The sequence below is a fragment of the Microbacterium sp. GW821-FHT01D02 genome (assembly GCF_059422585.1).
The window spans coordinates 1-54761 of sequence record NZ_JBWKXB010000002.1 but is presented as its reverse complement, the minus strand read 5'-3'; the positions used below and the strand labels follow the sequence as shown (position 1 = coordinate 54761).

Here is a 54761-nt window from a genome sequence, read left to right as displayed (position 1 = left end):
TCCCCGGGTTCCACGGCATCCTCGCCTTCACGCTCGAGGAGGCCCTCTGGCTCGCCGAGACCCACGATGACATCATGCTCGGCTACCCGACGGTGGATCGCGCGAGCCTGGAGCGGCTGTTCGCCGACGAGCAGGCGGCGCAGCGCATCACGCTGATGGTCGACGACCTCGTCCACCTGGATCTGATCGACAGCGTCGCCGGGCCGGGCCAGCGCCCGGAGATCCGTGTCGCGATCGATGTCGACGCCTCCTGGCGCTCCTCGCTGCTCGGGCACATCGGTGTCCGCCGGTCGGCTCTGTTCACGGCAGGGGAGGTCGCCGCGTTCGCTCGCAAGGTCGTCGCGCGACCGGGCTTCCGGCTCGTCGGACTGCAGATGTACGACGCGCAGATCGCCGGGCAGGGCGACGACGCCGGACCCGATGCGCCGCTGATCCGCATGGTCCAGGCGCGCTCGCGGAACGAGCTGCGCGAACGTCGTGCGGCGATCGTCTCCGCGGTGAGCGCGATCGCCCCGATGGAGATCCTGAACGGCGGCGGCACCGGTTCGCTCGAGTTCACCGGCAGCGATGAATCCCTCACCGAGGCGAGCGCCGGCAGCGGCCTCCTCGGCGGTCATCTCTTCGACGGCTATCGGTCGTTCCGCCCGGCACCGGCATCCGCGTTCGCATTCGACGTCGTCCGTCGTCCGGCTGCGGACATCGCGACGGTGCTCGGCGGAGGGTGGATCGCTTCCGGCCCCGCTCTGGCGTCCCGACAGCCGCGCGCCGTGTGGCCCGAGGGGCTGCACACGCTGTCCCGCGAAGCGGCCGGCGAGGTGCAGACACCGTTGCAGGGTCCGGCGGCGACGTCGCTGGGCGTGGGGGACCGGGTCTGGTTCCGACATGCCAAGAGCGGGGAGCCGGCCGAGCGCATCACGCACTACCACCTGGTCTCGGGCGACGAGATCATCGACGAGCTGCCGACGTACCGCGGCGAGGGAAAGGCGTTCCTGTGACGAGAATCGGCGGCTCCTGGCAGAACTGGAGCCGTACGGCCTCGGTGCGACCCGTGCGCGTGGAGCGCCCGCGCAGCCCCGAGGGCGTGCAGCGGGCGGTGATCGCGGCGGTCAAGCAGGGCCTCAGCGTGAAAGCCGTCGGCGCGGGGCACAGCTTCACCGGCATCGCCGTCGCCCCGGGCGTCCTGCTGGAGCTCGACGACCTGCAGGGACTCGTCTCGGCGGATGCCGCGACCGGGAGGGTCACGCTCCTCGCGGGCACGCGACTGCACCGCATCCCCGGCCTGCTCGCGCCCTACGGGCTCGCGATGGAGAACCTCGGCGACATCGATCGGCAGTCGATCGCCGGCGCGATCTCGACGGGCACGCACGGCACCGGCGCGGAGTTCGGCGGTCTCGCCACCCAGGTCGTCGGCATCACGCTGGTCACGGCTGCCGGCGAGTTCCTGCGCATCGACGACGAGCACGAGAGCGATCTGCTCCCGGCCGTGGCGCTCAGCCTCGGTGCGCTGGGCATCATCGTCGAGGTGACCCTCCAGTGCGTTCCGGCGTTCGTCATGCACGCGGTCGATGAGCCCGCGCCGCTCGACGAGGTGCTCGCGACGCTCGACGAGCGCGTCGCCGCCTCCGATCATTTCGAGTTCTACTGGTTCCCGCACACGGACGTGGCGCTGACCAAGCGGCAGACGAGACTTCCGGAGTCGACGGTCCGCAAGCCGCTCCCGGTGGTCGGGAAGTGGATCGACGAGACGCTGCTGTCGAACGGCGTGTACCGGGTGGTCTGCGCCGCGGGGCGGGCGGTCCCGGCGATCACGCCGCCGTTCAGCCGCCTCGCGGTCACGCTCACGGGCGACCGCGAATACACCGAGCTCTCGCACCGTGTGCTCATCCAGAGCCGGACCGTGCGGTTCCGCGAGATGGAGTACGCGCTGCCCGCCGAGAACGTCGTGCCGGCCTTCGAGGCGGTCCGCGCGCTGATCGCCCGACGTGGGTGGCGGATCGAGTTCCCCATCGAGGTGCGCTTCGCCGCCGCCGACGACCGCTGGCTGTCGACCGCGCACGGGCGCGCGAGCGCGTACGTCGCCGTCCACCGCTATTGGCGGGCGGACCCGACCGAGTACTTCGGTGCGGTCGAGGAGATCATGCTCGAGTTCGGCGGACGTCCGCACTGGGGCAAGCTGCACACCCTCACCGATGGGACACTGCGGGAGCGGTACCCGCGCTTCGACGACTTCATCGCGCTGCGCGATCGGCTGGACCCGGAGCGCCGGTTCGCGAACCGGTATCTCGAGCGCGTCCTCGGCAGCTGATCGGACCTCAGCGCGACCCGCGTCGCGCCCAGTCCACGTGCAGGGTGCGCGTCTAGGATGAGAGAAACACGAGGAAGGGTGGGCCTCTGATGGAATGGCTCGTGCCGGTACTGATCGTTGTCGGAGTGATCCTGCTCGCCGGCATCTATCTGTGGGCCACGTACAACTCGCTGGTGCAGCTGAAGGTGCGCGTCGACGAGGCGTGGAGCGGCATCACGGTGCAGCTGAAGCGTCGGGCCGACCTCATCCCCAACCTCATCGAGACGGTCAAGGGCTATGCGTCCCACGAGAAGGCCGTCTTCGAGAACGTGACGCGTGCGCGCGCCGAGACCCTCTCCGCCGGGGGACCGGGCGAGGCGGGCATCGCCGAGGGACACCTCCAGCAGGCGCTGCGCAGCCTCTTCGCGGTCGCCGAGGCGTACCCGCAGCTCCAGGCCAGCACGAACTTCCTCCAGGTGCAGCAGGCTCTGGTCGACACCGAGGACAAGATCCAGGCCGCGCGCCGGTTCTACAACGGCGGGGTGCGCGAGCTCAACACCAAGATCAAGGTCTTCCCGAACAACCTGTTCGCCAAGGGGCTCGGCTTCACCGAGCGGGAGTTCTTCGAGGTCGCCGACAGCAGCGCGATCTCCGAGCCGCCGCGCGTCCAGTTCTGATCCGCGCGTTCACCAGACGGTGAGCGCCACCCCGTCTTCGGTGAAGGATACGTCGCCGCGCACGCTCCAGGACTCGGTTCGATAGCTCGTCGTGCGTGTGGCGCCGTCCTGGCCCGTGCCGGTCACCGTCGCGACCAGCGCGCCGCCGTCGGCGCGGAAACCCGCCCCTGACAGCACGATCGTCGGCAGTTGCTCGATCCGATAGCGGATGTCGGAGACCTCGCGGAACTCCGTGCCCCACGGGATCCGGATGCCGCACCCGGTGGGCACGGCGGTGCCCGGTTCCGTGCAGGTCTCGAGGTGCTCGTCGAGCTGCTTCTGCGCCGCGGTCGTCGCCTCGGCACGGACGGACACGTCGACATCGACGGCGGTCTCGTCCCCGGGAAGGACGGTCACCGACTTCTCGCCGCTGAGCAGCGACACCGGCGCGGCAGTGACGGTGTAGGTCGCCGGCAGTAGCGCCGTCGCCTCGCCGGCGGGCAGGGTGTGCTCCCCGATGGCGACGAATGTGCCGACGGACGGAGCGGCGGTCACGCTGCCCCGCCCGGAATCGTCCACGACCCACCGTCCGTCGACGGGGGAGAGTGTCAGCTCTGCCGTGTGCTCTTCATCGGCCAAGCGGAAGGAGATCTCGGCCACAGCCGTCGCACCGCCGACCGGGGCGCTGCCACCGCCCTCGATGGAAGTCACCTCGGCATCCTCGACGAGTGCCGTCGCCTCGGAGAACGTCTCAAGGGTCTCCGGTGAGACCACCGCGCCGGTCTTCTCCACCGCGGCGGGGTCACCGGATTCGAGTGCGCGCAGGTACGCGGCAGCGGCCTCTTCCGGGGTGGACTCGCTCGTCGTGGACTGCCAGATCCACAGCCCGGCGGCGACGGCCACGACGACTCCTGCGGCTCCGCCGATCAGCCACCACCGTCGCCGACTCATGCGGGTTCTTCCCTGGTGTGCACGTGGCGCCGCACCGACGAGCCCGCTCCGGCGGCCAGTGCACCGTGCAGCGCCCCCGTGGCGTCGCCCCAGCCGGAGACCGAGACGTGCTCCAGACCCTGCCAGGAGGCGGCGAGGGCGAGTTCTTCCGCGATCGGCTCCGCATCGCCGGGTCGGGCCTGCGGCTCCCACCAGGCGGATTGCACCTGCAGGGTCGATGTGGCGCGGTCGGCCTTGAGGTCGACGCGCGCGACCACACGATCGCCCACGAGCACGGGCAGCGAGTAGTAGCCGTACCGGCGCTTTTCCGCGGGGACGTAGATCTCGATCCGGTAGTCGAGGTCGAACACGCGGAGGGCGCGCTCGCGGAACCACACCACCGGGTCGAAGGGCGTCAGCACCGCGGCCGTCTCGACTTTGCGCGGAAGGACCGCATCGCGATGGCGCCACGCCGGCAGCGGACGGCCACCGCGCTCCCACCCGCGCACCTGCACCGGCAGCAGCTCGCCCTCGTCGACGAGCTGCGCGATCGATCGCGCGACGGCCGCCCGATCGCGGATCCGGTAGTAGTCGGCGAGGTCGGACTGCGTCGCGACGCCGCTCGAGCGTGCGGCGCGGCGCGTCAGCTCGAGGATCGCGTCATCGCGCGAGATCTCGTGCGAACGGATGCCCTCGGGGATCACGTGCTCGGCCAGCGCGTATGTGCGCTCGAAGCCCCGGCGACCGCTGACGGCGACGTCTCCCGTGCGCCAGAGATGCTCGAGGGCCAGTTTCGCGTCGTCCCAGTCCCACCAGGTCCCGCGCTCTCGCGGCGCATCGTCGCGGAGGTCGGCGGGGCGAAGCGGTCCGCGGGCTCGCAGCTCGTCCTGCACCCACTGCACGGTGCGTGCGTTGTTGCTCATCCAGGAGTCCGCATCGGTCCAGCGACGACGGAAGTCGTCCATCCGAAAACGCCACAGCGGCCAGTCGGCGACCGGGATGAAGGTCGCCTCGTGCGCGAGGTACTCGACGTAGTGGGTGGTGCGAGACAGGAAGACCCGGTCGAGGAGCGCGGGGTCGTAGGAGCCGAGGCGGGAGAACAGGGGCAGGTAGTGCGAGCGCGCGAAGACGTTGACGGAATCGATCTGGAGCACGCCGAGCCGGTCCATCACGCGGTGGACGTGCCGTGCGCTGACGGCGCTCGGCCGCGCGCGGGTGAAGCCCTGAGCGGCCAGAGCGATACGGCGTGCCTGGGTGGGGCTGAGGGTGTCGGTCACGTCGTCAGCGTAACGCCGACCGGCGACATCGCGGTCCGTACTCGGAAGGATGCGTCCAACGGCATACGGCATGACCGTAGACTTGGGCGATGAGCGAGGACCAGCGACCCCGGCTGCGAGATCTCTTCCGTCCGCGCCCGGTCTCCACAGACCGCACCGTGACGACCGATGCCGACGAGGCGGTGCCCCTGCCGTTGCGCATCACCGCGAGCTATGCCTGGCGGCTGCTGATCATCGCCGCCGCCATCGGCGTCTTCATCTGGCTGGTGATGGTGCTCAAGCTCCTGGTCATCCCGCTCATGGTCGGCATCCTCATCACCGCCCTGCTGTGGCCCGCGTTCTCGTGGATGCTGCGACACGGTCTGCCGCGCTGGCTGGCGATCGCGATCTCGCTCATCGGCACCGCCGCGATCGTCGCGGGGCTCCTGTGGCTCGTGATCTGGCAGGTGCGCGCGCAGCTGCCCGACGTCCAGCAGCGCTCGACCGAGGCCTTCGACCAGTTCCAGGTCTGGCTCCACCAGGGTCCGCTCAACCTCTCCGACACCCAGATCGCCGACTACCTGCAGCAGGGGCTCGACTTCCTCGACGAGCAGGCGCAGGTGCTCTGGACCGGCGCGCTGGCCATCGGCACCACCGTGGGGCATGTCGCCACCGGCGCGGTGCTCTCGCTGTTCATCCTCATCTGCCTGCTCGCCGACGGCGCCGGGATCTGGCGCTGGACCCTGCGGATCTTCCCGCGCAACTCCCGCCCGGCGGTCGATGGCGCGGCCCGCAACGGCTGGGCGACGATCGTCAACTACGCCCGCACCCAGCTGTTCGTGGCGACCATCGACGCGATCGGCATCGGCCTCGGGGCGTTCCTGCTCCAGGTGCCGCTCGCGCTGCCGGTGGCCGTGCTGGTGTTCCTCGGCTCGTTCATCCCGATCGTCGGTGCCGTCGTCACCGGTGCCGTCGCCGTGTTCCTCGCCCTCGTCTACAACGGGCCGTGGATCGCGCTGTGGATGCTCGTGGTCGTCCTGGCCGTCCAGCAGATCGAGGGCCACATCCTGCAGCCGATCATGATGGGCTCGGCGGTCAAGGTGCATCCCCTTGCCGTCGTCCTCGTGGTGGCGGGAGGCGCGATGATCGCCGGCATCCCCGGGGCGCTGTTTGCGGTGCCGCTCGCGGCGTTCGTGAACGTCTTCGCCGTGACGGTGAGTTCGGGGTCGTGGCGTACCGGTGTCGGCCCGAGTGGCGACCTGATCTGGAGCACAGTACCGCGCGAGCGGAGACGGAGGAATCGATGAGTGCAGTCCCCAGCCTGACCGAGTTCGAGCACGCTGCTCAGAGTCTGGCTGAGGTGATCTCGCACACGCCGACGCTGCCGTCGCGAGCCCTCTCCGACATTCACGGAGGTCCGGTCCTGCTGAAGATGGAGAATCTTCAGCGCACCGGCTCGTTCAAGATCCGCGGTGCGGCCTACCGGCTGTCGAAGCTGAGCGCCGAGGAGCGCTCCCGCGGCGTCGTCGCGGCCTCCGCGGGCAACCACGCCCAGGGCGTGGCCCTCGCCGCGCAGGCGCTCGGGATCCCCGCCACGATCTTCATGCCCCTGGGCGTGCCGGTGCCCAAGCTCCTCGCCACTCGCGGCTACGGCGCGGAGGTGGTGCTGGAGGGCGAGACCGTCACGACGTCCCTGCGCCTCGCCGCGGAGTTCTCCGAGCGCACCGGTGCCGTCCTGATCCATCCCTTCGACCACCGCGACGTCGTGATCGGCCAGGGCACACTGGGCCTCGAGCTGCTCGAGGATGCGCCGGAGGTCGACACCGTGGTCCTCGGCATCGGCGGCGGCGGCCTCATCGCGGGCGTCGCGGCAGCCGTCAAAGCCCGTGCCGCCGAGCTCGGACGCACGGTGCGCATCATCGGCGTCCAGGCCGAGAACGCCGCTGCGGTCCCGCCGTCGCTCGCCGCCGGGGAGCCCGTCGACATCGTCACGCGACCGACCATCGCCGACGGCATCCTGGTCGCCCGTCCCGGCGCGATCCCGTTCGAGATCATCAAGGACCTCGTCGACGAGGTGGTCACCGTCTCCGACGACGATCTGGCGCGCGCGATCCTGATCCTGCTGGAGCAGGCGAAGGTCGTGGTCGAGCCCGCCGGCGCCGCAGGCGTGGCCGCCATCCTCGCCGGGAAGGTCTCCGGCACCGGGACCACGATGGCCGTCCTCTCCGGCGGCAACATCGACCCGCTGCTGCTGCAGCGCGTCGTCTCCCACGGGCTCGCCGCATCCGGCCGGTACCTCACCATCCGCATCCCGCTGCCCGACCGTCCCGGACAGCTCGCGCGGGTGTCCGAGCTCATCGCCGAGGCGGGGGCGAACGTGATCGAGGCCATGCACACCCGGCACGGCCACGGCCTGCAGATCAGCGAGGTCATCCTCGAGCTCAGCGTCGAGACGCGCGGGCCCGAGCACTCGGAGCACACGCTCGACACGCTGCGTCGCGCCGGCTTCGAGCCCATCCTGCTCGCGGACTGAGCGACCGGCCGAACACGCAGAAGCGCCCCGCATCCGAGAGGAGGCGGGGCGCTTCTGCGTGGGGCTCGGCTCAGCCCGTGTACGTCTCGACGTTCACGATCTCGACGCTGATCGAGCGGCCGTTCGGAGCTTCGTACGACGACTTCTCGCCGACCTTGAGGCCGAGGATGGCCTGGCCCAGCGGGCTGGCCTCGCTGTAGACGTCCAGGTCGCTGCCGGCGGCGATCTCCCGGCTTCCGAGGAGGAAGACCTCTTCGCCACCCGCGACGACGGCGGTGACGACGGTGCCGGGCTCGACGATGCCGCGGCTGGCGGGAGCCTCGCCCACCTTCGCGGTCTTCAGCAGTCCCTCGAGCGTGCGGATGCGGGCCTCCTGCTTGCCCTGCTCATCCTTCGCAGCGTGGTAGCCGCCGTTCTCCTTGAGGTCGCCTTCCTCGCGAGCCGCCTCGATGCGCTTGGCGATCTCATCGCGGCCGAACGTGGACAGGTGCTCCAGCTCGGCGACGAGCCGGTCATACGCTTCCTGCGTGAGGAAGGGAACCTGAGCGTCGGTGGACATGACGAAGCTCCTTCTTTCGGGATCCCTCCGACATGCTGCGGGGGATATGCCAAGACGCCCCGGCACGGTGCCGGGGCGTCGTCTTGTCTGGCACGAGTCTAGGCGACCCAGCAGGTGTTCACCAAACCTGTCGTCGCCTCCGCGACCGTCGGGATGGTCACCTTCCGGGCCTGGGAGTGGCTCTCGCCGGCGGCGATCTCGACGATCTTCCAGCCGACGACACCGAACTCCTCGTCGAGCGCCTCCACGGCGCAGACGACGTCCTTGCCCTGCACGCCGGTCACCTGGAAGCTCAGTTCGACCGAGTGCTCGTCGACGAGCACGAAGCCCAGATCGTCCGCGTCCACGGAGGCCATGGACTGCGCGACGGTCATCCAGCTGAAGGCGACGACCACGAGCAGCGCGACGGCGCCGCCGATGATCCAGGGCAGCCGACGCCGTCGGGTTCGGCCATAGCGTTCGTCGAGCTCGAGTGCGGTCGTCACAGGGGGGTTCTTCCGGTCGTTAGGCTGGTGTTACCAGGTTATGCGACCTGCGTGAGAAAGGCCCATTCATGCGCTCTCTGACCGAGACCCCGATGCCGACACCCAGCATGACGGTCAATCCGGTGCTGGTGACTCCGGGGTTCGTCGGTTTCGCCGTGATCGTCGTCATCGTGATCGCCGTGATCCTGCTGATCTGGGACATGAACCGCCGTATCCGGCGGGTCCGGTACCGCGACGAGGTGCGGGAGGAGCTCGACGCCGAGGAAGCCGCACGCGCGGCGGCGGAGGCCGCTGACGGCGCGACCGGTGCCGCGACTCCGGACGGGGTCGACACCGACGCGCGCGACGAGGGCCGGGAACCGCCCACGCGCTGAGCCCGTCGGGCGCCGCCGCCCCGAGTGCACACGTCCGCCGGTCTCGGACCTACGGTGCGCCCAGCGACGGCGAGAGCGGCGCCAGAGCGATGAGCAGGCACGCGGTCCAGTGGCACAGGAACGCGAGCACCGTGCACACGTGGAAGATCTCGTGGAAGCCGAAGTGGCCGGGCCACGGGTTGGGCTTCTTGAGCGCGTAGACGATCGCGCCTCCCGTGTAGAGCAGCCCTCCGACGATCACCAGCACCATCATCGCGAAGTTCGCGTTCATCAGGTCGACGATGTACATCACCGCCGCCCAGCCGAGCAGCAGGTACAGGGCGACGTAGAGCCAGCGCGGAGCATTGATCCAGAACACGCGGAACAGGATCCCGATCAGCGTGCCTCCCCAGACCAGGGACAGCAGGAGCACGCCCTTCGACGGGGGCAGCGCGAGGGTGGCGAGGGGAGTGTAGGTCCCGGCGATCAGCAGCAGGATGTTGGCGTGATCGATGCGCTTCAGAAGCACCTTCACCTTCGGTGACCAGTCGAAACGGTGATAGAGCGCCGAGTTGCCGAAGAGCAGGAGCGAGGTGACCATGAAGACCGCCGCGGCCCACTTCGCGGGCGCACCGTCCGCGACGATGATCAGTACGACACCGGCGACGATGGCCACCGGGAACGTGGCGGCGTGGATCCATCCCCGCCAGGTCGGCTTGATGTCGACCGCCGCATCCACGGCCGCGGCTTCGAGCAGTGGCAGCTGGGGGACGTCGGGGCCGGAGGCTTCGGGAGTGCTCACGTGCTCACTCTAAGCCGGTGCGCATACCGTGCACGGAACATATCCCACGCGGCGCGATTCCTCAGCATCCGCACCGGTGGTGGCGGTCCCGGCACGATAGCGTAGGGAGGTGATTTCCCGCGAGAGCCCGGTGCGAGGGCCGCTGTACCGGCTCTACACCAGTCGCCTGCGTCGTCACCTCGATCCCGCCTCCGTGCCGCATCACGTCGCGATGATGATCGACGGCAACCGGCGGTGGGCGCGCCAGCTCGGACTGGACACCCCCGCGGAGGGCCACCGCGCCGGAGCCGCCAAGATGCGCGAGTTCCTCGGCTGGTGCGATGAGCTCGGCGTGCGGGTCGTCTCCCTGTACCTGCTCTCCAGCGACAACCTCCGCAAGCGCGACTCCGCGGAGCTCGCCGACCTCATCGAGATCATCGCCGAGCTGGCGGAGGCCCTGTCCCGTGAGGGGAACTGGCGGGTCAAGCACGTCGGGCGCGCCGACATCCTGCCCCCCGAGCTCGCGCGGGTGCTGGCGGACGCGGAGGAGCGCACCAAGGACCACAGCGGACTGCACGTGAACCTCGCCGTCGGATACGGCGGTCGCAACGAGATCGTCGACGCCGTCCGGAGCATCATCACGAAGCACGAGGCGTCGGGCGGCACGATGGAGGACCTCGCCGCGCACCTGACGCCGGAGATGATCGGCGAGCACCTGTACACGGGCGGGCAGCCCGACCCCGACCTCGTCATCCGCACGAGCGGCGAGCAGCGGCTCAGCGACTTCCTGCTCTGGCAGAGCGCGCACAGCGAGTTCTACTTCGTCGAGGCGCTCGGACCCGACCTCCGCCAGGTGGACTTCCTGCGCGCGATCCGCGACTACGCCGATCGCGACCGCCGGTTCGGACGCTGAGCGGGCGCGGCCCGGACGGCACCGTGCCACAATGACGCAGTGAGCACTTTCCAGGACTATGTCGACACCTTCGACAACGAGTCCGGCTACCTGAACTGGGCGGCCTTCGGGCCGCTGTCGCCCTCGGTGCGCGAAGAGGTCTTCGCCGACGCCGACCTGCTCGGCAACGGGCGCCCGTCCTCCCTGTCCCTGGTCTGGGAGCGGGTCGGACAGGCGCAGGAGGTCGTGGCGGAACTGCTCGGCGGCGACGCCGACGACGTCACGCTCCAGCCCTCGTCCACCCACGGCCTCATGCACGCGCTGTACGGGCTGTCCGGTGCGGTCATCGCGAGCACGGCGGAGTTCCCCAGCGTCAGCCTGACCCTGGAGCGGGCATCCACGGCATCGGACCGTGCGCTGACGCCGCGCTGGATCACTCCCGACGACGGACGCGTGACCCCGGATGCCGTGGCGGAGGCTCTCGACGACGAGGTCACCGCACTGGCCGTGAGCCACGTGGACTTCCGCACCGGGTACCGCGCCGATCTCGCGGCACTGCGTGAGGCCATCGGCCCCGACCGGCTGCTCATCGTCGACGCCGTCCAGTCGTTCGGCGTCATCGACGTCGACTACAGCGCGGCGGACGTCGTGGTCGGACACGGCTACAAATGGCTGCGGGCCGGACGCGGCAGCGCCTTCGCCTGGTTCTCGCCTCGGGCACGGGAGCGGATCATCCCCGTGCTCTCCGGGATCACCGGGACCACGGCCTCCGGCCTGTTCGTGGACGAGCTCCCCGCGCCCGCGGCATCGGCCAGGGCGTACACGATCAGCGGTCCGGACACCCTCGCGGCGGGTCGCCTCGCGATCGGGGTGCGCGACATGCGCGACGCCGGCATCGCCGCGATCGAGGAGCGCCTCGCCGAGCATGTCGACACCGTGCTCGAGATCGCCGACCGCCACGGCATCGAGGTGAGCTCACCGCGGGAGCGCTCGCAGCGCGCCGGCATCGTCGCCCTCGCGCCGGAGGAGCCCGCGCGCCTGGCCGCGGCCCTCGCGAACGCCGGTCTGGTGGTGACGGCACGGGGGTCCTCGGTACGGATCGCGCCCCACGCGGGCACCGACGCGGACACGTTCCAGCTCCTCGACGACACCCTGCACGCGTTCGGCAACGAGACGTTCATCAGCGCGTAACGCAGCGCTGGCGTGTCGAGTGCGGGTTAATCCCTCTCGCGGTCGTACGTTCTAGGCATCGGGCAAGGCGCCCGGTCGGGTCGGCCTCAGGTTTTCGACTCGAGACCCCCTGGTCGACTCGTTCGAATAGCCGGGATTCCCCGGGTCGGGAGTGGGTCGTGACCACACGTACAGCGCAGCAGGCCACCAGCACCGCGCAGCAGTCCACCCGTAAGACGACGAGGCGAGCATCGTCCGCAGATCCGGATCAGGATCTGCGCACCTATGTGCTCGACACCTCGGTCCTGCTGAGCGATCCGCAGGCGTTCTTCCGGTTCGCCGAGCATTCCGTCGTCCTCCCCGTCGTCGTCATCACGGAGCTCGAGGGCAAACGGCACGACCCGGAGATCGGCTACTTCGCGCGACAGGCCCTGCGTCATCTCGACGACCTGCGCATCGAGCACGGTCGCCTGGACTTCCCGGTCGAGGTGGGGGAGGGCGGCACGCTCCGCGTCGAGCTCGCCAACACCGACTCCTCCGTGCTCCCCGCCGGCATCCGCCTCAGCGACAACGACACCCGCATCCTCTCGGTCGCGATGCACCTGGCGCAGGACGGGCAGGACGTCACGATCGTCTCCAAGGACCTGCCGATGCGGGTCAAGGCCGCCTCGCTCGGACTTCGCGCCGAGGAGTACCTCGCCGAGCAGGCCGTGGACTCCGGGTGGACGGGCATCTCGACGATCGACCTCTCCGGAGACGACATCAGCGACCTGTACGAGAGCGAGGTCGGCATCAGCGAGGAGGCTCGCGGGCTGCCGGTCAACACGGGACTGATCATCCACTCCGAGCGCGGTTCCGCCCTCGGACGGGTCACCGGCGACGGCGAATACCGACTGGTGCGCGGCGACCGCGACATCTTCGGGATGCACGGCCGCTCCGCCGAGCAGCGCATCGCGATCGACCTGCTCCTGGACCAGGAGGTCGGCATCGTCTCCCTCGGTGGTCGCGCCGGCACCGGCAAGTCGGCGCTCGCGCTGTGCGCCGGACTCGAAGCCGTGCTCGAGCGTCAGCAGCAGAAGAAGATCATCGTATTCCGTCCGCTCTTCGCGGTCGGCGGGCAGGAGCTCGGCTACCTTCCCGGCGACCAGGGCGAGAAGATGGGGCCGTGGGGCCAGGCGGTCTACGACACCCTGGGGTCGGTCGTCTCCGGCAACGTGATCGAGGAGGTCATCGAGCGCGGACTGCTGGAGGTGCTGCCGCTCACGCACATCCGCGGACGCTCCCTCCACGACGCGTTCGTGATCGTCGACGAGGCGCAGTCGCTCGAACGCAACGTCCTGCTGACCGTGCTGAGCCGCATGGGGCAGAACTCGCGCGTCATCCTCACCCACGACGTCGGGCAGCGCGACAACCTCCGCGTCGGCCGGCACGACGGGATCGCCAGCGTGATCGAGACGCTGAAGGGACACGACCTCTTCGGTCACGTGACCCTGATGCGCTCCGAGCGCTCGGCGATCGCAGCCCTCGTCACCGAGCTCCTGGAGGGCGGAGAGCTCAGCTGACCGAGGAAACAGCGGATGCCGCGAGGAACGAGTCCTCGCGGCATCCGTCGTCTCGGGGGTCAGCCCGGGTGGGTCATCGAGAGCAGGTCGAGCTTCTCGTCCAGCTGCTCCAGGGTGAGCTCGCCGCGCTCGACGTAGCCGAGGTCGATCACGGCGTCGCGCACCGTGATGCCCTTGGCGACCGAGTGCTTCGCGATCTTCGCTGCGGCCTCGTAGCCGATGAGCTTGTTCAGCGGGGTCACGATCGACGGGCTCATGCCCGCGAACGCGGCGGCGCGGTCGACGTTCGCCTGCAGGCCGTCGATGGTCTTGTCGGCGAGCACACGCGAGGCGTTCGACAGCAGGCGGATCGACTCGAGCACCGCGGTTCCCATGACGGGGATCGCGACGTTGAGCTCGAAGGAGCCGGATGCTCCGGCCCAGGCGACCGTCGCGTCGTTGCCGATCACGCGGGCGCACACCATCAGCACGGCCTCGGGCACGACCGGGTTGACCTTGCCGGGCATGATCGAGGAGCCGGGCTGCAGGTCGGGGATGTGCAGCTCGCCCAGACCCGTGTTGGGGCCGGAGCCCATCCAGCGCAGGTCGTTGTTGATCTTGGTCAGCGAGACCGCGATCGTGCGCAGCGCGCCGGAGGCCTCGACCAGACCGTCGCGGTTGGCCTGCGCCTCGAAGTGGTCCTTCGCCTCGGTGATGGGCAGCTCGGTCTCGGCCGCGAGCAGCGCGATGACCTTCTGCGGGAAGCCGAGCGGCGTGTTGATGCCGGTGCCGACCGCGGTGCCGCCCAGCGGGACCTCGGCGACGCGGGGGAGGGCCGACTGCACGCGCTCGATGCCCAGGCGGATCTGACGGGCGTAGCCGCCGAACTCCTGGCCGAGGGTCACCGGCGTGGCGTCCATGAGGTGCGTTCGGCCGGACTTGACCGCGTCCTTCCACAGCTCGGCCTTCGCCTCGAGGGCGACGGCGAGGTGGTCGAGCGCCGGGATGAGCGTGTCGATGAGCGCCTGGGTGACCGCGATGTGCACCGAGGTCGGGAACACGTCGTTCGACGACTGCGAGGCGTTCACGTGGTCGTTGGGGTGAACCGTCGCGCCGAGGATGCGGGTCGCGAGCGTCGCCAGCACCTCGTTCATGTTCATGTTCGACGACGTGCCGGAGCCGGTCTGGTAGGTGTCGACCGGGAACTCGCCGTCGTGGGCGCCCGAGGCGACCTGGTCGGCGGCCTGGGCGATCGCGTCGGCGATGGCGCCGTCGAGCGTGCCGAGCTCCTTGTTGGCGAGTGCCGCAGCCTTCTTGATGCGGGCCAGGGCGGCGATCTGCGTCGACTCCAGCCCCTTTCCGGAGATCGGGAAGTTCTCCACGGCGCGCTGGGTCTGCGCTCCGTAGAGTGCGTTCACGGGTACCCGCACCTCACCCATGGTGTCGTGCTCGATGCGGTAGCTCAGCGAGTCTTCGCCGCTGCGCTGGTCGGTCTCGGTCATTCCGAACCCTCCTTGGTTACGGGGCCTGTCCCCTGGATAGCGTCCTCGGTGTCGATGCCGACCGTGATCACGGGCACCGCGGTGCCCTCGGCCAGACGGTAGTTGGCGCCGACGATGCCGAGTCGACCCTCGGCGACGGCGTTGCTGATGATCTCGGACGACTGCAGCAGATCGCCGACGGTGTTGCGCAGGTGCTCGCGCCCGACGAGTTCCGAGTCGATGTCCGCCACCGTGCCGCCGCCGCTCTCGGCGAGGACCTTCCGCGCGGCCGGCACGATCGGAGCGATCAGCTTCCAGATGTGCGGGGGCAGCGGGGCCGCGTCGATCGCGGTGCCGTCGATCGCGGCGCGCACCGCGCCGCACGAGTCATGGGCGAGGACCACGATCAGCGGCACCTCCAGCACGGCCACGGCGTACTCCAGGCTGGCCACGATGGACTCGCCCATCACCTGGCCGGCGTTGCGCACGACGAAGAGGTCGCCCAGGCCGAGGTCGAAGATGATCTCGGCGGCCAGGCGCGAGTCGGAGCAGCCGAACAGCGTCGCGACGGGGTGCTGCGCCGCCTCGAGATCCTTGCGGCGAGCGACGTCCTGGTTGGGATGCCTCGGCTCGTCCGCCACGAACCGGCGGTTGCCCTCCTGCATCTGCTGCCAGGCCGCGGACGGGGTCAGGGGGTGCGTCATGAAGCCTCCGAGAGGGAGCGGATCTGGGGGATGAGGGACTCGGCCAGCTCGGCGGTGGAGTCGGGGGATCGCGAGCCGTAGAGCAGGATGTAGTCGTCACCCGCCTGCGTGCCGATGGCGTAGCTGACGTTGGCGTTCGAGTCGGAGCCTCCCGGCTTGAACACGTCCCAGTCGAACCCGCCGATGCGGACGGTGTCGGTGGGGGCGATGCCGTTCAGACGCTGCGGCGCCCAGGATGCGTCGGCGTCGAAGGCCTGGGCGACCTTGATGAAGCCGCGCTCGTCCTCGTCCTTCGGAGCGAGGGTGACCTCCCAGACGACCGTCGCCCCGCCCTGCATGGCGGCGGCGTTGGCGCGCCAGAAGGTGCCGAGATCGGGGATGAGCACGTCGCGGTCCATGGAGGACTCGACGCCCTCGGCGATGCCGGCCACGTCGAGCGGCTTCTGCTCCACCGGCTCGCCGCGGGGGACCGCGAGGATGATGACGGCCACGACGGCGACCGTGACGAGCAGGGCCGCGACGAGGTTCCGCATGGTCTGGCTCGACCGGTAGGCCTTGCTGGATGCGGCCTTGCGTGCGGCGGTCTCGTCGGGGGTCTCCGGGCGGCCGAGCTCGGCGATGATCGGGGGCTGCTTGCTCATGACTCTCCCGACGGCGTCTCGGTATCGGAGGCGGCGGCGCGGGCGGCGTCCAGACGGCGCTTCGCCCCGAGGAGCCACTCCTCGCAGCGGGCGGCCAGGGCTTCGCCGCGCTCCCAGAGGGCGAGCGAGTGCTCCAGCGTCGGGGAGCCCTGCTCGAGCTCGGCGACGACCTTCACGAGCTCGTCACGGGCCGCCTCGAACGACAGCGTCTCCACGGGGATGTCGTTCAGCGCACTCACCCCTCCATCCTACGTCGTGCGCCGCGGCGGCCAGGCTCAGGCGGATTCGGCGATCTCGCCCTCCGAGCGCGCCGCCACCGAGCCGCGATCGAGCGTGATGGTCAGAGCGCTGCCGGCCGGAGCCTCGGCGGCATCGCGCAGGATCACGCCTCCGTCGAGGTGGGCGATCGCGTAGCCGCGGGCGAGGGTCGCCGCGGGGGACAGCGCGCGCAGGGAGGCGCGCAGCTCACTGGTGCGACGGCCCGCGGTGTCGAGGTGTCGGGTCAGGGCGTCGCGTCCGCGCGACAGCAGTAGCCACAGCTCCTGGGCGCGGGCATCGATGATCGGTGCGGGGGAGCGCAGCACCGGGCGGGAGCGGAGCTGCTCGAGCTGGGCGATGTCATGCGAGAGACGCTGCGTCAGGCGGGTGGTCGCCCGGGACCGCAGCTGCGCGATCAGGGCGCGCTGCTCGCCGACGTCGGGCACGACCCGCTTGGCCGCATCCGTCGGCGTGGAGGCGCGCAGATCGGCGACGTCGTCGAGGAGCGGGTGATCGTTCTCGTGGCCGATCGCGCTGACGACGGGGGTGGACGCGGCGGCGACGGCACGGACGAGCCGCTCGTCGCTGAACCCGAGGAGCGTCTGCGGGTCGCCACCGCCGCGGGCGATGATGATGACGTCGACCTCGGGGTCGGCGTCCAGGCGCGCGAGCGCGGCCAGGGTGTCGGGGACGCAGCGGTCGCCCTGCACGGCGGCGTACTCGGTGCGGAAGCGCACCTGCGGCCAGCGGAGCTCGGCGTTGCGGTGCACGTCCTTCTCGGCGTCGGACCGCTCTCCGGTGATCAGCCCGATCACGTGGGGGAGGAACGGCAGGCGCTGCTTGCGGGACGGATCGAACAGTCCCTCCTGCCGGAGCTGGACGCGGAGCTTCTCGAGGCGCTCCAGCTGGTCGCCGAGCCCGACGTGCTTCATCGCCGAGACCGTGAAGCTGAAGTCGCCGGCCTTGACGAAGTAGTCGGCCTTCACCGCGGCGACGACATGGTCGCCCACGCCGATGTCGGAGGGGATGCGCCCGCGCACGCTCGACCACACCCGGATCGAGATCTGCGCGTCGGAGCGGGTGTCCTTGAGGCGCGCGAAGACGTTGCCGGCCCGCACGTTCCAGGAGGTGATCTCGCCCTCGACCCACACCGTGTTCCATCGGGCGATGAAGTCGCGGATGGTCGTGTTCAGGCGGGTGACCGAGGTGGGGGCGTCGGCCGTGGAGTCACGCGGCGCCACGGAGTCGGCGGGTGGCGTCTCGCCCTGTCCGGTCGTCGCTTCGAAGACTGTCATCCGCTCCCGCTCCTGCTCAGACTCTCCCCGGCCCCGCACAGCTGCGCGACGGTAGAATTCAAGGGTGACTTCGACTGCCGTTCATCTCCCCGTCCCTCGCCTCCCACGCGTTCGCGCGGCGGCCGGGCGGCTTCAGGATAACCCGGTGGCCGGACACAAGCGGGTTCTGCTCGCCGCTCCGCGCGGATACTGCGCCGGCGTGGACCGCGCGGTGGTCGCCGTGGAGAAGGCTCTCGAGCGCTACGGCGCGCCCGTGTACGTGCGCAAGCAGATCGTGCACAACATCCACGTGGTGACCGAGCTCGAGGAGAAGGGCGCGATCTTCGTCGAGGAGGTCGATGAGATCCCCGAGGGCGCCCACGTCGTGTTCAGCGCGCACGGTGTCTCGCCGGCGGTCGTGAACGCGGCCTCCGATCGCGGCCTGCACGCGATCGACGCCACCTGCCCGCTCGTGACCAAGGTGCACCGCGAGGCGGTGCGCTTCGCGCGCGACGATTTCGAGATCCTGCTCATCGGCCACGACGGCCACGAGGAGGTCGAGGGCACCGCGGGTGAGGCGCCCGACCACGTCACGGTCGTGAACTCCCCGGAGGAGGCCGACACCGTCGTCGTGAAGGACCCGAACAAGGTCGTCTGGCTCTCGCAGACCACCCTCTCCGTCGACGAGACCATGGAGACGGTCAACCGCCTCCGCACGCGCTTCCCCGAACTGCAGAATCCGCCGTCCGACGACATCTGCTACGCCACGCAGAACCGTCAGGTCGCCATCAAGAAGGTGGCCGCCGGCGCGGATCTCGTGATCGTCGTCGGCTCGTCCAACTCCTCCAACAGCGTGCGCCTCGTCGAGGTGGCGCTCGAGTACGGGGCGAAGGCGGCGTACCGCGTCGACTACGCCGAGGAGATCCGGCAGGAGTGGCTCGACGGTGTCGAGACCGTCGGCGTGACGAGCGGGGCGTCCGTCCCGGAGGTGCTCGTGCGCGAGGTGCTCGACGCGATCGGCGATGCCGGCTACCGCGATGTCGAAGAGGTGAAGACGGCGGAGGAGGACCTCATGTTCTCGCTGCCCAAGGAGCTGCGTCAGGACGCTGCCGGTCAGCGCGACGCACGGGCCCTCGGCGGACGTGCATCCGGAGGAGGCGCGTAGCGTTGAGCGCCGCGGAAGCGGAGCCGACCCTCATCGGGTCCGTACAGCGCGCACTGCGTCTGATCGACATCGTCGCCAACTCGCCGCGTCCGCTTCCCACCAAGATGCTGGCGGCGATCACGGGGCTCACCCCGGGCACCACCTACAACCTGGTACGCACTCTCGTGCACGAGGGGTACCTCAGCTCCGAATCCGACGGAGTGGTGCTCGGCTCGCGGTTCCCCGCCTTCCAGCAGCAGATCGACTCCCGGGGCGTCTTCCTCGCCCGCGTCCGCGCCGCCCTGCGCGATGTGACGGAAGACGTCGGCGCGACGGCGTATCTCTCCCGATTCGCCGACGGCGAGATGCACCTCATCGACATCGTCGACGCGGCGCGCAATCCGCGCGTCGAACTGTGGGTCGGCTTGCAGTCCAGCGCGCATGCGACGGCCCTGGGGAAGCAGATCCTCGCCGACCTGCCCGACGAGGAGCGGATGGACTATCTCTCCCGGCACCGTCTGGAGGAGCTCACGCCGCGGACGATCAGCGACCGCCGCACGCTGCTGACCCAGCTGGAGCGCTCGCCGGGGTGGGCGGTGGACCACGAGGAGTACGCGATCGGCGCGACATGCGTGGCCGTTCCGGTCATCGCTCCCGGCATCATCGCGTCGCTCGCGATCTCGCTGCCCGCGAACCGGGCGGTGGTGGACCGGGAGCTCGTCTCGACTCTGCAGCGCACCGCGCGGCACCTCTCGCTCCAGCTCGGAGCCGACTCCTTGGGCGACGGCGCCGATTTCACTATCTGAAGTCTCCCCCTGGCGCGGCGGCAGGCGTTTTCCTATGATCGGGGGAGTAGCGGATAAACATGAACGCTACCGATCGCCTCAAGCGTCCCCAGCGCTGGTGATCGATCCGGATGAGGAGCGTCCCCAGCGCTCCACATCCGCGGCCCCGAGAAGTCCCCACTTCTCCGGGGCCGCTATCGTTTCCGGGGTCCACGACGGCGGCGGCCCCTGGGAGCCGTGCAGAGCTTGTGCCGTTAGCATGGCGGGATGACCGATCAGCGGCCCCAGTACGGCGAACTCGCGACTCCCGAGGAGCAGCGCCGCGCCGCCGGGCTGCCCCCGATCGAGGAGTTCGCGCCCGCGCCCCCTCCCGCCGCGGTGCCCAGCACCGTGCAGGCGGCCGCACCGGCGGGCACGGCCCGCGCGAAGTCGCATCCGGTGGACCGTTTCGTGACGATCGCCTTGCTCGCGTACGGGCTGATCAACATCGTCATCACGGGCCTGGCGTACCTCGATCTGCCGAGCGTGATGAACGAGACCATGAAGATCATGGGTGTTGAGGGGGAGTTCACGAACTTCGCGCAGGGGCGCACCTGGGGGACCATCGCCGCGATCGTCCTCGCCGTCGGCTGGTCGATCACCGCGGCGCTGTCGATCCGTCGCCTGCGTCGCGGCCGGATCACCTGGTGGGTGCCGATCGTCGGAGCGATCGCGACCATGGTCGTGGTGTCGATCTGCATCGCGGTGCCGATGATGGGCGACCCGGCCTTCGTCGCCCATCTGACGGATCTCGGTCCGTAGTCACAGGACGGGGCCGGTACGTTCGAAGCATGCTTCAGAACAGCTTCGGCGTCCAGCTCTCCTACGCCTCCGTCGATCGCGGCGACGGCTCCGACCCCCGCACAGCCGCGCAGGATGTGCTCGCCCGCCTGCGCGTCCTCGCCGGACTGCGCGATGCGACCGGCGACTGGGGGGATGCGCAGGACGCCGTTCTCGCGATCCCGCTCACCGATGACCGTCACGTCCTGACCCTGGACGACGAGGACGGGATCGCGTCGACCCTGAGCACCGCGGACCTGCGCGCGGCGTTCCAGGAGCACGGACTGACGCTGTGGCTCGACGCGGACGACGACACGGAGGACGACACGGACGAGGAGGCGGACGACGCCCTCGACATGAGCGTCGAGGGCGACGTGGACGGCGAGGACGCGGAGGAGGACATGGTCGACATCGACCCCGCCCTGTTCGACACGCCGACCGTGCAGGTGTCCGCGTTCTCGCATCGGGGCCCCACCATCGCGCGGGTCCTCGCCTCGGCGCGCCGGACGCCGGTCGATCACCGCGAGTCCGGTGACTGGTCGCTGCAGCAGTTCGAGTCCGCCGATTCGACTGCGGACTGGGTCAGCTCGCGGGCCGAGCTGCCGCTGATCGAGCTCAGCCGCACGGAGTCCGGTGCCTGGTTCGACGTGACGGCGGTCGGCACGGGAACGGTGCCGTTCTGGCCGGATGCGGAACGGGACACCCGTGCGGTGCTCGACATCGATGCCATCCGCGTTCCGGAGACGGCCGAGATCTATCGCCGGCTGCTCACGGAGGGCGACGGGAGCCGGGACGAACTCCTCGGACTCGCCGCCGTCGTGCCCCTCGACGTCGACGCCGCTCATCGCGCGCTGATCCCGGAGTCCCTGGGTGGGGTGGTGGGCTCCGAGGCCCGGCTGCGCGCCTTCGTGGCCGCGTTCGGTGTGGCGCCCGACCTGATCGAGGCCGCGTTCGCGGAGAACGCCACAGTGCCCGAGCGGCGCTTCCTCCCGACCGGATGGTGGCCCACGCTCCGGGAGACCGCGATCGCGGGCATGGGGGAGCTCAGCCCGCTCACCCGTCGTCGGCGACCGCTGGTACGGCTGGAGGATGCGCTCCTGCGTCGTCGCGCACTGGGTCTCTCGGTGACGCTCGGCGAGCTCGCAACGGGGGTGTGGGCGGCGTCCCGCTGGCGCGGACTCGGTCGGTTCCTGGGCGTTCTCCTGATCGTCGACGCGGTGATCGACACCGCGATCTGGGTCACGCGGATCCGTCGCGGACGCCGCCCTTAGCGCTCGCTGCGTTCGCACCCGCCTCACACAAGAGATGCCCCCAGCCGTGCGGCTGGGGGCATCTCTTCGTCGGAGCGGGTCGGTCAGCTCTGGGACTGGCCGTAGGAGCCGAGCTGACGGGTCGACTCGACCACGCGGGCGGCCATCGCCGACTCGGCGATCTTGCCCCAGGCGCGCGGGTCGTACTGCTTCTTGTTGCCGACCTCGCCGTCGACCTTCAGCACGCCGTCGTAGTTCTTGAACATGTAGTCGGCGATCGCACGCGTGTAGGCGTACTGCGTGTCGGTGTCGATGTTCATCTTGATCACGCCGTTGGCGACCGCGAGGGCGATCTCCTCGTCGGTCGAGCCGGAGCCGCCGTGGAAGACCAGGTCGAGCGGCTTGGCGCCGGTGTTGTACTTCGCGGCGACCTCGGCCTGGATCTCGCCGAGGAGTTCCGGACGCAGCTTCACGCCGCCGGGCTTGTAGACACCGTGCACGTTGCCGAAGGTGAGCGCGGCGATGTAGCGGCCCTGCTCGCCGAGGCCCAGCGCCTGCACGGCCTGGTCGACGTCGGCGAAGGTCGTGTAGAGAGCGTCGTTCGAGCCCTCGTGCTGCACGCCGTCCTCTTCGCCGCCGACGACGCCGATCTCGACCTCGAGGATGGCGTTGATGTTCTTCATGCGGGGGAGGAGATCCTTCGCGATCTCGATGTTCTCCGCGAGGGGAACGGCGGAGCCATCCCACATGTGGGACTGGAAGATCGGGTTGCGACCGGCCTTGACCTCTTCCTCGGAGGCGGAGATCAGCGGCTCGACGAAGCCGGCCAGCGCGTCCTTCGGGCAGTGATCCGTGTGCAGCGCGACGGTGATCGGGTAGTTCTTGGCGACCTCGGTGGCGAAGCGGGCGAACGCGAGGGCGCCCGTCGCGCGAGCCTTCACCGTGTGGCCGGCGAAGTAGTCGGCGCCACCCGTGGTGACCTGGATGATGCCGTCGGAGCCGGCCTCGGTCAGTCCCTGGAGGACGGAGTTGATCGTCTGCGAGCTGGAGACGTTGAATGCGGGGTACGCGAAGCCGCCGGCCTTCGCGCGGTCGAGCATTTCGGCGTACTGATCCGGGGTGGCGACGGGCATGAGAACTCCTGCGATAGGGGAAGCCGGGACAGGTGCCACTCTATCGGGGCGCGTGGGTCGGTACCGCAGGCGTGACGTCGCTCGCGGCCCGGCGCTTCTGCGCCACTGTTAAGAATCGCGATTCCTTCGTCCGAACGGGCGCGAAAACCGGGCTGTTCGCATCGACCGATGGCTAGGCTGACCGCATGGTGAGTCTGACAGCCGATCTGAGTCCTCTTCGTCCCGACCGCAACCTCGCGATGGAGCTGGTGCGTGCGACCGAGGCGGCCGCCATCCGCGCGGTGCCGTTCATCGGCCGCGGCGCGAAGGAGGCGGCGGACGGCGCGGCGGTCGACGCCATGCGCGCCTTCCTCGGCACCGTCGACTTCCAGGGCCGGGTCGTGATCGGCGAGGGGGAGAAGGACAACGCGCCGATGCTGTTCAACGGCGAGGTGGTCGGAACGGGCCGCGGTCCGCTGTGCGACATCGCGGTCGATCCCATCGACGGCACGTCTCTCACCGCCGCCGGACGGCAGAACGCCCTCTCCGTGATCGCGGTGTCCGATCGCGGCACGATGCTGGACGCATCCACCGTCTTCTACATGGACAAGCTCGTCACCGGGCCGGCGGGTGTCGGCGTCGTCGACATCCGTCTCCCCATCGGCGAGAACATCCGCAAGCTCGCCGGGGCGCTCGACAAGCCGGTCGACGAGATCGTCGTCTCGGTGCTCAACCGCCCGCGTCACGAGCAGCTGATCCAGGAGATCCGCGACGCGGGTGCCGGCACCCGTCTCATGAGCGACGGCGATGTGGCAGGCGGGATCAACGCCGCGCGTCACGACGCCCGCACCGACATGTGCGTCGGCGTCGGTGGCAGCCCGGAGGGCATCGTCACGGCGTGCGCGATCAAGGCGCTCGGCGGACACATCCAGGGGCGCCTCTGGCCCCGCGACGACGACGAACGCCAGCGCGGGATCGACGCGGGCCTGGACATGGACAAGGTCTACGAGGCCGACGACCTGGTGCAGGGGAACAACACGATCTTCGTCGCGACCGGTGTGACCGACGGCCAGCTGGTCGCGGGCGTGCGTCGCGAGCGCGGATACGTCTACACCGAGAGCGTCGTGCTCCGCGGAGCGTCCGGCACACTGCGCCGCATCGCGTCGGAGCACCTCGTCTCGAAGTGGCTCTGACGCCGCCGGAATGACGTTCCTGGGACGAGCCCTGGTGCGCGCCATAGACGTCTGACCGGACGGCATCGTTATCGAGCCGGTATCGGTCGGGAGTGGCGTGATCCACGCTTTCCGGAGCGCCGTGTCACAATTGTCACTGGGTTTGTCGCCGTCGACGGAGCCGTCAGGCACCGCAGGCACAGGAGGGCGAACGGATGACAACGCAGCACACGAGCGGCTCGAAGGCCGCCGCGACGAAGATCATCACGACGAACACCGGACGGATTCTCCGGGTGAGTGCGGATGCCGAGTCCGGCGTCACCACTCCGCCTGTGACCGCCCCACCGGCAGCGATCGCCGATCCGGCTCGCCGCGCCGACGTGCTGTTCCGAGTCCGCCGTGACGAGGGGCATGAGATCAGCGCCTGGTGGATGATCGGGGCTTTCCTCGCCACCAGCGGACTCGTCATCCTCCTGCTCAGCGGCGTTCCCGGCGTCGCCTGAGTCGACTTCGCACTTCCGGCTGTCGCCCTGCCGGGTGTCACATCGTCGCGTGCGCTGTAGCGCGGTGACCGCATCGCGGTCGGCTAGACCTCGTCGAGGCGCAACCGCACCTCGCCCACATCGGCCTGCACCGCTGCAGCCGCATGTTCCGCGTCGTCGGGCGTCTCGGCGGCCGTCTTCTCGTCCGCTGCTCCGTCGGCGGCGATCAGCTCGGGGGCGGTGAAGCGTCGACCGGTCCCCGCCGTCACCGGGCGCGCCGAGTCGAGGGCGGATGCGTCGACGCCGGGGAACTGCCGTGCCGTGACGAGCACGCGTGTCTCCAGCGAGCCCGCGAACCGGTTGTAGCTGTCCACCGCGCGCTCCAGGGCGCGGCGCAGGTCGTCGGCGTGCCCGGCGAGCGTGCCCAGCCGGTCGTAGAGCTGCGTGCCGAGGGCGAGGAGGGTGCGAGCCTCGGTCGAGACCTCCTGCTGCGTCCAGGTGAAGGCCACCGTCTTGAGCACCGCCCACAGGTTGACGGGGGAGGCGAGTGCCACGCGGCGGCTGAAGGCGTAGTCGAGCAGTGCCGGGTCTTCATCGATGGCCGCCGCCAGGAGCGACTCGCTGGGCAGGAAGCAGATCACGAACTCGGGGCTCGCATCGAGACCTGCCCAGTACGCCTTCTTGGCGAGAGCATCGATGTGGGCGCGGACGGCCTTCACGTGCTTCTGCATCAGCGCGCGGCGTTGCGGCTCGCTCGCGTCGCCCGCCGAGAGCGCCGAGGCCTCGAGGTAGGCGTCGAGGGGGACCTTGGCGTCGACGGCGATCGAGCTGCCGCCGGCGAGACGGATCACCATGTCCGGCCGCCCCTGACCGCGGTCGGACGAGATCGTCGCCTGCAGGTCGAAGTCGATGTGCCGGGTCAGCCCGGCCGCTTCGACGACCCGGCGCAGCTGGGTCTCGCCCCAGACGCCGCGTGTGGCGGTCGAGCGCAGTGCGCCCGCGAGCGACTCCGTGGTGGCACGCAGCGCCTCGTCGGACTCCTGGGCGCGGCGCAGCTGCTCCTCGAGCGTGCCGAACTGCGCGTGCCGATCCCGCTCGATCGCGGTGACCTTGTCCTGCATCTGCTGCAGGCTCTCCCGCACCGGTGCGAGCGCGGTCAGCACGGCGTTCTGCTGCTGCACGCGCTGCGCTTCGGCCCGCTGCTCGTTCCGGGAGTGCTCCACGGCGTCGCGGTAGAGGTCGTACTGGCGGTCGCGATCGTCGCGTGCGGCAGCCAGTTCGGCCTGGGCGCGCGCGAGATCCGCGGCACCGCGACCGGCGCGCAGGAACCAGCCGACGGCGACACCCGCCGCGAGGGCGACGAGGACGAGAACGACTGCCAGAGCATCCATGTCTTCATGATGCGGCCGGCATCCGACATTCCGAGGCCGCCGCGCACGAAGGGCACGTGCGGGGTCAGGCGACGGCGCGCTCCAGGGCGGGGGTGACGGGCGCGGTCACGCGCAGGCTGAGGGCGTCCGCGAGCGCGAAGACGTCGGCAGCTCCCGCTCTGGCGGCGGCGTCGATCACGATCTGCGCGCAGGCACGGGCATCCGCGAGGGCGTCGTGGTGCGAGAACTCCTCGAACCCGGCGGCCGCCGCGGCGATCGGCAGGCGGTACGAGTCGAGCTGGTACGTCTTGCGGGCGACCTGCAGGCTGCACAGCGAGCGGTAGGGCGGGCAGAGCTGCCCGGTGGCCTCCGAGGCGCGGCGCAGCACGTTGAGATCGAATCCCGCGTTGTGGGCGACGAGGACGTCGGCTCCCGCGAAGGCGCACAGGCGATCGAACTGGTCGACCCAGGTGGCGGCCGACAGCACGTCCTCCGGCTGGATGCCGTGGATGCGGACGTTCCACTCCTGGAACTCGTCGTGCCCGGGCGGCGGCTGGATCAGCCAGCCGGTGGTGGCGACGACTTCGCCGCCACGCACGCGGACGAGTCCGACGGAGCAGGCGGAGGCGGGGCTGGAGTTCGCGGTCTCAAAGTCGATCGCAGTGAAATCCAGTGGCACACCCCCACTTTCCCCCGGGCTCTCGGAGACCGGTCGCAGACTCGCCGTATGCTGGCGACATGGCTGAGGACATGGCGACGTCGTTCGGAGCGCAGGCGGGGGACTACGAGGTCGGCAGGCCCGAGTACCCCTTCGACGCGGTGGCCTGGATGCTGGAGCGGATGCCGGCGGATTCGCGTCGAATCGCCGACGTCGGCGCCGGCACGGGCAAGCTCACCCGCGTCCTCGCCCAGGCTCCCGATGCCGAGGTGGTCGCCGTCGATCCCGACCCGGAGATGCTGGCGACGCTTCGTGGGGCGGTGCCCGGAGTGCCGACGTTCGTCGGGACGGCGGAGCAGCTGCCGCTCCCGGACGCGAGCCTCGACGCCGTCGTCCTGGGACAGGCCTGGCACTGGGTCGACCCGGATGCCGGGTCCGCGGAGATCGGTCGCGCCGTGCGCAGCGGAGGAACCCTCGGTCTCATCTGGAACATCCGCGACGATCGCGTCGAATGGGTGCGGAGACTGACCGAGATCATGCACGGCAGTCATGCCGAGAACATGCTCGCCGAGGGAGACCCGGTCGTCGCCGCGCCGTTCGGGCCGCTCGAACAGGAACGCTGGGAGTGGGTCCGCCCCATCACGCGCGATCTGCTGCATCGGATGGCGGCATCGCGGAGTTACATCATCACCGCCCCGGACGAGGAGAAGGCGCGCATCCGCCGAGAGCTGGACGAGCTGTTCGACGAACTCGACCTGCACGGCGACGCCACCATCGACCTCCCGTACGTGACGCGGGCGTACCGCACTGTGCGCGACTGACGCACAGCGCCGAGATGCGCTTCCCTTCTCCGCAGCGCGGAAGTAGCGTTGCGGCATGAACCGACAGCGGTCCGTCTGGGGGTTTCTCTTCGTCGCGACGATCGCTCTCGCCGGTTGCGCGCCGACACCGTCGCAGAACGCACCCTCTCAGGACTCGTCCTCGACGGCGGAGCTCGGGGCGCCGAGTGAAGCACCCGCGCCGTCCGGCGATCCCGCCACCTGGCAGCTGATCGTCCCCGACGACGTCACTCCCGACAGCAGGACCCTCGAGGTCGAGGTCACGCGTGTCGACTGTGCGAACGGAGTGACCGGCGAGCTTCTCTCTCCCGTCATCACCTATGAGGCGACGCAAGTGATCATCCGCATCGACGCGGAGCCGAGCGCTCTGGAGACGGCGAACTGCATGGGTAACGACGCCGTGCCGGTCACGGTCACCCTCAGCGAGCCGGTGGGTCAGCGGAAACTGATCGACGGTGCCTGCATCAGCACGGATGCGAAGCGGTCGGTGGCGTGCCTGAGCAGTGAGCGCACCTCACTGCTCTAGCAGAAGGGCGGCGGCGCGGGCGGTGGTGCCGGCCGCGACGCACAGCATCCCGCAGGATCACGGGGTGGCGGCCAGGTAGACTCGTGCCCCGTGGCTCTCACTATCGGCATCGTCGGCCTGCCCAACGTCGGCAAGTCCACCCTCTTCAACGCACTCACCAAGAACGACGTGCTCGCGGCGAACTATCCGTTCGCGACGATCGAGCCCAACGTCGGCGTGGTGAACCTGCCCGACCCGCGTCTCGACAAGCTCGCGGAGATCTTCGGCAGCGAGCGGATCCTCCCCGCAGCGGTGTCGTTCGTCGACATCGCCGGCATCGTGCGCGGTGCGAGCGAGGGCGAGGGGCTGGGCAACAAGTTCCTCGCGAACATCCGTGAGGCCGACGCGATCGCACAGGTCGTCCGCGGCTTCGCCGATGACGACGTGGTGCACGTCGACGGCACGGTGAACCCGGCGTCCGACATGGAGACGATCAACGCCGAGCTCATGCTCGCCGACCTGGAGACCGTCGACAAGGCGATTACCCGGTACGAGAAGGAGGTCCGCGGCAAGAAGATCGAGCCCGTGGTGCTCGAGACCGCGAACGCGGCGAAGGATGCGCTGGAGCGCGGCGTGCTGCTGTCGGTCGCCGGCATCGACCTGACGCCCATCCGCGAGCTGGGGCTGCTCACCGCGAAGCCTGTGATCTTCGTCTTCAACGTCGACGAGGCCGTGCTGACGGACGACGGCCGCAAGGCCGAGCTCGCCGCCCTCGTCGCGCCGGCGAAGGCGATCTTCCTCGACGCGAAGATCGAGTCCGAGCTCATCGACCTCGACCCGGAAGACGCGGCCGAACTGCTCGCCTCGACCGGGCAGGACGAGTCGGGCCTGGACCAGCTCGCCCGCATCGGCTTCGACACCCTCGGTCTGCAGACCTACCTCACGGCCGGTCCGAAGGAGGCTCGCGCCTGGACGATCCCCAAGGGGTCGAAGGCGCCTCAGGCAGCCGGTGTCATCCACACCGACTTCGAGAAGGGCTTCATCAAGGCCGAGATCGTCTCGTTCGAGGACCTGGTCGAGACCGGCTCCGTCGTCGAGGCCCGCGCCAAGGGCAAGGCCCGCCTCGAGGGCAAGGACTACGTCATGCAGGATGGCGACGTCGTGGAGTTCCGCTTCAACAACTGAGGCGTGGCATCCGGCGGGAGCGTGGGACGACTCGGATGCGAGCTACGGTGACGTCGTGGAGTTCTGCATCGGGAGCACATCCGATGGCTCGAGGGAGGCTTCGTCCATGATCCAGGGCAACAGAGCGTCGCTCAGCATCCAGAGCGACACGAAGACGGTCGCCCAGATCTCCGCGATGCTCGGCCTCGAGCCCACCGACTGGGGCGACGAAGGCGATCTCACGCCCTCGGGCCGGGCCGGTCGGAACTTCGCGCCGGAGTTCCTGACGTACCAGCGGACCTACTGGTCTCTCACGGAGAGCATCGACGAGCCGGATGCTGACGATCAGACCGGCTTCTCCGCGCTCCGGGCGTTGGCGGTGAGACTGGAACCCGCCGCACAGGCGCTCGCGGAGCTGCGCCAGGGCGGGGAAACCGTGCTCTGGTGGTCCGGAGACTCCGACAGCACGCAGGGCGGATTCGTGCTGGAGGCGGACCTGATCGGCCGCCTGGCGAAGCTGGGGTGCGCCGTCTACGGGACCGCCTTCCTCACGGAGGATGAGGCCGAGGGCGCCTGAGCGCACGAACCATCTGCTGCTCTCATAGCGCTGAGAGGCGCCGGAGGGACGGGGTACCCGGTTAGACGGCGGCGTGAGCGGGACCTGCGGTGAGGATCACGCACGCGACCGCATAATGGACTCCATGAACCCGAAAACGACGCTGCGGCAGGAGATCACGGGGCTCGTCGTCTCCGTCGCCATCCTCGTCGTGTTCGTGCCGACAGGGGTCTCGACGATGACGACGCCGAGCGCGTGGACGGCGGGTTTCATCGACATTCCGACCTGGCAGGCAGAACTGCCGACCTGGTCCACGCTCGGGATCAACGTCCTGCTGGTCCTCATCGCCGCCCTTCTCGCCTTCGTCACCGCGGCCCTCCTCGTCCGCCGTGTGCGGGCACGACGGGAGAACAACTCCGACGGGCCCTCGGATCTCGGTGCGACATGAGCGTCGTTCCGCCGGTCGACTCACACGGTGCGAAGGGTGATGGGGCCGCCGCGGTGCGGCCGACGGCGCCGGGGCGACGCGACATCCTCGCGATCCGCATCTGCCTGATCATCGTCATCATCGGGCTCGTCGTGAGCGGGGTCACCGCCTTCCCGTTGCGCGAGGAGCTCATGCTCGGCCGCGACATCCTGAACAGCACCGGTCTGAGCGCGACGTTCCCCGACCTCGCCTTCTGGGTGCAGCGGGTCGCGGAAGGGCTCGAGGTCACCGGAGACGACTATCCGTTTCTGGCGTACGGCACGGACTGGCTCGCGTTCGCCCATCTGGCGATCGCCGTGGCCTTCGTCGGACCGCTCATCGATCCGGTGCGCAACGTGTGGGTGACCGTCTGGGGCCTCATCATGTGCGCGGGCATCATCCCGCTCGCCCTGATCGCGGGAGCCGTCCGCGGTCTGCCGATCGGCTGGCAGCTCATCGACATCTCGTTCGGGGTCGTGGCCGCCGTGCCCCTCACGATCGCGCTCCTCCTGACGCGCCGACTCGAGAGAGCGCGCGGGAACGTTCCGGACCGGCGGACTCCGCAGCCCTAAGTGGCGCTCGCGACGTCGTCGAGCAACGCCCGGAGGAGTGCAGGGCGCCCATCCCGCACCGACCGGGGAAGCAGGGCGGCGAAGGCCACCCCGAGTGCGAGTGGCACCACGGACACGAACAGCGCGATGTCGGCGCTCAGCGACAGACCGAGCGTGACGAAACCCGCCGCTGCCAGGAACAGGACGGCGACGACGGCCAGGTCGGGACCGCTGGGGGCAACCCTGCCGGACACGCGCACGCCGGTGTCCATGTCGCGCAGCCGCGCCCGGAGTACCGTGCTGCCGGTGGCGTAGATCCCGCCGACTCCGTTTCGAGCGACGAGCACGTTGTCGTCTCGGATGCGCATCCGCACGCCGCTCGCATGCCCTCGAGGGCGCGAACCGAGGCGTCGTCGGAGATCGGACACCGTCTCATGCGGGAGCAAGACCTCCACCTCGCTCCAGAACATGCGGAAGAGTCTAGGTGGTTACGGCAACAGCCGATGGCCACGGGCGGCTGTGGCGACCCGGTCGGAGGGGCGTCCGCGCACCACCCGCGCGGGTGACAGGATTGACGGATGACCGCAACACTCGTGGCCCAAGGGCTGGCCGGCGGGTACGGCCATCGCACCCTGTTCGATTCGCTCGACCTGACCGTCGCGGCCGGAGACGTCGTGGGTCTCGTCGGGGCCAACGGCGCGGGGAAGTCGACACTCCTGAAGCTGCTGGCCGGAGTCGACGAGCCGCAGGCCGGGACGATCCGACTCACTCCGGCGGATGCCTTCGTGGGCTGGCTCCCCCAGGAGCATGAGCGCGTCGCGGGAGAGAGCGTGGTCGAGTACATCGGTCGGCGTACCGGGTGCGCGGAGGCGACCAGGGACATGGATGAGGCAGCCGCCGCTCTCGGCGACCCCTCGCTCGCCGCCCCGGGCACGGATCCGGCCGACACCTACTCCGCGGCTCTGGATCGCTGGCTGGCCAGTGGCGCCGCCGACCTCGACGAGCGGCTTCCGGCCGTGCTCGCCGACCTCGGCCTCGACCTGGGCGGCGATCCGGCCGACACCCTGATGACGTCGCTGTCGGGAGGACAGGCCGCACGGGTCGGCCTCGCGGCACTGCTGCTCTCGCGCTTCGACATCGCCCTGCTGGACGAGCCGACGAACGACCTCGACCTCGACGGGATCGAGCGACTCGAGACGTTCGTGCGCGGCCTCCGCGGCGGCGTCGTGCTCGTCAGCCACGACCGCGAGTTCCTCGCCCGCTGCGTCACCCGCGTGCTGGAGCTCGATCTCGCCCAGGGCACCAACCGGGTGTTCGGCGGCGGCTACGACGCGTACCTGGAGGAGCGGGCGACCATCCGCCGCCACCAGCGCGAGAAGTACGACGAGTTCGCGGACAAGAAGGCCGATCTCGTCGCCCGCGCCCGCACCCAGCGCGAGTGGTCGAGCCAGGGCGTGCGCAATGCGATGAAGAAGGCACCCGACAACGACAAGATCAAGCGCAAGGCCTCGGCCGAGTCGAGCGAGAAGCAGGCGCAGAAGGTGCGTCAGATGGAAAGCCGGATCGCCCGACTCGAAGAGGTCGAGGAGCCGCGGAAGGAGTGGCAGCTCGAGTTCACGATCGGTTCGGCGCCGCGCTCCAGCTCGGTGGTCTCGACGCTGAGCTCGGCCGTGTTCCGCCAGGGTTCCTTCCAGCTCGGACCGGTGTCGCTCCAGGTGAACGCGGGGGAGCGCATCGGCATCACCGGCCCCAACGGCGCCGGGAAGTCGACGCTGCTGCGCGGGCTGCTGGGGCGACAGAGCCCGGACGAGGGATCGGCGAGTCTCGGCGCGAGCGTGGAGATCGGCGAGATCGACCAGGCGCGTGCATTGCTCGTCGGTGCGCAGCCGCTCGCCGCTGCCTTCGAGGCGCTGGTCCCCGAGATGGCTTCGGGGGAGGTGCGCACTCTCCTCGCCAAGTTCGGTCTCAAGGCCGATCATGTGACGCGTGCCGTCGACGAGCTCTCACCGGGCGAACGCACGCGCGCGGGACTGGCGCTGCTGCAGGCGCGCGGCGTCAACCTGCTCGTGCTCGACGAGCCGACCAACCACCTCGACCTGCCCGCGATCGAACAGCTGGAGCAGGCGCTCGAGTCGTACGAAGGGACGCTGCTGCTCGTCACCCACGATCGGCGGATGCTCGCGACCGTGCAGACCGACCGGCACTGGCGGGTGGAGTCGGGACAGGTCGTCGAGGTCTGACGAGCGGCGGGCGCTGTCGACCGCGAGTGTCCCGATCAGGCGTAGGGCTGCGCGCCCTATGACGTTCACCTCATCGCCCGGCTCGGCGACGCCGCGGCGAGCCCGTGTTGCGGCCGAAGCGGGGGAGACGCCACAATATCGGTCAGGATGCCGGACGGTGACGTCGTGGAGCTCCTCGCCATGAGCCAGAAGCGCTCGTGGTGACCTCTACGAGCAGAAGGCCCTCATGACCTCGTCGCCCACGGCACCGCGCACCAACACCCTGGCTCTCGTCAGCTTCATCGCGGCCTTCGTCATCCCGGTCGGAGGATTCATCCTCGGGGTGTTCGCCTTGCGACAGCTGCGGGCCCCCGGGAACACCGAGTCCGGCGCAGGGCTTGCCCGATGGGCGCTCGTCATCGGCGCGCTCGGCACGCTGTTCGCCGTGCTCTTCTTCATCCTGTGGGGCACGCTGTTCTTCTCGGCGCTGGGCGGCCAGCCTTTCGGACGCTGATCCGGGCGTCTCCGTCTCGCTGACGGCCCGCTCGGGATACGCTGGGACACGGCGGCTCGAGCCGCGGTCCGGTCGCTGGCGTCCGCCGTGGACGTTCCGCCTGAGTTCCTGACACCGACGGCACGAGGAGATTGACGCCGATGACCGACACCCAGATCTTCGAGCCGGACGGCCGCGCGATCCCCTTCGTCGACGAGGGCGACGGGCCCGTCAAGCTCGTCCTGATCCAGGAGCGCGATGTCGCGGCTGACGTCCTCGGCGTCGTCGCGCACTACCTCGCCGAGGAGGCGGGCTTCCACGTGCTGCGGATCGGCCACCGCGCCGATGTCGAGGGCGCCGAGCCCTCGCTGGAGGACCGGGTGGAGGATGCACTCGCCGTGATCGACCACGTCGGCCTCGGGGACACCTGGATCGGCGGACACGGATTCGGTGGCACCATCGCGCGAGCATTCGCCGTCGCCCACGCCGACCGCGTGAACGGACTGGCGCTGCTCGGCGTCGAAGAGCACGACACGGCCCTCGCGCCCGTGATGCCGGTCCTCATCATCCAGGGCACCGACGACGCGACCACCCCGTTCGCGAACGGCGAGCGCCTGCAGTCCACGGCCCCGGAGCGCGCCAGCGTGAAGAGCATCGACGGGGGAGACCACCTCTTCCCGATGACGCACCCGATCGAGACCGCGGTCGTCATCGAGGAGTACCTCGACTGGGACTGAGTCCCTAGCGGCCCTGTCGCTTCTTGTACGGCTTCGGCTGTCCCTTGACGGCGGGAGCACGGCCCTTGCCCTTCGAGGCCTTGGCCTTGCCTCCCGCCGGCGCCGGGGCGTTGCGGACCGGCGCCGGAGCCGCAGCGACCTCTGCCTTCGCCTCCACCAGGAGGAGTTCGCCGACGTGCGTCAACCGGGTCGGCCCTTCACGATGGACGATCGGATGCCCGACCTCGGCCTCGAGCTTGTCGATCGACGTGTAGAGCGATGCCAGCGGGATGCCGAGCTTCTCGGCCGCGCGCGGAAAGTGCAGCTCCTCCGCGAGGACGACGAAACGGCGGAGCAGAGAGATCTTCACGGGGGCCCTTCGACGGTTCGCACGGGTTGCGAGCCTCTCCAGGTTACGCGCTGCACCGCGGGATCAGAGATCGCTGAAGTCGTTCGCGGGGGCGTTGATCCGCGTCACGGTGTCGCCCTCGAGAGAGAACAGCACGTAGAGGATGCCGACGGAGCCGGGATGCGTCAGCGACTCCGTGTCCGGAACCTCCTGCTCGCCCAGCCCGAGATCCGCAGCGGTGGCGGCATCTTCCGCATCCACCAGCGCCCACGCACCGGCGTCGAGGAGGTCTGCTCGGGTCGAACCGACGTGCAGGCCCTCCGCCGTCTGCACCGGCACTCCTCCCACCTCGGCGGCGGTGATCGAGACCGCCGCGGGGACCTCGCCCTTGCTGTCTGCGAGCACGATCAGTCCGTCCCAGTCGTAACGCTGCATAGGAGTGGTGTCGCCCGGGACGACCTCGATGTTCTCCGGCTCCGGAAGCACGCCGGTCGTCTTCTCGAGGAGCGCGAGCAACGCGGGCGAGTCGTCGAAGGCGACGCTGGTCGTCTCGGATTCGTCGGTGACGGTCAGACCCTCGAGAGATACGACGATCTGCGGGTCGACCTCCGGCGTCGGGCTGGAGGACGGCGACGACGATGCGGAGCTCGTCGCGCTCGGTTCGGCGGATGTCGAGGGAGCACACCCGATCAGCAGGAGTGCAGAAGCGGCAAGGACCAGGACCGGAGCAAGAGATCGTCGCATGCTCAGATGCTAGGGGAGCACCGACGCGTTCCACGAGAAGCCGACACGGCGGTGGAGCGAATCGTTATCTCACCGAAGTCCTCGCCCGCGTACGACGGATGCCGCGACCGAGTCGGCCGCGGCATCCGGAATCCTTCGGTCAGGCGACCTGGGGTGTGACCGCGAAGGACACAGAACCCTCGTCGTCCACGCCGGCGTCGAGGACCTTGTCGTCGAGCGCGGCAGCTGCGGACTCGTCGAGGAAGAGCCGGGTGCCGGCGACCTCCACGACCTGGTCCTGAGGCTCCGGGTCGGCCGCGACGAGCACGGCGAGACGCGCACCGCCCTCGGCGGTCGGGGCCTCGGTGGAGTGGATGCGCAGTCCGGCATCCGGGGCGTCGGTCTGGCGACTCACGAGGGTCGTCACGATGGCGGAGGCGTTGTCGGTGAGGGTGAGCACGAGACTCTCCTTCCGGTTGGGGCATGCCGCGGTCGCGACATGTCCGGGCTACGATTCCCGACCCCGCCGACGCCTTCAACCCCCTTGCGCGGATTCGGAGGAGGCTCTTACCCTGCTCGCAGGTTCTTCCGCAGAAACACCTGCTCGGTGCCGTCGCCGTCCGGCACCCGCTCGTGCTCCTCGTAGCCGCACGCCTCGTACAGGCGGATGTTCGCCTCGCTCAGGCTCCCGGTGAAGAGCTCGGCGACAGCGGCGTCGGACGACTTCTCGGCGCTCTCCAGCAACAGCCTCCCGACTCCCTCGCCCTGCACGTCCGGGGCGATCGCGATCCTGCCGATCAGGAGCATGCCGTCCCGTTTCACGTAGCGGATCGCCCCCACGAGACGCCCGTCGATCCGCGCGGTCAGCCCCGACTCGGAACGCAGCTCGGCCTCGAGCTCGGAGAGGGTCTGCGTCAGCGGAGGCATGTCGACGCTGCCGTAGATCGCGGCCTCCGACACGAAGGCCGCGCGCTGCACGGTGAGCACCTCGCCGGCGTCGTCGTCACTGATGGGGGAGATCACGATCTCCGGGTGTGCTCGGTCCTGCTCTTCGGTCACGGTGGCGCCTTTCTCGTCCCGAGCCACGTTCGGGGCTGGGCCCTTCCGGTGTCAACCCCCTCGGCCCCGACGCTCCGTCGGGTTAGCGTCGCACCCAGGAGGTCACACACCATGGCTGAAAGCACGACCAAGAAGACCGGCGGCTCGACGAAGAAGGGTGCCGTGAAGACGACCAGGCAGCAGAACGCGGAGAAGGGCTTCACCGCATCGCCCACGCTCGCCGCGAACCTGCAGACCGTGCTCGTGGATCTGCTCGAACTCGCGATCCAGGGCAAGCAGGCGCACTGGAACGTCGTCGGCCGCAACTTCCGCGACACGCACCGGCAGCTCGACGAGATCATCGACGACGCGCGAACCTTCAGCGACACGATCGCGGAGCGGATGCGCGCCCTGCATGCCGTCCCGGACGGGCGGAGCGCGACGATCGCGAAGACCACCTCGCTTCCCGAGTTCCCCGCCGGCGAGGTGTCCACCACCGAGACCATCGACCTGGTCACCGAGCGTCTGGAGGCGGCTGTCGCGACGATGAGGGACGTCCACGACGCCGTCGACGAGGAGGACCCGACGTCCGCCGACCTGCTGCACGCCGTGATCGAACGGCTCGAGCAGTTCGCGTGGATGGTCAGCGCCGAGAACCGGAGCCCGGCGGGACGCTGAACACGCCCCGTCCCGCGGGCGCCGTGGTCAGACCGGCCCGGCGCCGCGGGTGAGGGGGCGTCCGCGCATGATGCGCGGCAGGGCGATCCACAGCGCGAGCACCAGCACGAGTGCCGCGACGAGCGCGACGATGCCCGCGGTGCGATTCACCGTGAAGTCGACGATCAGTGTGGTCACCCCGATGGTCAGGGCGCCGATCACGATGAGGTCGATCCGGACGATGCGGGCCGCGATGCGCACGAGGTCCGGCTTCCGGCGACGTCCGAACAGGGCACGGTGCATCCCCACCGGCGCGAGAGCGAGGATCGTGGCGACAGCGGCGAGCCCCACGAGGACGACGTACAGGTCGCGCTGGAGCTCGTCCATGTCCGTGAACCGCGGCTGGAACGCCACGGCCAGGAGGAAACCGGTCAGGATCTGCGTTCCGGTCTGCATGACGCGCAGCTCCTGCAGCAGCTCGTCCCAGTTGCGGTCGGCACGTTCGTTCGCGGTCTCGTCGCGCCCGTCCGCACGGTCGTCGAGTTCGTGGTCGCCAGCCGGGAGGTCGGATGTCATGATCTCAGTGTCGTTTCCGCTCTCGGGTGCTGTCCAGACTCTTGCACCCACAGATCGAAAGAAGGCATCATGACGCTCCCGCCGATCAGGGACTGGTGGTCAGAGCTGTCGGAGGACGCGCGCCGGGCCGTGCTCGACAGCGGCTCGCCGCATCTCGAGGAAGATGTCCGCGAGGAGATCAGGGTGATCACCGGCGCGGTCGTCGGCATGGTGGAGTCCCTGTCCGACGATGATCTCGACTATGCCCGGGCGCACGCCGAGGACTGAAGCCGTCTCACGCGCCGTCGGGCGTCGGCGCCGGATGCTCCTCCCGCAGCCGCGGCTCCGTGCGACGTTCGGGACGCACCCCCGACTTGTCGGCGTAGAACGCGCGGATGCGATCCATGTCCGCTGCGACGTCGCCGGTGAGGTCGATCGTGGGACCGAGGCCGCTCGTCATGGTCGTGCGATCGACGAAGCCCAGTGTCACGGGCATACCCGTCTCGCGGGCGATCCGATAGAACCCGGACTTCCAGTACTCGTTGCCGCCGCGCGTGCCGTCCGGGGTCACGACGAGCCCGAACACGGTTCCGGCGTGCACCTGTCCGACCACGTCGTTCACGACGCGCGCAGGGTCGGAGCGATCGACGGGGATGCCGCCCAGGCGACGCATGAGCGGCCCTCGCCAGCCGTGGAAGAGGCTCTTCTTCCCGAGCCAGTGCACGTCGATGTCGAGCCGCCACGCGATCGCCAGCATCAGGACGAAGTCCCAGTTGGAGGTGTGCGGTGCGCCGACCAGGACAGTCGGGCGCGTCGGTGCGCCCTCGCTCACGAGCGTCCATCTGCTGAACGCCCAGAACATGCGGGCGAGGAGTCGTTTGAGCATGCGTCAACCGTAGGGGAGAGCGGCTTTCGATGCGCTGTCCGTGCCGGCCGGGCGGGTTCCGCGCCACCCGCTCCGGGCAGGCGTACCATCGAGGGATGAAGAAAATGCAGCAGGACTCCGTGCAGCAGGAAGCGCCCGTCGGGCTGCAGCCGCTCCTGGACTCCCTGAACCTGCTCGAGGGCGACGCCGTCGGCTACTGCAGCAATGGCGTCTGCCAGTTCCCCGCTCCGAAGAGCGAGTAAGAGGCAGACGCCATCGCGGGCCGTCTACGGACGGTCAGTGTCCTCCGTGGAAGCCCTCGCCCGCATCGTCGGCGGGCTTGCGGACGAACGGGCTGAGCGCCACCGCCGCGAGCGAGATGATCGCCGCGATGAGGAACGCCATGCGCGCACCGGGCGCACCGGCGACCGCGGTCGACAGGCCCTCCTGCTCGCCGGCGTGCAGGATCGAGGAGTACGTCACCAGCAGCACCGCGACACCCGCCGCGCCACCGACCTGCTGCAGGGTGTTCAGCACCGCCGATCCGTGCGAGTACAGCGAGCGCTGGAGCGACCCGAGCGAGGCGGAGAACAGCGGCGTGAACGACATCGCGAGTCCGACCGACATGGCCGCCTGCACGATGATCAGCACCCACCACACGGTGTGCTCGCCCACGGTCGAGTAGAAGAACAGCGAGGCCGAGACCAGGATCGTGCCGGGGATGAGCAGCGGACGGGTGCCGCGCGCGTCGTAGACCCGACCCATGATCGGCCCGAGCAGACCCATCAGCAGTGAGCCGGGGAGCAGGATCAGGCCGGACTGGAGCGGGTTGAGGCCGGCGACGTTCTGCAGGTACTGAGGAAGCAGCGTCAGGGTGCCGAACATCGACAGCGCCAGGATCGACATGATGATCACGGACAGCGTGAAGTTGCTGGAGCGGAACACGCGCAGGTCGAGCAGCGCGTCGTCGATGCGCTGCAGCAGGAGCTGACGCCAGACGAACAGTCCGAGCGACACGGCGCCGACGACCAGCGAGATGATCCCGGCGGTCTCGCCCGATCCGCCCTCGCCGCCGAACTGGCTGAGTCCGAACACGATGCCGCCGAAGCCGAGGGCCGCGAGCGGGATCGAGAGCACGTCGAGCGGCACGGCCCGGGTCTCGCCGAGGTTCGTCATCCACTTCACACCCATGAAGAGCGCGATGAGGGAGATCGGGAGGATGATCGCGAACAGTGCGCGCCAGCTCGCGAGTTCGAGCACCGCGCCCGCGAGGGTCGGGCCGATCGCGGGAGCGAGCGAGATCACGAGGCCGACGCGACCCATCATGCGACCACGCGACTGCGGCGGGACGACGTTCATGATCGTGGTCATCAGCAGCGGCATCATGATGCCGGTGCCGGCCGCCTGGATCACTCGGCCGACGAGGAGCACGGCGAAGCCCGGAGCGACGAGCGCGACCAGCGTGCCGAGCGAGAAGGCGATCATCGCGGCGATGAAGACCTGGCGCGTGGTGAACCGCTGCAGGATGAATCCGGTCGTGGGGATCACGACGGCCATGGTCAGCATGAAGGCGCTGGTGAGCCACTGGCCGAGCTCCGGCGGGATGCCGAGGTCGGTGTTCAGGTGGGGGATCGCGATCCCCATCGTGGTCTCGTTGAGGATGGCGACGAAGGCGGCGACCAGCAGCAGCCAGATCACCCGCATGTCCTTGCGGGAGATCTCGCCCCCTGCCGTTGCGGGGGTCGTCGAGATGGAGCCGGTATCGACGGCAGACATGGGCGGCCTCCAGGGCGAAGAAGAAATGGATATCGCGAGAGTTCGCAAGAGTCATTCAGCGTAACGGCGGCCACGGACATTTCATTCCGAACTCACAGATATCCGCCCATGGCGGATTCGCCGTCCTCGATGTCCTCGTGGCTGAGTACGCTGGCGCCATGAGCATGGGCGGCGGAATGGGCGGTGGACCGCGCGGCGGTGGCTTCCGCGGGGTCGACGAGAACGCGCAGCGGAAGCTGAACGCCGAGGCGCCGCGGATCAGCGGTCTGGGCGCCCGGGTGATCTCGCTGTTCCGCGCCTACCGCTGGCGGATCTTCTTCACGGGGATCCTCGTCGTCGTGGGCGCGGCGATTGCCGTGGTGCCGCCCCTGATCGTGCAGCGCATCTTCGACGACGCGCTGTTCCCCGTCGCCGGAGGGGGTCCGCATCTCGAGCTGCTGGGGTGGCTCGTCGCCGCCATGGTGGGTCTCTTCCTGCTCTCCGCGGTCCTCGGCGTCGCGCAGACCTGGTTGACCTCGACGGTCGGCAACAGTGTCACGGGTGATCTACGCGTCAAGCTGTTCGAGCACCTCCAGGCGATGGAGCTCGGATTCTTCACCCGCACCAAGACCGGAGTCATCCAGTCGCGACTGCAGAACGATGTCGGTGGCGTCTCGGGAGTCCTGACGAACACCGTCACCAGCATTCTGGGCAACGTCGTGACCGTGATCGCCTCGCTCGTCGCGATGATCCTGATCGACTGGCGTCTCACGCTCATCGCGGTGATCATGATGCCGTTCCTGATCTTCGTCCAGCGCAAGGTGGGCCAGGTGCGAGCCCGGATCGCGGGGGAGACCCAGGAGTCGCTGTCGGAGCTGACCTCGATCACGCAGGAGACGCTGAGCGTCTCGGGCATGCTGCTGTCGAAGGCGTTCAACCGGCAGCGCACCGAGTCCGAGCGCTACCAGGCCGAGAATCGCAACCAGGTCACGCTACAGGTGCGCCGGGCGATGAGCGGCCAGGGCTTCTTCGCGGTCGTCCAGGTGCTCATGGCCAGCGTGCCCGCGGTCATCTACCTGGTCTCGGGCTACCTGATCGCGGGAGGCACCGGCGCGATCACCGCCGGAACCGTCGTCGCGTTCACCACGGTGCAGGCGCGACTGCTCATGCCGTTGATGGGACTCATGCGGGTCTCGCTCGACCTGCAGACGTCGTCGGCGCTGTTCGCCCGCATCTTCGAGTACCTCGACCTGGTGCCCGAGATCCAGGACGCCCCGGATGCGATCACGGTGGACGATGCCCCGGGTCCGCGCGGGCGCCTCGAGTTCGCGGAGGTCGTCTTCCGCTACCCGGATGCCTCTGCCGACGCCCGGCCGACGCTGGACGGTGTCTCGTTCGTCGCCGAGCCCGGTCAGCACGTCGCGTTCGTCGGACCGTCCGGTGCGGGCAAGACCACGATCCTGTACCTGGCTCCGCGCCTGTACGAGGTCAAGGGCGGGGCCGTGCTGTTCGCCGGCGCCGACGTGCGCGCGCTCACGCAGGAGTCGATCATCGACCACGTCGGCATCGTGTCGCAGGAGACGTATCTGTTCCACGCGACGATCCGCGAGAACCTCCGCTACGCCAAGCCCGACGCGACCGAGGAGGAGCTGATCGCGGCGTGCACGGCCGCCAACATCCACCACATCATCGCCGGGTTCGAGCAGGGCTACGACACCGTGGTCGGCGAGCGGGGGTATCGCCTGTCCGGCGGGGAGAAGCAGCGCATCGCGATCGCCCGGGTGCTGCTGAAGGATCCGCCGGTGCTCCTTCTCGACGAGGCGACCTCGGCCCTCGACACCGTGTCGGAGCGCGTGGTGCAGGAGGCGCTCGACGAAGCGGCGAAGGGCCGCACGACGCTGTCGATCGCCCATCGGCTCTCCACGGTGATGGGGGCGGACGTTATCCACGTGCTCGAGGCCGGGCGCATCGTCGAGTCGGGGACGCACGCCGAGCTCCTCGCCCAGGGCGGGCTCTACGCAGAGCTCGCCGCGGAGCAGGTCGCGGCCTCGCGCGTGCTCGACACCGAGGCGGTCGTCGAGGAGGTCGTCACCGGAGGAGCCCCGGCGCCGTTCGCGGATCGTCGTGCCGATCGAGCGCCGGTCGACTCGGCGGGTGCCGACGCCGTCGCGGCGATCACCGCCGCGGTGCCGCTGCTCGCCGAGCCGCGTCCGGACGAGCGGGTCTATCCGCCGGAGCCCTGAGCCGGGCCGCGCGGCCTCAGTGCACCGACAGGCCGCCGTCGACGAACAGCGAGTGTCCCGTCACGTAACCTGAGCCCGCTCCGGCGAGGAACACGGCGGCGCCGGCGAAGTCGCTGGGCAGCCCGTTGCGTCCGATCATGGTGCGGGCCGCGAGATCCGCGACCTTCGCCGGGTCCTCCTGCAGGCGCGCGTTCAGCGGCGTGAGCACGAATCCGGGCACGAGCGTGTTGCTGGTCACTCCGGTGCCGCCCCAGGCCTCCGCCTCCGAGCGCATGAGCGACTCGACCGCGCCCTTGGAGGCGCCGTAGACGCCGCTGCCGACGAAGGCGCGGTGGGCCTGCTGGGAGCTGATGTGGATGAGCCTGCCGTAGCCGCGTTCCGCCATGCTCTTCGCGTAGCGCTGGCCGAGCAGGAACGGGGCGAGGGCGTTGACCGTCATCGTCGCATCCCAGTCGTCCTCGGTGATCTCCGGGAACGGCGGGCGGATGTTGATGCCCGCGGAGTTCACCAGGATGTCCGGCTCGCCGAAAGGCTCTGCAGCGGCCTCGGCGACCGCGTGGATGCCCGACCGGGTGCTGAGGTCGCCCACGACGCCGGCGACACGGCATCCGAGTGCCTGGAGCTCGTCGACGGTCTCCCGGATGCGCTCCTCGCCGCGGGCGACGACGACGGTCGCGGCTCCGGCGCGGGCGAGGGCGGTGGCGATGCCGCGGCCGATGCCGGAGCTGCCGCCGGTCACGACCGCGGTGCGGCCGTCGAGGGAGAACAGGGAGGAGAGGTATTCGTTCATGCGGTCACCGGGGGCAGGGGTCGGGAGCGGGCGTCGGAGGTCAGGGGTCACCACGCGAGCGCGGCGGCGATGGCGGGGTCGGGAACGGCGTCCGCGAACTCGGGGAGTGCCCGCAGCTCCGCGATGAAGGCGTCGACCTCGGCGGCGTACGTCGGGTCGGGGTGGCTGCTCGCGATGTCGAGGAGCGGGGCGACGTCCATGGCGAGGATCAGCTCGAGACGGGCGGTGACCGAGGCGCGGGCGCCCGCGTCGGTCAGCACCCGGATGCCGCCGCGCAGGGCCGTGAGGTAGTCGCGCAGCACCGGGAGCTGCGCCTTGCTCTGCGTGATGGAGGTGCCCTCGGCCCGGAGGCGCCACCGGACGACGACATCGGGGATCACGTCGAAGGCGCGCGCCCGCGTGTACATCAGCTGTGCGACGACCTGGTCTTCGTAGGCGACGCCCTCGGGGAAACGGAGGTCGCGCCAGAAGTCGGTGCGGCTCACCTTCGACCAGGCGACGATGTTCGAGACGGCGCGGGGGTGCGCATCGAGGGTCGTGCCGAGCTGTTCGGGCGATGTCGCGGCAGCGACCCAGGGCTGCACGCGTCCGGCGACGTATCCGTCGCCCTGCAGCCGAGAGCGCACATAGGCGCCCGCGACGAAGTCGCTCCCGCTCGTGGCGAGGGTCCCCGTCAGACGGGCGAGGGCATCGGGAAGCAGCTCGTCGTCGGCGTCGAGGAAGCCGAGGTACGGGGTGTCGACCCGGGCGAGGCCGACGTTGCGGGCGGCACCCAGGCCGCGGGACGCTTCGTGGCGGATCGTGGTGAAGCGACGGTCGGCGCTCGCGGCCGCGTCGAAGATCGCCCCCGTGTCGTCGGTCGAACCGTCGTCGATGAGGATCGCACGCCACCGGGGTTCGGTCTGTGCACGCAGGGAGTCGAGGGCGGCCGGAGCGTACGCGGCGATGTCTCGGCCGGGGACGATCAGCGTCACGATCGGGGCGGGGGCAGTCACCAGCCGAGTCTATGGCCGCGCGTCATCCCCCGGCCGTGCGCACGGATTCCGCGACGAGTGCCGCCAGTCGCTCCGGAGCGTCCTCGGGCAGGGGCTCCCGGCCGAAGGTGAATCGCACGGACGTCTGCGCGACCTCGGCGGGCACGCCGCAGGCCACCAGCACATGGGAGGCCTCGTCGCTGCCGGCGGCGCATGCCGACCCGCTCGACGAGATGACCCCGCGACGCTCCAGCTCGAGCAGCACCGCCTCCCCGCTGGTGCCGGCGAACGTGAAGCTCGCGGTTCCGGGCAGCCGCTGCACGGGGTCGCCCGTGAGCGCGGCTTCGGGGACGGCGGCGAGCACCCGGGAGATGAACCGCGTCGCTGCCGACCCGACGCGCGCGGCCACCGTCTCCCGTTCCTGCTCGGCGAGCTCCAGGGCGGTCGCCAGCGCCACGGCCCCCGCCACGTTCTCGGTGCCCGACCGTCGTCCGCGCTCCTGTCCTCCGCCGTGGAGCAGCGGTTCCAGGGGCACGCGGCCGCGCACTGCCAGCGCGCCGATGCCCTTGGGCGCCCCGAGCTTGTGCCCGGCGATCGACACCGCATCGGCGCCGAGGTCGCTCAGCGGAAGCCACCCCGCGGACTGCACCGCGTCCAGGTGCAGCGGCACCCGGACGGCGCGAGCGACCGACGCCAGCGCGGCCACATCCTGCACGGTGCCGATCTCGTTGTTGGCATGGCCGATCGAGACCAGCGCGGTGTCGTCCCGGAGCACCGCGGCGAGATCGTCCGGTGCGATCCGGCCGTGCGCGTCCACGGGAAGGAGCGTCACCTCGACCGCATGGAAGCGTCGCAGATACCCGGCGGACTCCAGGATCGACTCGTGCTCGATCGGGGAGACCACGAGGTGCCGCCGACCGGCCTCGAGCGCGGCGAGCACGATGCCCTTGACCGCGAGGTTGTTCGCCTCGGTGCCGCCCGCGGTGAACACGACGTCTCCGGCCCGCATCCCCAGCACCCGGGCGACCCGCGCGCGGGCATCGTCGAGCGCGCTCGACGCAGCCTCCCCGGCCGTGTGGTGGCTGGAGGGGTTGCCGAACACTCCGGTGAGGTAGGGGCGCATCGCCTCGAGCACCTCCGGTCGCACCGGGGATGTGGCGGCATGGTCGAGGTACAGCACGGCGCTCAGTCGATCCGCAGGTCCAGGCCGAGGTCGAGCGCACGGGCCGAGTGCGTGAGAGCCCCGACCGAGATCACGTCGACACCGGTGCGGGCGATGTCGCCGACCGTGTCGAGGTTCACCCCGCCGGAGGCCTCGACCGTCGCGCGTCCGCCGATCAGCGCGACGCCCCGGCGCAGGTCCTCGAGCGAGAAGTTGTCGAGCAGCACCGTGTGGGCGCCGCCGTCGAGGACCGCCGGGATCTGGTCGAGGCGGTCGACCTCCACGACGACGTGCGTGGTGTGCGGGAGACGGGAGAGCGCCTCGCGCAGCGCCGTCGCGAGGTCGAGGCCCGAGCGCGTGAGCACGGCCAGATGGTTGTCCTTCGCCATCACGGCATCCGACAGCGAGTAGCGGTGGTTGCGGGCGCCGCCGGACTCGACGGCGTGGCGTTCGAACGCGCGCAGACCCGGGGTGGTCTTCCGGGTGTCGGCGATGCGTGCGGCGGTGCCGTCGATCGCGGCGACGTAGGCCGCGGTGAGGGTCGCGATGCCGCTCATCCGCTGCGTGAAGTTCAGGGCGACCCGCTCGGCGGTGAGGATGCTGCGTGCCGGGCCCGAGACGGAGGCGAGGACGTCGCCGGGAGCGAACTCGTCGCCGTCCCCGACGTGGACGTCCACCGCCAGAGTCGGGTCCGTCAGGGTGAACGCGGCGGTGAAGACGTCACCGCCGCTGAAGACCCCGGGCTCGCGGGCGACGAGGTCGGCGGTGGCCGTGGCCTCCGCCGGGAGGAGCGTGGTGCTGGTCAGGTCTCCCCAGGGGGCATCCTCCTCGAGGGCGGCTCCGACGACGCGGGTGAGGGTGGCGCGGGTGAGCATCAGACGGTCTCCAGGATCGCGGTACGGGGGCGTGTCGTGGGGGTGGTCCGCACCTCGGGTGCATCGACGCGATGATGCGCGCCGACCGACGTCGTGCGGCGCAGTGCCGCGTCGGCGGTGGCCTCGGCGAGCAGCAGCAGGTTGGCGTCCTCGTGCTCGGCGACGCCGGTCGGCGCGGGAGCGGCGGCGGCCCAGGCGCGCACGGTCTCCAGAGCGTGCGCGAGTCCGGTGCCGGTCCGCAGCAGTCCGACCTCGTCCCACATGAGCTGCTGCAGGGCGGCGCGGGTGAACGCGGGGTGCGTTTCGTCTCGTCGCTGCGCTCCTCGCTCGACGACCGGAGACGGCACCGATCCCGCCGGCCCCCGGTCATCGGACGAGAGCTCGGCCCCCCGGTCGTTGAGCGAGCGAAGCGAGACGAAACGATCCGTCGTCAGGGCGGCCGCGGCACGGGCTCCGAACACCGCGCCCTCGAGCAGCGAGTTCGACGCCAGGCGGTTGGCCCCGTGCACGCCCGTGCGCGCGACCTCGCCGACGGCGAAGAGCCCCGGTACGGTGGTGCGGCCGTCGAGGTCGGTGACGACGCCGCCCATCAGATAGTGCGCGGCCGGGGTCACGGGGATCGGCTCGCGAGACCAGTCGAATCCCCGTTCACGCGTGACGCGGTCGATGGTGGGGAACCGGCGGCTCAGTGCGGCAGCTCCCAGGCCCGTCGCATCCAGTCGCACGGGAGCGCCCTGGGCCGCCGCCCGACGAGCGATCGCCCGCGACACCACGTCTCGCGGGGCGAGTTCGCCGTCGGGATGGCTGTCGAACGTGAAGCGGCGCCCGTCGTCGTCGATCAGGGTGGCGCCCTCGCCCCGTACCGCCTCGGAGATGAGGAATGCGGGACCGGCCGCCAGGACCGTCGGATGGAACTGCACGAACTCGAGGTCGGCGACCGCCGCGCCGGCGCGCAGTGCCACGGCGATGCCGTCACCGGTGGCGCCGTCCGGGTTCGTCGTGTGGGCGTAGAGGTGACCGGCGCCGCCGGTCGCGAGGATCACGGCGTCGGCCGCGAGCTGGGTCGACGTGCCGTCGATCAGCAGCCGGACGCCGCGGGCCGCTCCCGACGTCAGGAGGAGGTCGGTGAGCAGCGCGCGCTCGACGACGGCGATGGAGGTCTTCCCCACGGCGGCGATGAGCGCGGCCGAGATCGCGGCTCCGGTGGCGTCGCCGCCGGCGTGCACGATACGGGCGTGCTGGTGCGCGGCCTCACGCCCGAGCTCGAGCGCACCGTCCGTCGTCCTGTCGAAGGCGACGCCGCGGGCGATGAGCTCGGCGATCCGCTCGGCACCCTCGGTGACGAGCACGCGCACGGCCGCGGGGTCGGAGAGTCCTGCGCCGGCGTCCATCGTGTCGGCCGCGTGCTGCGCCGCCGAGTCGCCGGGGCCGTAGATCCCCGCCACACCGCCCTGCGCGAGTCCGGTGCAGCCGTCGCCGAGCGCGCCCTTGGTCGCGATCGTCACCCGGTGACCGGCTTCGTGCGCACGGAGGGCCGCGGTGAGCCCCGCGATGCCCGAGCCGACGACGACGACGTTCATCGCGCGCCTGCGACCACCGGGGGCTTCGCCGCGAGCATCCGCTCCAGCGCCACGCGCGCGGGGTCGGCGACGTCCCCGGTGACCGTGATGCGGTTCGGGGTGCGGCCCGCGACCAGCTCCTCCAGGACCCAGGCGAGGTAGCCGGGGTGGATGCGGTACATCGTCGAGCAGGGGCACACGACGGGGTCGAGGCAGAAGATCTCGTGCTGCGGGTACTGCGCGGCGAGTCGGCGCACGAGGTTGATCTCGGTGCCGATCGCGAAGGTCGTCGGCTCCGTGGCGGCGTCGATCGCGCGGCGGATGTACTCGGTCGAGCCCGCCTCGTCCGCGGCGTCGACGACCTCCATCGGGCATTCCGGGTGCACGATCACCCGCACGCCCGGGTGCTCGGCGCGGGCCTGGTCGATCTGACCCACCGTGAAGCGGCGGTGCACCGAGCAGAATCCGTGCCACAGGATCACGCGGGAATCGAGGAGTTCGTCGGCCGAGGATCCGCCCAGCGCTCGCCGCGGGTTCCACATCGGCATCTGCTCGAGGGGGACTCCCATGGCCTTGGCGGTGTTGCGGCCGAGGTGCTGGTCCGGGAAGAACAGCACTCGCCGTCCGCGCTCGAAGGCCCACTCGAGAACCGTCTCGGCGTTGGAGGAGGTGCACACGATCCCGCCGTGCCGTCCGACGAAGCCCTTGATCGCTGCCGAGGAGTTCATGTAGGTCACGGGGATCACGGGCACGCGCCCGTCGGCATCGGTGGCCTCGAGGTCGCCGAAGACCTCCTCCAGCTGCTCCCAGCACTCCTCGACCTGGTCGATGTCGGCCATGTCGGCCATCGAGCACCCGGCGGCGAGGTTCGGCAGGATCACGGCCTGCTCGGGCCCCGAGAGCAGATCGGCGGTCTCGGCCATGAAGTGCACGCCGCAGAACACGATGGCTTCGGCGTCGGCGCGCCCCTTCGCCGCGGTGGCGAGCTGGAACGAGTCGCCCACGTAGTCGGCGTGCTGCACCACCTCCTCGCGCTGATAGAAATGCCCGAGGATCACGACCCGGTCGCCGAGGGTCGCCTTCGCCGCACGGATGCGACGATCGAGGTCCGCTTCGGACGCCTCCCGGTACGCGGCGGGCAGTTCGCCCTGGCGCGGCGCTCCGGTCGGGATGACGTCGCCCATCGACGAGCCGGGTCCGTATCCCGGTCGGGTGTCGAAGTCCCAGGGGCCGACCGCGAGGTCGGTGGTACAGGTCGCGTCGGTCGATGCGCCGGAGACGATCGCCTGGATCGCGTGGTCCACCGAGGCGTCCAGCGGGGGAACGGCGGGAGCGGGTACGAAGGTGATGCTCATCGGGTGCTCGTTTCTTCGGGGCCGAGGGGGCCGCGATCGGCCAGCTCGATGTCGGTGTTGTCGCGGTACAGACGTGCAGGACGGTGGCTCCCGGTGCGGAAGCGATCGGTGGGGAGCAGGTTGCCGGCGGCCTCCACCTGACGGCGGAAGTTGGCGGGGTCGAGGGTCCGGCCGAGGATCGACTCGTACGCTTCGCGCAGCTCGGCGAGGGTGAACTCCTCGGGGAGGAAGCCCTGCGCCACGCGGCTGTAGCCGACCTTGTTGCGCAGCCGCCAGAGGGCGTACTCGACGATCTCGGCGTGATCGAAGGCCAGCGGCGGGAGCTGGTCGACGTCGAACCATCGCACGTTCTCCGGGGCGCGGCCGGAGGCCTGGTGCGCGGCGATCTGCGCGGTCACGTCGTCCTGCCGGAGCAGCGCCCAGTACACGATCGACACGACCCGGGTGGGGGAGCGGTCGACGGCGCCGAAGGCGTAGAGCTGCTCCAGATAGCTCGGCGCGAGTCCGGTGGTCTCGGCCAGGGTGCGCGCTGCCGCGTCGACGGGAGACTCGGCGACCGTGAGCCAGCCCCCGGGAAGCGCCCACTGCTGCGCGAAGGGCTCGCGCGTGCGCAGGACGAGCGGCAGCGCGAGCACGGCCCGTCCGTCCTCGGTGCGCCGCAGCGTGAGGATGACGGTCGAGACGGCGACGCGGATCGCACTGCTTCGAGTCATGGGGACTTTAACCTCCTGCGTCCGATCTTAGTGTCATCGAGACTCTTAGTGCGCGCATATGACGCGTATTCCTGCCGAGTCCGAAACGTTATCTGCGGGGCGCGAGGAAGCTTGTCCACCGGTGCAGGGTTTGTTAGGTTACTGTCCTAACAAACCCCTTCACGGTGGCCGACCGGTCGCCTTCCGGGGCCGCGAACCCCGACACCGGGGTTCCGCTCCATCCGGAGCGATCCCTCCTGCAGTGCAGCACCGAGAGGAAACAAGAGAAATGATCCGTAACGGAAAGCGCAAGCTCGCGCTCACCGCGGTCGCGGGGGCTTCCGTCCTCGCGCTGGGCCTCACCGCCTGTGGCTCGGGTGGTGGCGACGGCGGCAACGCCGACAGCGACCGGGCACTTCGTGTGTGGGCCGGTAGCCAGACCCCGATCACCGCGAACTACAACCCGTTCGCACCGACCGTGCTCCACGGCGCGCTCGGTCCGATCTACGAGCCGCTGTTCTTCTACAACAAGACCGCGGACTCCGAGCCTGTCGGCCTGATCGGCGACAAGTTCGAGTACAACGAGGACGGCACGGTGATCACCGTCACCATCAAGCCCGACCTCAAGTGGAGCGACGGCAAGCCGCTCACCGCGAAGGACGTCGTCTTCTCCTTCGAGTACGAGGGCAACAACCCCGAGGGCAACGGCCTCGTCTCCGCGGAGGCGACCGACGACACCACCGTCGTGCTGACCTACTCGTCGGCGCAGTACACGACCGAGTTCCAGCGTCTCGGCTCGACCTACATCCTCCCGGAGCACGTCTGGGCGGACATCACCGACTTCGCGAACTTCGCGAACGAGGACCCGGTGGGCTCCGGCGCCTACGTCGTCGACAAGACCACGAGCGAGTCCTACACCCTCGTCGCGAACAAGAACTTCCGTGACGCCGACAAGCTCGGTGTCAAGAAGGTCCAGTACATCGCGGTCGACAACAACCAGACCGCTCAGGACCTGCTCGCCGCCGGCAAGCTCGACTGGACGGGAATGTTCATCCCGAACCCGGACGACGTGACCTCCAACGGCAAGATCGACTGGATCAACACGCCGCAGGACCCGACGGTGCTCTACACCTGCTCGAACGCCGACCTCGGCTGCACCGGTCCGCAGACCGACGTCGCCGTGCGTCAGGCGCTCAACGTCGCGATCGACCGCGCCACCATCAAGGACAAGGCGTTCGTCGGTCTCACCGGCGACATCTCGCCGACGTTCGCTCTGCTGCCCCGTGACGAGAAGTGGGTCGCGGACCCGGCCAACGAGGTCAGCCCGCAGGAGGCCAACGTGGCCGAGGCAGGCTCCATCCTCGAGGCCGCCGGTTACACCAAGGGTTCGAGCGGCATCTACGAGAAGGACGGCGTGCCCGTCGAGCTCAGCCTGATCTCGGTCGACGGCTGGACCGACTACAACGACGCCGCGAAGCTGATCGCCGAGCAGGCCGAGGCGGCCGGCATCAAGGTCACGGCTTCGACCGTGCAGTGGCAGGAGTTCTCGGACGCTCGCCAGGGTGGCAACTACCAGCTGATCGTCGGCGGTGTCATCGGCACGTCTGTCGCCGACCCGTTCCAGATCTACCGTGACTGGTTCGGTGGCACCGAGGTCGGCTCGACCGGCCCGGTCGGCAAGGAGATCCCGGCGACGCGCTGGAACTTCAGCCGCTACAACAACCCGAAGGTCGACGCTGCGATCCAGTCGGCGATCAGCACGAACGACGAGGCGACGAAGAAGGAGCTGTACGCCACGATCCAGACCGAGATCGTGCGTGACCTGCCCTACATCCCGCTCGTCATCAACGCGACGCAGACCTTCTACAACACGAAGGACTACACGGGCTGGCCGACCGAGGACAACCTCTACGCCTTCCCGCCGTCGTGGGGTGCAATCGCGGCAGGCTACATCCTGACGCAGCTGCAGCCGGCCAAGTAATCAGAGAGGAGTCGGGGAAGAAGGAAGTCAGGAAAACAGTGACATGAAGTTCTATGCACGAAGAATCGGGTTCTACGCGTTCACGCTCTGGGCCGCGATCTCCATCAACTTCCTTCTTCCCCGGCTCATGCCGGGCGACCCGGCCGACATCATGATCGCCAAGCTGCAGCGGGCGGGCGGTGAGGTCTCCGAGACCACGATCCGCAACATCAAGCTGCTGCTCGGCGGTGACGACTCGTCCCTCTGGGAGCAGTACCTCTCCTACTGGGGGCGGATGTTCCAGGGCGACCTCGGAGTGTCGGTCACCAAGTTCCCCACCCCGGTGACGGAACTGATCGCGGGGGCGCTGCCGTGGACGCTCGTCCTCGTCGGCACCGCGACCGTCATCTCCTTCGTCCTCGGCGTCGTCCTCGGCGCCTGGGCGGGGTGGAAGCGCGGGACCTGGGTCGACCACCTGATCCCCGCGACCACCGTGCTGCAGTCGATCCCGTACTTCTGGATGGCACTGATCCTGGTGGCCGTGTTCGCCGTGGGACTGGGCTGGTTCCCGATCTTCGGCGGCTACGACATCTTCGACTACCCGGACGGCCCCGAGCCGACCTGGGCGTTCTTCACCGACGCGGTGGCGCACGCCATCCTCCCGGCGCTGACCATCGTGATCAGCTCGGTCGGCGGCTGGATGTTCGGCATGCGCAACATGATGGTCTCCACGCTCGCCGAGGACTACGTCCTCACGGCCGAGGCGAAGGGGCTCCGTCCGCGCCGCATCATGACGACGTACGCGGCCCGCAACGCCGCCATCCCCTCGATCGCGGGCTTCTCGATCACCCTGGGGTTCGTCGTCGCCGGGTCCATCGTGATGGAACAGGTGTTCACCTACCCGGGCATCGGCAAGCTGATGTTCCAGGCCGTCACCAACAACGACTACGCGCTGATGCAGGGCCTGTTCCTCGTCATCACGCTCACGGTGCTCGCCGCCAACTTCATCATGGACCTCGTCTATGGCTTCATCGACCCGAGGGCGCGCCAGAATGTCTGACACGAAGAACCCGCTCCTGACCCAGGAGCCCCCGACAACGTCGCCGGCCAGCACCATCTCGCTGGCCACTCAGCAGGGACGCAAGCGTCGCCGCGTCCTTCCCAGCGCCTCGCCGAAGTTCATCGTCGGCGTGATCCTGGTCCTCGCCATCGTGCTGTTCGCGATCATCGCGCCGATCTTCTCGCAGAACCCGCGCAGCACCGCCAACCCCGCGCTCCAGCCGCCCTCGGCGGAGCACTGGCTGGGGACGACCAAGCTCGGCAACGACATGTTCGCCCAGCTGGCCATCGGCGCTCAGGGTTCTCTGCTCATCGGCGTGACGGCCGGTGGCATCGCCATCGTGCTGTCCCTCCTGTTCGGCGTGCTCGCCGGGTACCTGGGCGGCTGGCGCGAAGACGGCCTCGCCCTCCTCACCAACGTGATGATCGTGATCCCGGGCCTTCCACTCGTGATGGTGATCGCCTCGTTCGTGCCGCAGCGCAGCTGGCAGCTCGTCGCCTTCGTCCTCGGCATCACGTCGTGGGCCGGTGCCGCCTATGTGCTGAGGCTGCAGACGCGGTCCCTGCGCACGAGGGACTACGTGTACGCGTCGAAGGTCGCGGGGGAACGGTCGTTCCGCGTGATCCTCGTCGAGATCATGCCGAACCTCCTTCCCCTGCTCACGGCGCAGTTCCTGTTCGCGATCATCTTCGCGATCCTCGGCGAAGCCGGCCTGTCGTACCTGGGGCTCGGGCCGAACTCGTCGATCACCTGGGGGTCGATCCTGAACGACGCGCAGTCCGGACAGGCGCTCGGTCGTGGGGCGTGGTGGTGGTTCGTGCCGCCGGGGCTCATGATCGCCGTCCTGGGTGCGGGACTCTCGCTGATCAACTTCGCGATCGACGAGGTCATCAACCCGAAGCTGCGCAATGCGCCGGAAGCCGCGCGCCGCGTGCGCAAGGCCGCCAAGACCAAGGGAGTCACCGCATGAGCGAGCCGGTCCTGACGGCGCGGAATGTGTCGATCGAGTATGAGGTGGATCCGCCGGTGCGGGCGGTGCGGGATGTGTCGTTGACGTTGAATCGTGGGGAGATTCTGGGGTTGGCGGGGGAGTCGGGGTGTGGGAAGACGACCCTGGCGTATGGGATGAATCGGTTGTTGAAGGCTCCGGCGTTGATGACGGGTGGGGAGATCGTGTTCCATGACCGGAATGGTCAGGACATCGACATCGTGGGTTTGGATGGGGAGGGTTTGCGGGCGTTCCGGTGGGACAAGATCTCGATGGTGTTCCAGGGGGCGATGAACTCGTTGAACCCGGTGATCAGTGTCAAGGCGCAGATCTTCGACATCTTCGACACGCACCGGCCGGGCATGAGCAAGAAGGCGAAGACGGCGCGGGCGGAGGAGTTGCTCACTTTGGTGGGGGTGGATCCTGCTCGTCTGTCGAGTTTCCCGCATGAGTTGTCGGGTGGGATGCGGCAGCGGATGATGATCGCGATGGCTCTGGCGTTGGATCCGCAGGTGATGATCATGGATGAGCCGACCACGGCGTTGGATGTGGTGGTGCAGCGGGGCATCATCCGGGAGATCATGCGGTTGCGGGAGAAGCTCGGGTTCGCGGTGATCTTCATCACGCATGATCTGCCGATGTTGATCGAGATCAGTGATCGGATCGCGATCATGTTGCAGGGGCAGATCGTGGAGGAGGGCACGGCGGAGGAGATCTACCGGTCTCCGCAGCACGAGTACACGCGGCGGTTGTTGTCGAGTTTCCCGTCGTTGAAGGGTGAGCGGGGCGACTTCGTGCGTACCGGTGTGAGCCAGGAGGGCGTCCGATGAACGCGAACACCACGACCGGGAACACCACGGCGGGCGCTGGGGCGCCGGTGGCACGGTTGGAGGCGCGGAATCTGGTGAAGGATTTCCATCTGCGTTCCGGGTTCCGCACCAGTGTCCTGCATGCGGTGAAGGATGTGTCGTTCACGATCGAGGCCGGGAAGACGGTCGCGTTGGTGGGGGAGTCGGGGTCGGGGAAGTCGACGATCGCGCGGATGTTGATGAAGTTGGAGAC

General features: G+C 69.6%; 61 protein-coding genes (1 of these 61 running past the window's edge). 33 read left to right on the top strand and 28 right to left on the bottom strand.

Translation table 11 applies throughout. The annotated features are described in order from the left end of the window. The 3 genes from AC07VM_RS09060 to AC07VM_RS09050 form a co-directional block, all read left to right on the top strand. On the top strand, positions 1-995 hold the 3' portion of the coding sequence (locus AC07VM_RS09060) for an alanine racemase (RefSeq protein ID WP_494910799.1). It extends 253 nt beyond the left edge of the window; only the last 995 of its 1248 coding nucleotides appear in the window; the start codon falls outside the window, past its left edge; its stop codon occupies positions 993-995. Beyond that, positions 992-2305, top strand: a complete 1314-nt coding sequence (locus AC07VM_RS09055; protein ID WP_494910798.1) for a D-arabinono-1,4-lactone oxidase — start codon at positions 992-994, stop codon at positions 2303-2305. The genes AC07VM_RS09060 and AC07VM_RS09055 overlap by 4 nt, the downstream gene beginning before the upstream one ends. Positions 2306-2394: 89 nt before the next feature. Then, positions 2395-2961 (top strand): LemA family protein, encoded by a 567-nt coding sequence (locus AC07VM_RS09050; protein WP_029262976.1) that lies wholly within the window; start codon positions 2395-2397, stop codon positions 2959-2961. A 9-nt stretch (positions 2962-2970) separates the two neighbouring features. Here the strand turns inward: AC07VM_RS09050 and AC07VM_RS09045 are convergent, their stop codons facing one another. Further along, a complete protein-coding gene (locus tag AC07VM_RS09045) occupies positions 2971-3891 on the bottom strand; it encodes a hypothetical protein (RefSeq protein WP_494910796.1) in 921 nt (306 codons plus the stop codon). After that, positions 3888-5147: a winged helix-turn-helix domain-containing protein gene (locus AC07VM_RS09040; RefSeq protein WP_494910794.1), complete on the bottom strand. Its 1260-nt coding sequence runs from the start codon at positions 5145-5147 to the stop codon at positions 3888-3890. The genes AC07VM_RS09045 and AC07VM_RS09040 overlap by 4 nt, the downstream gene beginning before the upstream one ends. 89 nt (positions 5148-5236) lie before the next feature. On the opposite strand from AC07VM_RS09040, the gene AC07VM_RS09035 reads away from it, so the two are divergent. Beyond that, positions 5237-6433: an AI-2E family transporter gene (locus AC07VM_RS09035; protein ID WP_494910793.1), complete on the top strand. Its 1197-nt coding sequence runs from the start codon at positions 5237-5239 to the stop codon at positions 6431-6433. Then, complete coding sequence (gene ilvA, locus AC07VM_RS09030; protein WP_267417775.1) at positions 6430-7659, top strand: threonine ammonia-lyase; 1230 nt, start codon at positions 6430-6432, stop codon at positions 7657-7659. Before AC07VM_RS09035 ends, ilvA begins: the two co-directional genes overlap by 4 nt. Before the next feature lie 70 nt (positions 7660-7729). Here the strand turns inward: ilvA and greA are convergent, their stop codons facing one another. Together greA and AC07VM_RS09020 are read right to left on the bottom strand one after the other, a co-directional pair. Further along, positions 7730-8218: a transcription elongation factor GreA gene (gene greA, locus AC07VM_RS09025; protein ID WP_267417776.1), complete on the bottom strand. Its 489-nt coding sequence runs from the start codon at positions 8216-8218 to the stop codon at positions 7730-7732. A 98-nt stretch (positions 8219-8316) separates the two neighbouring features. Further along, entirely contained in the window at positions 8317-8703 is a 387-nt protein-coding gene (locus AC07VM_RS09020) for a DUF4307 domain-containing protein (RefSeq protein WP_267417777.1), read from the bottom strand. Between the two features lie 68 nt (positions 8704-8771). Between AC07VM_RS09020 and AC07VM_RS09015 the strand changes: the two genes are divergently transcribed. After that, on the top strand, positions 8772-9077 hold the full coding sequence (locus AC07VM_RS09015) for a hypothetical protein (protein ID WP_494910790.1): 306 nt from the start codon (positions 8772-8774) through the stop codon (positions 9075-9077). Positions 9078-9126: 49 nt separating this feature from the next. Here AC07VM_RS09015 and trhA read toward each other — a convergent pair whose 3' ends face one another. Next, positions 9127-9858: a PAQR family membrane homeostasis protein TrhA gene (gene trhA / locus AC07VM_RS09010; RefSeq protein WP_267417779.1), complete on the bottom strand. Its 732-nt coding sequence runs from the start codon at positions 9856-9858 to the stop codon at positions 9127-9129. A gap of 112 nt (positions 9859-9970) precedes the next feature. Here trhA and AC07VM_RS09005 point away from each other — a divergent pair, with 112 nt between their 5' ends. The 3 genes from AC07VM_RS09005 (at position 9971) to phoH2 (ending at position 13461) form a co-directional block, all read left to right on the top strand. Next, on the top strand, positions 9971-10750 hold the full coding sequence (locus AC07VM_RS09005) for an isoprenyl transferase (protein ID WP_267418524.1): 780 nt from the start codon (positions 9971-9973) through the stop codon (positions 10748-10750). Between the two features lie 39 nt (positions 10751-10789). Beyond that, positions 10790-11920: an aminotransferase class V-fold PLP-dependent enzyme gene (locus tag AC07VM_RS09000; protein WP_494910789.1), complete on the top strand. Its 1131-nt coding sequence runs from the start codon at positions 10790-10792 to the stop codon at positions 11918-11920. Positions 11921-12078: 158 nt separating this feature from the next. After that, complete coding sequence (gene phoH2 / locus AC07VM_RS08995; protein ID WP_267417782.1) at positions 12079-13461, top strand: RNA 5'-3' helicase PhoH2; 1383 nt, start codon at positions 12079-12081, stop codon at positions 13459-13461. Between the two features lie 59 nt (positions 13462-13520). On the opposite strand, the gene AC07VM_RS08990 is transcribed toward phoH2, so the two are convergent. Genes AC07VM_RS08990 through xseA form a run of 5 tightly spaced genes read right to left on the bottom strand, consistent with a single transcriptional unit; the run spans position 13521 to position 17819 of the window. Further along, positions 13521-14942, bottom strand: coding sequence for a class II fumarate hydratase (locus tag AC07VM_RS08990; protein ID WP_267417783.1), 1422 nt, complete (start codon positions 14940-14942; stop codon positions 13521-13523). After that, on the bottom strand, positions 14939-15625 hold the full coding sequence (locus tag AC07VM_RS08985) for a carbonic anhydrase (protein WP_267417784.1): 687 nt from the start codon (positions 15623-15625) through the stop codon (positions 14939-14941). Before AC07VM_RS08985 ends, AC07VM_RS08990 begins: the two co-directional genes overlap by 4 nt. Next, positions 15622-16266, bottom strand: coding sequence for a DUF4245 family protein (locus tag AC07VM_RS08980; protein ID WP_267417785.1), 645 nt, complete (start codon positions 16264-16266; stop codon positions 15622-15624). Before AC07VM_RS08980 ends, AC07VM_RS08985 begins: the two co-directional genes overlap by 4 nt. Continuing rightward, positions 16263-16505 carry an exodeoxyribonuclease VII small subunit gene (locus AC07VM_RS08975; RefSeq protein ID WP_267417786.1) on the bottom strand — a complete coding sequence of 81 codons (243 nt, stop codon included), beginning with the start codon at positions 16503-16505 and terminating at the stop codon, positions 16263-16265. Before AC07VM_RS08975 ends, AC07VM_RS08980 begins: the two co-directional genes overlap by 4 nt. Positions 16506-16541: 36 nt before the next feature. Continuing rightward, the gene (gene xseA, locus AC07VM_RS08970) at positions 16542-17819 is read right to left on the bottom strand and encodes an exodeoxyribonuclease VII large subunit (protein ID WP_494910787.1); all 1278 of its coding nucleotides are present in this window, start codon (positions 17817-17819) and stop codon (positions 16542-16544) included. A gap of 64 nt (positions 17820-17883) precedes the next feature. Between xseA and AC07VM_RS08965 the strand changes: the two genes are divergently transcribed. The 4 genes from AC07VM_RS08965 (at position 17884) to AC07VM_RS08950 (ending at position 21817) form a co-directional block, all read left to right on the top strand. After that, positions 17884-18963: a 4-hydroxy-3-methylbut-2-enyl diphosphate reductase gene (locus AC07VM_RS08965; protein WP_267417788.1), complete on the top strand. Its 1080-nt coding sequence runs from the start codon at positions 17884-17886 to the stop codon at positions 18961-18963. A gap of 2 nt (positions 18964-18965) precedes the next feature. Next, positions 18966-19748, top strand: a complete 783-nt coding sequence (locus AC07VM_RS08960; protein ID WP_494910786.1) for an IclR family transcriptional regulator — start codon at positions 18966-18968, stop codon at positions 19746-19748. Between the two features lie 246 nt (positions 19749-19994). Then, positions 19995-20528 carry a DUF6264 family protein gene (locus AC07VM_RS08955; RefSeq protein WP_267417790.1) on the top strand — a complete coding sequence of 178 codons (534 nt, stop codon included), beginning with the start codon at positions 19995-19997 and terminating at the stop codon, positions 20526-20528. Between the two features lie 29 nt (positions 20529-20557). Then, the gene (locus AC07VM_RS08950; RefSeq protein WP_494910784.1) at positions 20558-21817 is read left to right on the top strand and encodes a hypothetical protein; all 1260 of its coding nucleotides are present in this window, start codon (positions 20558-20560) and stop codon (positions 21815-21817) included. An 83-nt stretch (positions 21818-21900) separates the two neighbouring features. Here the strand turns inward: AC07VM_RS08950 and fbaA are convergent, their stop codons facing one another. Beyond that, the gene (fbaA, locus tag AC07VM_RS08945) at positions 21901-22929 is read right to left on the bottom strand and encodes a class II fructose-bisphosphate aldolase (RefSeq protein ID WP_494910782.1); all 1029 of its coding nucleotides are present in this window, start codon (positions 22927-22929) and stop codon (positions 21901-21903) included. A 185-nt stretch (positions 22930-23114) separates the two neighbouring features. Between fbaA and glpX the strand changes: the two genes are divergently transcribed. Together glpX and AC07VM_RS08935 are read left to right on the top strand one after the other, a co-directional pair. Beyond that, complete coding sequence (gene glpX, locus AC07VM_RS08940; RefSeq protein WP_017828697.1) at positions 23115-24101, top strand: class II fructose-bisphosphatase; 987 nt, start codon at positions 23115-23117, stop codon at positions 24099-24101. A gap of 194 nt (positions 24102-24295) precedes the next feature. Further along, a complete protein-coding gene (locus AC07VM_RS08935) occupies positions 24296-24583 on the top strand; it encodes a hypothetical protein (protein ID WP_267417793.1) in 288 nt (95 codons plus the stop codon). A gap of 83 nt (positions 24584-24666) precedes the next feature. Here the strand turns inward: AC07VM_RS08935 and AC07VM_RS08930 are convergent, their stop codons facing one another. Both AC07VM_RS08930 and AC07VM_RS08925 read right to left on the bottom strand, forming a co-directional pair. Next, positions 24667-25953, bottom strand: a complete 1287-nt coding sequence (locus AC07VM_RS08930) for a DNA recombination protein RmuC (RefSeq protein WP_494910781.1) — start codon at positions 25951-25953, stop codon at positions 24667-24669. Between the two features lie 64 nt (positions 25954-26017). After that, a complete protein-coding gene (locus AC07VM_RS08925; RefSeq protein ID WP_494910780.1) occupies positions 26018-26611 on the bottom strand; it encodes a 3'-5' exonuclease in 594 nt (197 codons plus the stop codon). A gap of 59 nt (positions 26612-26670) precedes the next feature. Between AC07VM_RS08925 and AC07VM_RS08920 the strand changes: the two genes are divergently transcribed. From AC07VM_RS08920 to AC07VM_RS08895, 6 genes are all read left to right on the top strand, one after another. Then, positions 26671-27411, top strand: coding sequence for a class I SAM-dependent methyltransferase (locus AC07VM_RS08920; RefSeq protein ID WP_494910779.1), 741 nt, complete (start codon positions 26671-26673; stop codon positions 27409-27411). Positions 27412-27466: 55 nt separating this feature from the next. Continuing rightward, positions 27467-27955, top strand: coding sequence for a hypothetical protein (locus AC07VM_RS08915; RefSeq protein WP_494910778.1), 489 nt, complete (start codon positions 27467-27469; stop codon positions 27953-27955). Positions 27956-28045: 90 nt separating this feature from the next. Beyond that, on the top strand, positions 28046-29119 hold the full coding sequence (ychF, locus tag AC07VM_RS08910) for a redox-regulated ATPase YchF (protein ID WP_267417798.1): 1074 nt from the start codon (positions 28046-28048) through the stop codon (positions 29117-29119). A gap of 106 nt (positions 29120-29225) precedes the next feature. Next, a complete protein-coding gene (locus tag AC07VM_RS08905; protein WP_494910777.1) occupies positions 29226-29675 on the top strand; it encodes a DUF4279 domain-containing protein in 450 nt (149 codons plus the stop codon). 124 nt (positions 29676-29799) lie between these two features. Then, the gene (locus AC07VM_RS08900; protein WP_494910776.1) at positions 29800-30102 is read left to right on the top strand and encodes a hypothetical protein; all 303 of its coding nucleotides are present in this window, start codon (positions 29800-29802) and stop codon (positions 30100-30102) included. Continuing rightward, entirely contained in the window at positions 30099-30692 is a 594-nt protein-coding gene (locus AC07VM_RS08895) for a hypothetical protein (RefSeq protein ID WP_494910775.1), read from the top strand. Before AC07VM_RS08900 ends, AC07VM_RS08895 begins: the two co-directional genes overlap by 4 nt. Here the strand turns inward: AC07VM_RS08895 and AC07VM_RS08890 are convergent. Next, positions 30689-31141 (bottom strand): hypothetical protein, encoded by a 453-nt coding sequence (locus AC07VM_RS08890; RefSeq protein WP_494910774.1) that lies wholly within the window; start codon positions 31139-31141, stop codon positions 30689-30691. The genes AC07VM_RS08895 and AC07VM_RS08890 overlap by 4 nt on opposite strands. A gap of 108 nt (positions 31142-31249) precedes the next feature. Here AC07VM_RS08890 and AC07VM_RS08885 point away from each other — a divergent pair, with 108 nt between their 5' ends. The 3 genes from AC07VM_RS08885 (at position 31250) to AC07VM_RS08875 (ending at position 34120) form a co-directional block, all read left to right on the top strand. Further along, positions 31250-32911, top strand: coding sequence for an ABC-F family ATP-binding cassette domain-containing protein (locus tag AC07VM_RS08885; RefSeq protein WP_494910773.1), 1662 nt, complete (start codon positions 31250-31252; stop codon positions 32909-32911). A gap of 226 nt (positions 32912-33137) precedes the next feature. Further along, on the top strand, positions 33138-33404 hold the full coding sequence (locus AC07VM_RS08880) for a hypothetical protein (protein ID WP_494910772.1): 267 nt from the start codon (positions 33138-33140) through the stop codon (positions 33402-33404). Positions 33405-33544: 140 nt separating this feature from the next. Continuing rightward, the gene (locus AC07VM_RS08875; RefSeq protein WP_267417805.1) at positions 33545-34120 is read left to right on the top strand and encodes an alpha/beta fold hydrolase; all 576 of its coding nucleotides are present in this window, start codon (positions 33545-33547) and stop codon (positions 34118-34120) included. 4 nt (positions 34121-34124) lie between these two features. Here AC07VM_RS08875 and AC07VM_RS08870 read toward each other — a convergent pair whose 3' ends face one another. The 4 genes from AC07VM_RS08870 to AC07VM_RS08855 form a co-directional block, all read right to left on the bottom strand. Then, on the bottom strand, positions 34125-34469 hold the full coding sequence (locus tag AC07VM_RS08870; RefSeq protein ID WP_494910771.1) for a LysR family transcriptional regulator: 345 nt from the start codon (positions 34467-34469) through the stop codon (positions 34125-34127). 63 nt (positions 34470-34532) lie between these two features. Continuing rightward, complete coding sequence (locus tag AC07VM_RS08865) at positions 34533-35192, bottom strand: hypothetical protein (protein WP_494910770.1); 660 nt, start codon at positions 35190-35192, stop codon at positions 34533-34535. A gap of 139 nt (positions 35193-35331) precedes the next feature. Continuing rightward, positions 35332-35631 (bottom strand): Fe-S cluster assembly protein HesB, encoded by a 300-nt coding sequence (locus AC07VM_RS08860; protein ID WP_494910769.1) that lies wholly within the window; start codon positions 35629-35631, stop codon positions 35332-35334. A 107-nt stretch (positions 35632-35738) separates the two neighbouring features. After that, the gene (locus AC07VM_RS08855; RefSeq protein WP_494910768.1) at positions 35739-36230 is read right to left on the bottom strand and encodes a GNAT family N-acetyltransferase; all 492 of its coding nucleotides are present in this window, start codon (positions 36228-36230) and stop codon (positions 35739-35741) included. A 111-nt stretch (positions 36231-36341) separates the two neighbouring features. Here AC07VM_RS08855 and AC07VM_RS08850 point away from each other — a divergent pair, with 111 nt between their 5' ends. Beyond that, a complete protein-coding gene (locus tag AC07VM_RS08850; RefSeq protein ID WP_267417810.1) occupies positions 36342-36887 on the top strand; it encodes a Dps family protein in 546 nt (181 codons plus the stop codon). Positions 36888-36914: 27 nt separating this feature from the next. Here AC07VM_RS08850 and AC07VM_RS08845 read toward each other — a convergent pair whose 3' ends face one another. Beyond that, positions 36915-37442 (bottom strand): DUF6328 family protein, encoded by a 528-nt coding sequence (locus AC07VM_RS08845; RefSeq protein ID WP_267417811.1) that lies wholly within the window; start codon positions 37440-37442, stop codon positions 36915-36917. Between the two features lie 69 nt (positions 37443-37511). Between AC07VM_RS08845 and AC07VM_RS08840 the strand changes: the two genes are divergently transcribed. After that, entirely contained in the window at positions 37512-37709 is a 198-nt protein-coding gene (locus tag AC07VM_RS08840) for a hypothetical protein (protein WP_494910767.1), read from the top strand. A gap of 7 nt (positions 37710-37716) precedes the next feature. Here the strand turns inward: AC07VM_RS08840 and AC07VM_RS08835 are convergent, their stop codons facing one another. Continuing rightward, positions 37717-38307, bottom strand: a complete 591-nt coding sequence (locus AC07VM_RS08835; protein ID WP_494910766.1) for a 1-acyl-sn-glycerol-3-phosphate acyltransferase — start codon at positions 38305-38307, stop codon at positions 37717-37719. A 95-nt stretch (positions 38308-38402) separates the two neighbouring features. Between AC07VM_RS08835 and AC07VM_RS08830 the strand changes: the two genes are divergently transcribed. Further along, the gene (locus AC07VM_RS08830) at positions 38403-38549 is read left to right on the top strand and encodes a hypothetical protein (RefSeq protein ID WP_267417814.1); all 147 of its coding nucleotides are present in this window, start codon (positions 38403-38405) and stop codon (positions 38547-38549) included. Between the two features lie 34 nt (positions 38550-38583). On the opposite strand, the gene AC07VM_RS08825 is transcribed toward AC07VM_RS08830, so the two are convergent. Beyond that, positions 38584-40062, bottom strand: coding sequence for an MDR family MFS transporter (locus AC07VM_RS08825; protein WP_494910765.1), 1479 nt, complete (start codon positions 40060-40062; stop codon positions 38584-38586). A 164-nt stretch (positions 40063-40226) separates the two neighbouring features. Between AC07VM_RS08825 and AC07VM_RS08820 the strand changes: the two genes are divergently transcribed. Beyond that, positions 40227-42284: an ABC transporter ATP-binding protein gene (locus tag AC07VM_RS08820; protein WP_494911689.1), complete on the top strand. Its 2058-nt coding sequence runs from the start codon at positions 40227-40229 to the stop codon at positions 42282-42284. 16 nt (positions 42285-42300) lie between these two features. Here AC07VM_RS08820 and AC07VM_RS08815 read toward each other — a convergent pair whose 3' ends face one another. The 7 genes from AC07VM_RS08815 to AC07VM_RS08785 are packed head-to-tail and all read right to left on the bottom strand — an operon-like array spanning position 42301 to position 49712. Then, positions 42301-43074 carry an SDR family NAD(P)-dependent oxidoreductase gene (locus AC07VM_RS08815; protein ID WP_494910764.1) on the bottom strand — a complete coding sequence of 258 codons (774 nt, stop codon included), beginning with the start codon at positions 43072-43074 and terminating at the stop codon, positions 42301-42303. Between the two features lie 47 nt (positions 43075-43121). Next, positions 43122-44069 carry a glycosyltransferase family 2 protein gene (locus AC07VM_RS08810; protein WP_494910763.1) on the bottom strand — a complete coding sequence of 316 codons (948 nt, stop codon included), beginning with the start codon at positions 44067-44069 and terminating at the stop codon, positions 43122-43124. A 22-nt stretch (positions 44070-44091) separates the two neighbouring features. Beyond that, positions 44092-45228 (bottom strand): cysteine desulfurase family protein, encoded by a 1137-nt coding sequence (locus AC07VM_RS08805; RefSeq protein ID WP_494910762.1) that lies wholly within the window; start codon positions 45226-45228, stop codon positions 44092-44094. Between the two features lie 5 nt (positions 45229-45233). After that, positions 45234-46085, bottom strand: a complete 852-nt coding sequence (gene nadC / locus AC07VM_RS08800) for a carboxylating nicotinate-nucleotide diphosphorylase (RefSeq protein ID WP_267417819.1) — start codon at positions 46083-46085, stop codon at positions 45234-45236. After that, the gene (gene nadB / locus AC07VM_RS08795) at positions 46085-47665 is read right to left on the bottom strand and encodes an L-aspartate oxidase (protein WP_494910761.1); all 1581 of its coding nucleotides are present in this window, start codon (positions 47663-47665) and stop codon (positions 46085-46087) included. Before nadB ends, nadC begins: the two co-directional genes overlap by 1 nt. Beyond that, positions 47662-48999, bottom strand: a complete 1338-nt coding sequence (gene nadA, locus AC07VM_RS08790; protein ID WP_494910760.1) for a quinolinate synthase NadA — start codon at positions 48997-48999, stop codon at positions 47662-47664. The genes nadB and nadA overlap by 4 nt, the downstream gene beginning before the upstream one ends. After that, a complete protein-coding gene (locus tag AC07VM_RS08785; RefSeq protein WP_494910759.1) occupies positions 48996-49712 on the bottom strand; it encodes an NUDIX hydrolase in 717 nt (238 codons plus the stop codon). Before AC07VM_RS08785 ends, nadA begins: the two co-directional genes overlap by 4 nt. A gap of 268 nt (positions 49713-49980) precedes the next feature. On the opposite strand from AC07VM_RS08785, the gene AC07VM_RS08780 reads away from it, so the two are divergent. The 5 genes from AC07VM_RS08780 to AC07VM_RS08760 all read left to right on the top strand — a co-directional run. Then, a complete protein-coding gene (locus tag AC07VM_RS08780) occupies positions 49981-51672 on the top strand; it encodes an ABC transporter substrate-binding protein (RefSeq protein WP_267417823.1) in 1692 nt (563 codons plus the stop codon). A gap of 43 nt (positions 51673-51715) precedes the next feature. Continuing rightward, positions 51716-52711, top strand: a complete 996-nt coding sequence (locus AC07VM_RS08775) for an ABC transporter permease (protein WP_267417825.1) — start codon at positions 51716-51718, stop codon at positions 52709-52711. Further along, positions 52704-53681: an ABC transporter permease gene (locus AC07VM_RS08770; protein ID WP_267417826.1), complete on the top strand. Its 978-nt coding sequence runs from the start codon at positions 52704-52706 to the stop codon at positions 53679-53681. The genes AC07VM_RS08775 and AC07VM_RS08770 overlap by 8 nt, the downstream gene beginning before the upstream one ends. Then, positions 53678-54529, top strand: coding sequence for an ABC transporter ATP-binding protein (locus tag AC07VM_RS08765; RefSeq protein ID WP_494910758.1), 852 nt, complete (start codon positions 53678-53680; stop codon positions 54527-54529). Before AC07VM_RS08770 ends, AC07VM_RS08765 begins: the two co-directional genes overlap by 4 nt. After that, positions 54526-54761, top strand: a 236-nt coding sequence (locus tag AC07VM_RS08760) for an ATP-binding cassette domain-containing protein (protein WP_494910757.1), incomplete at its 3' end; no start/stop codon positions are given. The genes AC07VM_RS08765 and AC07VM_RS08760, both read left to right, overlap by 4 nt.

Coding starts and splice junctions, on each gene's coding strand:
- AC07VM_RS09050 (WP_029262976.1), top strand. CDS start 2,395: ATGGAATGGCTCGTGCCGGTACTGATCGTTGTCGGAGTGATCCTGCTC.
- AC07VM_RS09045 (WP_494910796.1), bottom strand. CDS start 3,891: ATGAGTCGGCGACGGTGGTGGCTGATCGGCGGAGCCGCAGGAGTCGTC.
- AC07VM_RS09035 (WP_494910793.1), top strand. CDS start 5,237: ATGAGCGAGGACCAGCGACCCCGGCTGCGAGATCTCTTCCGTCCGCGC.
- ilvA (WP_267417775.1), top strand. CDS start 6,430: ATGAGTGCAGTCCCCAGCCTGACCGAGTTCGAGCACGCTGCTCAGAGT.
- greA (WP_267417776.1), bottom strand. CDS start 8,218: ATGTCCACCGACGCTCAGGTTCCCTTCCTCACGCAGGAAGCGTATGAC.
- AC07VM_RS09015 (WP_494910790.1), top strand. CDS start 8,772: ATGCGCTCTCTGACCGAGACCCCGATGCCGACACCCAGCATGACGGTC.
- AC07VM_RS08990 (WP_267417783.1), bottom strand. CDS start 14,942: ATGACCGAGACCGACCAGCGCAGCGGCGAAGACTCGCTGAGCTACCGC.
- AC07VM_RS08985 (WP_267417784.1), bottom strand. CDS start 15,625: ATGACGCACCCCCTGACCCCGTCCGCGGCCTGGCAGCAGATGCAGGAG.
- AC07VM_RS08980 (WP_267417785.1), bottom strand. CDS start 16,266: ATGAGCAAGCAGCCCCCGATCATCGCCGAGCTCGGCCGCCCGGAGACC.
- xseA (WP_494910787.1), bottom strand. CDS start 17,819: ATGACAGTCTTCGAAGCGACGACCGGACAGGGCGAGACGCCACCCGCC.
- AC07VM_RS08955 (WP_267417790.1), top strand. CDS start 19,995: ATGACCGATCAGCGGCCCCAGTACGGCGAACTCGCGACTCCCGAGGAG.
- AC07VM_RS08950 (WP_494910784.1), top strand. CDS start 20,558: ATGCTTCAGAACAGCTTCGGCGTCCAGCTCTCCTACGCCTCCGTCGAT.
- fbaA (WP_494910782.1), bottom strand. CDS start 22,929: ATGCCCGTCGCCACCCCGGATCAGTACGCCGAAATGCTCGACCGCGCG.
- glpX (WP_017828697.1), top strand. CDS start 23,115: ATGGTGAGTCTGACAGCCGATCTGAGTCCTCTTCGTCCCGACCGCAAC.
- AC07VM_RS08935 (WP_267417793.1), top strand. CDS start 24,296: ATGACAACGCAGCACACGAGCGGCTCGAAGGCCGCCGCGACGAAGATC.
- AC07VM_RS08930 (WP_494910781.1), bottom strand. CDS start 25,953: ATGGATGCTCTGGCAGTCGTTCTCGTCCTCGTCGCCCTCGCGGCGGGT.
- AC07VM_RS08920 (WP_494910779.1), top strand. CDS start 26,671: ATGGCTGAGGACATGGCGACGTCGTTCGGAGCGCAGGCGGGGGACTAC.
- AC07VM_RS08915 (WP_494910778.1), top strand. CDS start 27,467: ATGAACCGACAGCGGTCCGTCTGGGGGTTTCTCTTCGTCGCGACGATC.
- AC07VM_RS08905 (WP_494910777.1), top strand. CDS start 29,226: ATGATCCAGGGCAACAGAGCGTCGCTCAGCATCCAGAGCGACACGAAG.
- AC07VM_RS08900 (WP_494910776.1), top strand. CDS start 29,800: ATGAACCCGAAAACGACGCTGCGGCAGGAGATCACGGGGCTCGTCGTC.
- AC07VM_RS08895 (WP_494910775.1), top strand. CDS start 30,099: ATGAGCGTCGTTCCGCCGGTCGACTCACACGGTGCGAAGGGTGATGGG.
- AC07VM_RS08890 (WP_494910774.1), bottom strand. CDS start 31,141: ATGTTCTGGAGCGAGGTGGAGGTCTTGCTCCCGCATGAGACGGTGTCC.
- AC07VM_RS08885 (WP_494910773.1), top strand. CDS start 31,250: ATGACCGCAACACTCGTGGCCCAAGGGCTGGCCGGCGGGTACGGCCAT.
- AC07VM_RS08880 (WP_494910772.1), top strand. CDS start 33,138: ATGACCTCGTCGCCCACGGCACCGCGCACCAACACCCTGGCTCTCGTC.
- AC07VM_RS08875 (WP_267417805.1), top strand. CDS start 33,545: ATGACCGACACCCAGATCTTCGAGCCGGACGGCCGCGCGATCCCCTTC.
- AC07VM_RS08865 (WP_494910770.1), bottom strand. CDS start 35,192: ATGCGACGATCTCTTGCTCCGGTCCTGGTCCTTGCCGCTTCTGCACTC.
- AC07VM_RS08850 (WP_267417810.1), top strand. CDS start 36,342: ATGGCTGAAAGCACGACCAAGAAGACCGGCGGCTCGACGAAGAAGGGT.
- AC07VM_RS08845 (WP_267417811.1), bottom strand. CDS start 37,442: ATGACATCCGACCTCCCGGCTGGCGACCACGAACTCGACGACCGTGCG.
- AC07VM_RS08840 (WP_494910767.1), top strand. CDS start 37,512: ATGACGCTCCCGCCGATCAGGGACTGGTGGTCAGAGCTGTCGGAGGAC.
- AC07VM_RS08835 (WP_494910766.1), bottom strand. CDS start 38,307: ATGCTCAAACGACTCCTCGCCCGCATGTTCTGGGCGTTCAGCAGATGG.
- AC07VM_RS08830 (WP_267417814.1), top strand. CDS start 38,403: ATGAAGAAAATGCAGCAGGACTCCGTGCAGCAGGAAGCGCCCGTCGGG.
- AC07VM_RS08825 (WP_494910765.1), bottom strand. CDS start 40,062: ATGTCTGCCGTCGATACCGGCTCCATCTCGACGACCCCCGCAACGGCA.
- AC07VM_RS08820 (WP_494911689.1), top strand. CDS start 40,227: ATGGGCGGCGGAATGGGCGGTGGACCGCGCGGCGGTGGCTTCCGCGGG.
- AC07VM_RS08815 (WP_494910764.1), bottom strand. CDS start 43,074: ATGAACGAATACCTCTCCTCCCTGTTCTCCCTCGACGGCCGCACCGCG.
- nadC (WP_267417819.1), bottom strand. CDS start 46,085: ATGCTCACCCGCGCCACCCTCACCCGCGTCGTCGGAGCCGCCCTCGAG.
- nadB (WP_494910761.1), bottom strand. CDS start 47,665: ATGAACGTCGTCGTCGTCGGCTCGGGCATCGCGGGGCTCACCGCGGCC.
- nadA (WP_494910760.1), bottom strand. CDS start 48,999: ATGAGCATCACCTTCGTACCCGCTCCCGCCGTTCCCCCGCTGGACGCC.
- AC07VM_RS08785 (WP_494910759.1), bottom strand. CDS start 49,712: ATGACTCGAAGCAGTGCGATCCGCGTCGCCGTCTCGACCGTCATCCTC.
- AC07VM_RS08780 (WP_267417823.1), top strand. CDS start 49,981: ATGATCCGTAACGGAAAGCGCAAGCTCGCGCTCACCGCGGTCGCGGGG.
- AC07VM_RS08775 (WP_267417825.1), top strand. CDS start 51,716: ATGAAGTTCTATGCACGAAGAATCGGGTTCTACGCGTTCACGCTCTGG.
- AC07VM_RS08770 (WP_267417826.1), top strand. CDS start 52,704: ATGTCTGACACGAAGAACCCGCTCCTGACCCAGGAGCCCCCGACAACG.
- AC07VM_RS08765 (WP_494910758.1), top strand. CDS start 53,678: ATGAGCGAGCCGGTCCTGACGGCGCGGAATGTGTCGATCGAGTATGAG.